This window comes from Nonomuraea sp. NPDC049625 (assembly GCF_040675285.1).
Classification (GTDB): domain Bacteria; phylum Actinomycetota; class Actinomycetes; order Streptosporangiales; family Streptosporangiaceae; genus Nonomuraea; species Nonomuraea angiospora_A.
Genome location: NZ_JBFAOQ010000007.1, coordinates 564,374 through 620,830 on the forward strand (window position 1 = coordinate 564,374; position 56,457 = coordinate 620,830).

At 71.0% G+C, this 56,457-nt stretch carries 51 protein-coding genes (1 of these 51 running past the window's edge); 27 read left to right on the top strand and 24 right to left on the bottom strand.

Annotation, left to right across the window (positions count from 1 at the left end; translation table 11 throughout):
• Together AB0J87_RS31685 and AB0J87_RS31690 are read right to left on the bottom strand one after the other, a co-directional pair.
• Positions 1–426 carry the 5' portion of a DUF1003 domain-containing protein gene (locus AB0J87_RS31685; RefSeq protein WP_355197177.1) on the bottom strand. It extends 42 nt beyond the left edge of the window, so only the first 426 of its 468 coding nucleotides appear in the window; its start codon is at positions 424–426; the stop codon falls past the left edge of the window.
• A complete protein-coding gene (locus tag AB0J87_RS31690) occupies positions 407–1,627 on the bottom strand; it encodes a CBS domain-containing protein (RefSeq protein WP_363970958.1) in 1,221 nt (406 codons plus the stop codon). Before AB0J87_RS31690 ends, AB0J87_RS31685 begins: the two co-directional genes overlap by 20 nt.
• A 96-nt stretch (positions 1,628–1,723) precedes the next feature.
• Between AB0J87_RS31690 and AB0J87_RS31695 the strand changes: the two genes are divergently transcribed.
• Positions 1,724–2,677, top strand: coding sequence for an EamA family transporter (locus AB0J87_RS31695; protein ID WP_363970960.1), 954 nt, complete (start codon positions 1,724–1,726; stop codon positions 2,675–2,677).
• Between the two features lie 60 nt (positions 2,678–2,737).
• Here AB0J87_RS31695 and AB0J87_RS31700 read toward each other — a convergent pair whose 3' ends face one another.
• Entirely contained in the window at positions 2,738–3,109 is a 372-nt protein-coding gene (locus AB0J87_RS31700; RefSeq protein ID WP_363970961.1) for a hypothetical protein, read from the bottom strand.
• A 128-nt stretch (positions 3,110–3,237) separates the two neighbouring features.
• Between AB0J87_RS31700 and AB0J87_RS31705 the strand changes: the two genes are divergently transcribed.
• Entirely contained in the window at positions 3,238–4,170 is a 933-nt protein-coding gene (locus AB0J87_RS31705; protein ID WP_355197171.1) for a CoA ester lyase, read from the top strand.
• Here the strand turns inward: AB0J87_RS31705 and AB0J87_RS31710 are convergent.
• Together AB0J87_RS31710 and AB0J87_RS31715 are read right to left on the bottom strand one after the other, a co-directional pair.
• Entirely contained in the window at positions 4,160–4,702 is a 543-nt protein-coding gene (locus AB0J87_RS31710) for a DUF6529 family protein (RefSeq protein ID WP_350725471.1), read from the bottom strand. The genes AB0J87_RS31705 and AB0J87_RS31710 overlap by 11 nt on opposite strands.
• Entirely contained in the window at positions 4,699–5,412 is a 714-nt protein-coding gene (locus AB0J87_RS31715; protein WP_363970964.1) for a hypothetical protein, read from the bottom strand. The genes AB0J87_RS31710 and AB0J87_RS31715 overlap by 4 nt, the downstream gene beginning before the upstream one ends.
• Before the next feature lie 100 nt (positions 5,413–5,512).
• On the opposite strand from AB0J87_RS31715, the gene AB0J87_RS31720 reads away from it, so the two are divergent.
• Positions 5,513–6,496: a CPBP family intramembrane glutamic endopeptidase gene (locus AB0J87_RS31720; RefSeq protein WP_363970966.1), complete on the top strand. Its 984-nt coding sequence runs from the start codon at positions 5,513–5,515 to the stop codon at positions 6,494–6,496.
• A gap of 304 nt (positions 6,497–6,800) precedes the next feature.
• A complete protein-coding gene (locus AB0J87_RS31725; RefSeq protein WP_363970968.1) occupies positions 6,801–9,578 on the top strand; it encodes a hypothetical protein in 2,778 nt (925 codons plus the stop codon).
• Positions 9,579–9,649: 71 nt separating this feature from the next.
• Here the strand turns inward: AB0J87_RS31725 and AB0J87_RS31730 are convergent, their stop codons facing one another.
• On the bottom strand, positions 9,650–10,045 hold the full coding sequence (locus tag AB0J87_RS31730) for an NUDIX hydrolase (RefSeq protein WP_355197165.1): 396 nt from the start codon (positions 10,043–10,045) through the stop codon (positions 9,650–9,652).
• 74 nt (positions 10,046–10,119) lie between these two features.
• Here AB0J87_RS31730 and AB0J87_RS31735 point away from each other — a divergent pair, with 74 nt between their 5' ends.
• From AB0J87_RS31735 to AB0J87_RS31750, 4 genes are all read left to right on the top strand, one after another.
• Positions 10,120–10,746: a DUF6758 family protein gene (locus AB0J87_RS31735; RefSeq protein WP_363970970.1), complete on the top strand. Its 627-nt coding sequence runs from the start codon at positions 10,120–10,122 to the stop codon at positions 10,744–10,746.
• Between the two features lie 57 nt (positions 10,747–10,803).
• On the top strand, positions 10,804–11,514 hold the full coding sequence (locus tag AB0J87_RS31740) for an MBL fold metallo-hydrolase (protein ID WP_363970972.1): 711 nt from the start codon (positions 10,804–10,806) through the stop codon (positions 11,512–11,514).
• A 31-nt stretch (positions 11,515–11,545) separates the two neighbouring features.
• Positions 11,546–12,472, top strand: coding sequence for a PD-(D/E)XK nuclease family protein (locus tag AB0J87_RS31745; RefSeq protein WP_363970974.1), 927 nt, complete (start codon positions 11,546–11,548; stop codon positions 12,470–12,472).
• Between the two features lie 104 nt (positions 12,473–12,576).
• Positions 12,577–13,761 carry an MFS transporter gene (locus AB0J87_RS31750; RefSeq protein ID WP_363970976.1) on the top strand — a complete coding sequence of 395 codons (1,185 nt, stop codon included), beginning with the start codon at positions 12,577–12,579 and terminating at the stop codon, positions 13,759–13,761.
• On the opposite strand, the gene AB0J87_RS31755 is transcribed toward AB0J87_RS31750, so the two are convergent.
• The 3 genes from AB0J87_RS31755 to AB0J87_RS31765 all read right to left on the bottom strand — a co-directional run bounded on the left by AB0J87_RS31755 (position 13,712) and on the right by AB0J87_RS31765 (position 17,582).
• On the bottom strand, positions 13,712–14,623 hold the full coding sequence (locus AB0J87_RS31755) for an oxygenase MpaB family protein (RefSeq protein ID WP_363970979.1): 912 nt from the start codon (positions 14,621–14,623) through the stop codon (positions 13,712–13,714). The genes AB0J87_RS31750 and AB0J87_RS31755 overlap by 50 nt on opposite strands.
• Before the next feature lie 13 nt (positions 14,624–14,636).
• Positions 14,637–15,527, bottom strand: coding sequence for an alpha/beta hydrolase (locus tag AB0J87_RS31760; protein ID WP_363970981.1), 891 nt, complete (start codon positions 15,525–15,527; stop codon positions 14,637–14,639).
• Positions 15,528–15,713: 186 nt separating this feature from the next.
• Entirely contained in the window at positions 15,714–17,582 is a 1,869-nt protein-coding gene (locus AB0J87_RS31765) for a DEAD/DEAH box helicase (RefSeq protein ID WP_363970983.1), read from the bottom strand.
• Positions 17,583–17,932: 350 nt separating this feature from the next.
• Here AB0J87_RS31765 and AB0J87_RS31770 point away from each other — a divergent pair, with 350 nt between their 5' ends.
• Positions 17,933–18,571 carry a ferritin-like fold-containing protein gene (locus tag AB0J87_RS31770; protein WP_363970985.1) on the top strand — a complete coding sequence of 213 codons (639 nt, stop codon included), beginning with the start codon at positions 17,933–17,935 and terminating at the stop codon, positions 18,569–18,571.
• Positions 18,572–19,022: 451 nt separating this feature from the next.
• Here the strand turns inward: AB0J87_RS31770 and AB0J87_RS31775 are convergent, their stop codons facing one another.
• The 5 genes from AB0J87_RS31775 to ligD (AB0J87_RS31795) all read right to left on the bottom strand — a co-directional run bounded on the left by AB0J87_RS31775 (position 19,023) and on the right by ligD (AB0J87_RS31795) (position 22,141).
• Entirely contained in the window at positions 19,023–19,253 is a 231-nt protein-coding gene (locus AB0J87_RS31775; RefSeq protein WP_363970989.1) for a DUF3107 domain-containing protein, read from the bottom strand.
• 87 nt (positions 19,254–19,340) lie between these two features.
• Complete coding sequence (locus AB0J87_RS31780) at positions 19,341–19,961, bottom strand: TetR/AcrR family transcriptional regulator (protein WP_313043020.1); 621 nt, start codon at positions 19,959–19,961, stop codon at positions 19,341–19,343.
• 145 nt (positions 19,962–20,106) lie between these two features.
• Positions 20,107–20,313 carry a hypothetical protein gene (locus AB0J87_RS31785; protein ID WP_355197151.1) on the bottom strand — a complete coding sequence of 69 codons (207 nt, stop codon included), beginning with the start codon at positions 20,311–20,313 and terminating at the stop codon, positions 20,107–20,109.
• Between the two features lie 44 nt (positions 20,314–20,357).
• Positions 20,358–21,242: a non-homologous end-joining DNA ligase gene (ligD, locus tag AB0J87_RS31790; RefSeq protein WP_363970992.1), complete on the bottom strand. Its 885-nt coding sequence runs from the start codon at positions 21,240–21,242 to the stop codon at positions 20,358–20,360.
• Positions 21,239–22,141, bottom strand: coding sequence for a non-homologous end-joining DNA ligase (gene ligD, locus AB0J87_RS31795; protein ID WP_363970995.1), 903 nt, complete (start codon positions 22,139–22,141; stop codon positions 21,239–21,241). The genes ligD (AB0J87_RS31790) and ligD (AB0J87_RS31795) overlap by 4 nt, the downstream gene beginning before the upstream one ends.
• Positions 22,142–22,200: 59 nt before the next feature.
• Between ligD (AB0J87_RS31795) and AB0J87_RS31800 the strand changes: the two genes are divergently transcribed.
• The 3 genes from AB0J87_RS31800 (at position 22,201) to AB0J87_RS31810 (ending at position 24,482) form a co-directional block, all read left to right on the top strand.
• Positions 22,201–23,067, top strand: a complete 867-nt coding sequence (locus AB0J87_RS31800; protein ID WP_363970997.1) for a Ku protein — start codon at positions 22,201–22,203, stop codon at positions 23,065–23,067.
• 392 nt (positions 23,068–23,459) lie between these two features.
• A complete protein-coding gene (locus tag AB0J87_RS31805; protein WP_355197145.1) occupies positions 23,460–23,798 on the top strand; it encodes a hypothetical protein in 339 nt (112 codons plus the stop codon).
• Positions 23,799–24,137: 339 nt separating this feature from the next.
• The gene (locus AB0J87_RS31810) at positions 24,138–24,482 is read left to right on the top strand and encodes a hypothetical protein (RefSeq protein ID WP_363970999.1); all 345 of its coding nucleotides are present in this window, start codon (positions 24,138–24,140) and stop codon (positions 24,480–24,482) included.
• 508 nt (positions 24,483–24,990) lie between these two features.
• Here the strand turns inward: AB0J87_RS31810 and AB0J87_RS31815 are convergent.
• Together AB0J87_RS31815 and AB0J87_RS31820 are read right to left on the bottom strand one after the other, a co-directional pair.
• Complete coding sequence (locus AB0J87_RS31815) at positions 24,991–25,329, bottom strand: hypothetical protein (protein WP_363971001.1); 339 nt, start codon at positions 25,327–25,329, stop codon at positions 24,991–24,993.
• Between the two features lie 396 nt (positions 25,330–25,725).
• Positions 25,726–26,112, bottom strand: a complete 387-nt coding sequence (locus tag AB0J87_RS31820) for a hypothetical protein (RefSeq protein ID WP_363971003.1) — start codon at positions 26,110–26,112, stop codon at positions 25,726–25,728.
• Positions 26,113–26,997: 885 nt separating this feature from the next.
• Between AB0J87_RS31820 and AB0J87_RS31825 the strand changes: the two genes are divergently transcribed.
• From AB0J87_RS31825 to AB0J87_RS31870, 10 genes are all read left to right on the top strand, one after another.
• Positions 26,998–27,903: an alpha/beta hydrolase gene (locus AB0J87_RS31825; protein WP_350725430.1), complete on the top strand. Its 906-nt coding sequence runs from the start codon at positions 26,998–27,000 to the stop codon at positions 27,901–27,903.
• A gap of 43 nt (positions 27,904–27,946) precedes the next feature.
• The gene (gene moeZ / locus AB0J87_RS31830) at positions 27,947–29,128 is read left to right on the top strand and encodes an adenylyltransferase/sulfurtransferase MoeZ (RefSeq protein ID WP_363971005.1); all 1,182 of its coding nucleotides are present in this window, start codon (positions 27,947–27,949) and stop codon (positions 29,126–29,128) included.
• Positions 29,129–29,173: 45 nt separating this feature from the next.
• On the top strand, positions 29,174–29,890 hold the full coding sequence (locus AB0J87_RS31835) for a hypothetical protein (RefSeq protein ID WP_350725426.1): 717 nt from the start codon (positions 29,174–29,176) through the stop codon (positions 29,888–29,890).
• A gap of 20 nt (positions 29,891–29,910) precedes the next feature.
• Positions 29,911–31,119 (top strand): S8 family serine peptidase, encoded by a 1,209-nt coding sequence (locus tag AB0J87_RS31840; RefSeq protein ID WP_363971008.1) that lies wholly within the window; start codon positions 29,911–29,913, stop codon positions 31,117–31,119.
• 207 nt (positions 31,120–31,326) lie between these two features.
• Positions 31,327–32,127, top strand: coding sequence for a hypothetical protein (locus AB0J87_RS31845; protein ID WP_363971009.1), 801 nt, complete (start codon positions 31,327–31,329; stop codon positions 32,125–32,127).
• Positions 32,121–33,275, top strand: coding sequence for a S8 family serine peptidase (locus AB0J87_RS31850; protein WP_363971011.1), 1,155 nt, complete (start codon positions 32,121–32,123; stop codon positions 33,273–33,275). The genes AB0J87_RS31845 and AB0J87_RS31850 overlap by 7 nt, the downstream gene beginning before the upstream one ends.
• A gap of 22 nt (positions 33,276–33,297) precedes the next feature.
• On the top strand, positions 33,298–33,657 hold the full coding sequence (locus AB0J87_RS31855; RefSeq protein WP_350725418.1) for a hypothetical protein: 360 nt from the start codon (positions 33,298–33,300) through the stop codon (positions 33,655–33,657).
• The gene (locus tag AB0J87_RS31860; RefSeq protein WP_363971014.1) at positions 33,645–33,959 is read left to right on the top strand and encodes an MGMT family protein; all 315 of its coding nucleotides are present in this window, start codon (positions 33,645–33,647) and stop codon (positions 33,957–33,959) included. Before AB0J87_RS31855 ends, AB0J87_RS31860 begins: the two co-directional genes overlap by 13 nt.
• A 209-nt stretch (positions 33,960–34,168) precedes the next feature.
• Positions 34,169–36,916 carry a CDP-glycerol glycerophosphotransferase family protein gene (locus tag AB0J87_RS31865; protein ID WP_363971016.1) on the top strand — a complete coding sequence of 916 codons (2,748 nt, stop codon included), beginning with the start codon at positions 34,169–34,171 and terminating at the stop codon, positions 36,914–36,916.
• A gap of 197 nt (positions 36,917–37,113) precedes the next feature.
• A complete protein-coding gene (locus AB0J87_RS31870) occupies positions 37,114–37,281 on the top strand; it encodes a hypothetical protein (RefSeq protein ID WP_363971018.1) in 168 nt (55 codons plus the stop codon).
• A 9-nt stretch (positions 37,282–37,290) separates the two neighbouring features.
• Here AB0J87_RS31870 and AB0J87_RS31875 read toward each other — a convergent pair whose 3' ends face one another.
• Together AB0J87_RS31875 and AB0J87_RS31880 are read right to left on the bottom strand one after the other, a co-directional pair.
• Positions 37,291–37,908 carry an NUDIX domain-containing protein gene (locus tag AB0J87_RS31875; protein WP_363971020.1) on the bottom strand — a complete coding sequence of 206 codons (618 nt, stop codon included), beginning with the start codon at positions 37,906–37,908 and terminating at the stop codon, positions 37,291–37,293.
• 76 nt (positions 37,909–37,984) lie between these two features.
• Positions 37,985–38,641 carry a class I SAM-dependent methyltransferase gene (locus AB0J87_RS31880; protein ID WP_363971022.1) on the bottom strand — a complete coding sequence of 219 codons (657 nt, stop codon included), beginning with the start codon at positions 38,639–38,641 and terminating at the stop codon, positions 37,985–37,987.
• A gap of 242 nt (positions 38,642–38,883) precedes the next feature.
• On the opposite strand from AB0J87_RS31880, the gene AB0J87_RS31885 reads away from it, so the two are divergent.
• Together AB0J87_RS31885 and AB0J87_RS31890 are read left to right on the top strand one after the other, a co-directional pair.
• Positions 38,884–41,991 carry an ATP-dependent DNA helicase gene (locus tag AB0J87_RS31885; RefSeq protein ID WP_363971024.1) on the top strand — a complete coding sequence of 1,036 codons (3,108 nt, stop codon included), beginning with the start codon at positions 38,884–38,886 and terminating at the stop codon, positions 41,989–41,991.
• Positions 41,985–45,272 (top strand): ATP-dependent DNA helicase, encoded by a 3,288-nt coding sequence (locus AB0J87_RS31890; RefSeq protein WP_363971026.1) that lies wholly within the window; start codon positions 41,985–41,987, stop codon positions 45,270–45,272. Before AB0J87_RS31885 ends, AB0J87_RS31890 begins: the two co-directional genes overlap by 7 nt.
• On the opposite strand, the gene AB0J87_RS31895 is transcribed toward AB0J87_RS31890, so the two are convergent.
• The 4 genes from AB0J87_RS31895 to AB0J87_RS31910 are packed head-to-tail and all read right to left on the bottom strand — an operon-like array spanning position 45,232 to position 50,464.
• The gene (locus tag AB0J87_RS31895) at positions 45,232–46,302 is read right to left on the bottom strand and encodes a type III PLP-dependent enzyme (protein ID WP_363971028.1); all 1,071 of its coding nucleotides are present in this window, start codon (positions 46,300–46,302) and stop codon (positions 45,232–45,234) included. The genes AB0J87_RS31890 and AB0J87_RS31895 overlap by 41 nt on opposite strands.
• Entirely contained in the window at positions 46,299–47,843 is a 1,545-nt protein-coding gene (locus AB0J87_RS31900; RefSeq protein ID WP_363971030.1) for an IucA/IucC family protein, read from the bottom strand. Before AB0J87_RS31900 ends, AB0J87_RS31895 begins: the two co-directional genes overlap by 4 nt.
• Positions 47,844–49,328: an IucA/IucC family protein gene (locus AB0J87_RS31905; RefSeq protein ID WP_363971031.1), complete on the bottom strand. Its 1,485-nt coding sequence runs from the start codon at positions 49,326–49,328 to the stop codon at positions 47,844–47,846. It lies immediately after the preceding gene.
• A complete protein-coding gene (locus AB0J87_RS31910; protein ID WP_363971033.1) occupies positions 49,325–50,464 on the bottom strand; it encodes a siderophore biosynthesis protein in 1,140 nt (379 codons plus the stop codon). Before AB0J87_RS31910 ends, AB0J87_RS31905 begins: the two co-directional genes overlap by 4 nt.
• Positions 50,465–50,610: 146 nt before the next feature.
• Here AB0J87_RS31910 and nudC point away from each other — a divergent pair, with 146 nt between their 5' ends.
• Positions 50,611–51,585: an NAD(+) diphosphatase gene (gene nudC / locus AB0J87_RS31915; protein WP_363971035.1), complete on the top strand. Its 975-nt coding sequence runs from the start codon at positions 50,611–50,613 to the stop codon at positions 51,583–51,585.
• Here nudC and AB0J87_RS31920 read toward each other — a convergent pair whose 3' ends face one another.
• Positions 51,586–51,834, bottom strand: a complete 249-nt coding sequence (locus AB0J87_RS31920) for a mycoredoxin (RefSeq protein ID WP_185068413.1) — start codon at positions 51,832–51,834, stop codon at positions 51,586–51,588. It lies immediately after the preceding gene.
• A gap of 99 nt (positions 51,835–51,933) precedes the next feature.
• On the bottom strand, positions 51,934–52,830 hold the full coding sequence (locus tag AB0J87_RS31925) for an alpha/beta hydrolase (RefSeq protein ID WP_350725394.1): 897 nt from the start codon (positions 52,828–52,830) through the stop codon (positions 51,934–51,936).
• A gap of 151 nt (positions 52,831–52,981) precedes the next feature.
• Here AB0J87_RS31925 and AB0J87_RS31930 point away from each other — a divergent pair, with 151 nt between their 5' ends.
• Together AB0J87_RS31930 and tesB are read left to right on the top strand one after the other, a co-directional pair.
• Positions 52,982–55,018: an ATP-dependent DNA helicase UvrD2 gene (locus tag AB0J87_RS31930; protein WP_363971038.1), complete on the top strand. Its 2,037-nt coding sequence runs from the start codon at positions 52,982–52,984 to the stop codon at positions 55,016–55,018.
• A gap of 76 nt (positions 55,019–55,094) precedes the next feature.
• A complete protein-coding gene (gene tesB, locus AB0J87_RS31935) occupies positions 55,095–55,964 on the top strand; it encodes an acyl-CoA thioesterase II (RefSeq protein WP_363971040.1) in 870 nt (289 codons plus the stop codon).
• Positions 55,965–56,457 lie beyond the last annotated feature (493 nt).

Below are 56,457 nucleotides of genomic sequence, written 5' to 3' on the forward strand. Positions count from 1 at the left end.
GGCGCGCAGGTAGTCGCGCGTGGCCAGCTCGTTCAGCGCCAGGCGCAGCCCCGCGATCTCGCGGGTCAGATACTCGATCTCGGCCTGGTTGCGGTCGGCGGTCTCGCGGTCCTGCTCGTACTGGATGCGGTCCCGGTCGCCCTGGCGGTTCTGGGCGAGCAGGATCAGCGGCGCGGCGTAGCTGGCCTGCAGCGACAGCATCAGCGTCAGGAAGATGAACGGATACGGGTCGAACTTGAGGTTCGGCGGCGTGAACGCGTTCCAGATGACCCAGATCGCGACGACCACGGTCATGTAGACGATGAAGCGCGCGGTGCCGAGGAAGCGGGCGATCTGCTCCGACAGGCGGCCGAACGCCTCCGGGTCGTAGTGCGGCCGCAGCGAGCGGCGCAGGGCCCGGGGCTCGTCAAGCCGTTCGGTCGTCATGATCGTCGGTCCCCTCACGCCAGTCCTCGGGCAGGATGTGGTCGAGCACGTCGTCCACCGTCACCGCGCCGACGAGCCGGCCCAGCTCGTCCACGACCGGGGCGGCGACGAGGTTGTAGTTGGCCAGGTAGCGGGTGACCGCGCGCAGCGTGAAGTCCGGCCTGATCGGGTCGATCGACGGGTCGATCACGCCGCCGAGCAGCGTCGACGGCGGCTCGCGCAGCAGCCGCTGGAAGTGCGAGACGCCCAGGTACGTGCCCGTCGGCGTCTCGGTGGGCGGCCGGGCCACGTAGACCTGCGCCGCCACGGCGGGCGTGAGGTCCTGCTGCCTGATGTGGGCCAGCGCCTCGGCCACCGTGGCGGTGGGGGGCAGGATGACCGGTTCGCTGGTCATCACGCCGCCCGCGCTGGTCTCCGGGTAGGTCAGCAGGCGCCGCACGGGGGCGGCCTCCCCGGGCTCCATCAGGGCCAGCAGCTTGGCCGCCTGGTCCTCCGGGAGGTCGTGCAGCAGGTCGGCCGCGTCGTCGGGGCCCATCTCCTCCAGCACATCGGCCGCCCGCTCGGGCTCCAGCGTGCCGAGGATGGAGATCTGGTCGTCGGGCGGAAGCTCTTCGAGCACGTCGGCGAGCCGCACGTCGTTCAGGGCTCGGGCGATCTCGATGCGCCGCTTGCTCGGCAGCTCGTGCAGCGCGCTGGCCATGTCGGCGGCCCGCAGCGACTCGAACGCGGAGATCAGCCCGGCCGCCCCCTGGTCCTTCTGCAGCCTGTCGAACCCGGAGACCTCCTCCCACTCGACGATCCGCGGGTCGCGCCGCCTGCCCTTGTAGAGGGCCACCTGGGTGATCTCCCAGTGGGACGGCTTGATCTCCTCCATGGCCACGTCGTAGACGGTCATGGGCTCGCCCTTGTGCGTGACGCCCAGGTCCAGCATCTCGCCGATCACCAGCGTCTCGGTGGCGCGCTGCTCGAACCTGCGCATGTTGAGCCGCCCGGTGAAGACCACGGCCCCCGTCTCGATGCGGCGTACCCGGGTGATGGGCAGGAACACCCTGCGGCGCGGCTGCACCTCCACCACCAGGCCGTGCACCGTGGGCCGGAGGCCGATGCGCAGGCCGACCACCACGTCCCTGACCCGGCCGATCTGGTCGCCCGCGGGGTCGAAGACCGGGGTGCCCGGCAGCCGGGCCACGAAGATCTTCACGTGGCCAGGCTAACAGTGCTGCCCCATTGCGCCCCGCACGCCTCTCATGTCAGTATCAAACGTGCTTAACGGTAATTACTGCCCAGGTGGTGCGCGATGAGGTACGCGGGGCTCGGGCTCGCCTTCGTGTCCTCCTGGTGTTTCGCGTTCTCGGGTCCGATGGCCAAGTACCTGATCACCGCCGGGTTGGCGCCGATCGAGGCCGTCTGGACGCGGATGGCGGGCGCGGGGCTGCTGCTGCTGGCCGTGCTGGCCGTGGTGAAGCCCAAGGCGCTGCGGATCCCCAGGTCCAGGCTGCCGTTCTTCGGGCTGTACGCGGTGATGGCGGTGGCCGGGGTGCAGTCGCTGTATTTCGTGGCGATCACGCGGCTGCCGGTGGGGATCGCGCTGCTGCTGGAGTTCATGGCGCCGGTGATGGTGGTGGCCTGGGTGCGGTTCGTACGGAAAGTACGGCTCGCGCGGGCGGCCTACATCGGGGCGGTCGTCGCGGTCCTGGGCCTCGGGATCGTGGTCGAGGCGTGGCAGGGGATGCGACTGGACGCGCTGGGCCTGGTGCTCGGCCTGCTGGCCGGGGCGTGCTGCGCCGGATATTTCCTGATGAACGATAGCTTCGGCGACGACGTTGACCCGCTCGGCCTCATCGCCTGGGGGATGGCGGGGGCGGCCGTGGTGCTGATCCCGTTCGCCCGGCCGTGGGACATCCCGTGGGCGGCCTTCACGGCCACCGTCGCGCCGGAGGGCGGCCGGACGTTGCCGGTGCTGGGCGCGTACCTGTGGATGGTGCTGGTCGCGACCGTGATCGCGTACATCCTGGGTGTGAACGCCGTGCGGCGGCTGTCGGCCGCGGTGGGGGCCACGGTCGCCTCGCTCGAGGTCATCGGCGGCGCGGTGGTGGCCTGGGCCCTGGTCGGCGAGACGCTGGGCGTCTTCCAGATCGTGGGCGGCCTGCTCGTGCTGTCCGGCGCGCTGCTCGCCCAGACCGCCACGGCGAGCCCCTCGCCGTCACCGGCGGCGGAGGTCGAGGCGGAGCCCGTCGCCGTCAGAGGCTGACCCTCGAAGCCCGTCGCCGTCAGAGGCTGACTCTCGAGGCGCGGCCAGGAGCCGGCCTCGTCAGCGGCGGTCGGGGGTGAGGCGCAGGACCGTGGAGTCGCGGGCCCAGCGCTCGGTGAGGTGCTCGCTGTCGAGGGCGTTGAGCCGCTCCTTGGCCAGCGCGGCCACGGCGTCGGCCGCCGCGGCCTGGTCGACGACCGCGACCGCGGCCTCGAACTCCACCAGCCTGGCGCCGTTGTCCTTGCTGCGCAGCGTGACCTGGACCCGGTCGAGCGCGTCGAGGCCGGGCAGCGCCTGCTCCTCGCCGCCCGTCACCAGGTAGATCGCGCCGTCGTGCCAGGTGTGCCAGGCCAGGCGGGGGCGGTCGAGGGTGAGCCAGAGGATGCCGGACTTCTTGGCGCCCTCCTCGATGGCCGCGGTGTCGTCGCTCACAGCTTCGACTGTAGTCCGTTCAGCGCGAGGACCCGAGCCGCTCCGAGGCGAACGAGCTGATCTCCCGGGTTTCCCGCGAGATCGAGGCCCGCATGGGAGCGACCTGGCCGGGCCAGTAGCGTGTGCGCATGCGCTCACGCCGTTCCGTGCTCGCCGTGCCAGGCAGCAACCCCAGGTTCCTGGAGAAGGCCCAGACCCTGCCCGTCGACGAGGTCTTCCTCGACCTCGAGGACGCGGTCGCGCCGCTGGCCAAGGAGGAGGCGCGCAAGAACATCGTGACCGCGCTCCGCGAGGGCGACTGGTCCGGCAAGACGCGCGTGGTCAGGGTCAACGACCTCACGACGCACTGGACGTACCGGGACGTGATCGAGGTCGTCGAGGGGGCGGGGGAGTTCCTCGACTGCCTGATCCTGCCCAAGGTGCAGGACCCGACCGAGGTCGTCTGGCTCGACACGCTGCTCACCCAGATCGAGAAGACCATGGGGTACGAGGTGGGCCGCATCGGCATCGAGGCGCAGATCGAGAACGCCCGAGGCCTGGTGAACGCCGACGCCATCGCCGGCTCGTCCAAGCGCCTGGAGGCGCTCGTCTTCGGGCCGGCGGACTTCATGGCGTCGATCAACATGCGGACGCTCGTCGTCGGCGAGCAGCCGCCCGGCTACGTCGAGGGCGACGCCTACCACTACATCCTCATGCGGCTGCTCATGGCGGCCAGGATGCACGACCTGCAGGTCATCGACGGGCCCTACCTGCAGATCAAGGACGTCGAGGGCTTCAGACGGGCCGCCAGGAGGTCGGCGGCGCTCGGGTTCGACGGGAAGTGGGTGCTGCATCCCGCCCAGGTGGACGCGGCCAACGAGGTCTTCTCGCCGTCGCAGGACGACTATGACCACGCCGAGCTCATCCTGGAGGCGTACGAGTACTACACCTCGGTCGAGAAGCGCGGCGCGGCCATGCTGGGCGACGAGATGATCGACGAGGCCTCGCGCAAGATGGCGCTCGTCGTGGCGGCCAAGGGGCGGGCCGCCGGGCTGAGGCGTACGAAGAGCTTCACACCTTGATGCCGATGGCGGTGAAGAACCAGAACGACGACGTCAGCCAGAGCCCGATCAGCGCGGTGAACGCCAGCCCGCCGAGCACCGGCAGCGTCCAGCCGGGCGCGTCGTGCTTGGGCAGGGCCAGCATCTTCGCCGTGAACACGCCGTAGAAGAAGCAGCCGAGCAGCGAGTGCGCGAGCACTCGCGGCACGTCGTACTGCAGGCCCAGGGCGTAGAGGCAGTGGAAGGCGACGGGGATCGTGAGCAGGAACGCGATCCTCCCCGACCAGCGGTGCACGCCGGGCGGGATCGTGACCCCGAGCCTGCCCCACATCGACAGGGCCGAGACGACCTGCACGATCGCGAGCACGAACGCCCCCGTCGTCAGCCACGCCTTCATCGGCAGCGCGCCGGAGAACCCGGCCACGCCCACGGCGAACCCGGTGGGCGTGTGCACGCGCCCGTAGACGCCGAGCGCGAGCGCCGCCAGGCCGCCGGCCAGGAGCGGAACGAGGAGCGGGGTCAGGCCGCGGGACTGCTGGGGTACGGCGGTCATTGCATCTCCTCGATGAAGCCGTCCACGTCCTCAGGCTGGATCGTGGTGTCGCCGACGGTCACGGGCGCTGTGGGCTGGTCGTCCCGCAGTTGGGGGATCGGCACCTGCGTGTCGCCCTCGAACGCGGCGCCGACCTGGGTGTAGCCGCCTCCCGGGTTCTTCAGCACGATCCAGCCGGCCCGGAGCTTGGCGCCCCTGACGAGCGCGGTGGCGCGGTAGAGGCCCGACGGCTTGACCACCGTGGGCGCGACGAAGGTCCACTTCTTGCCGCCGAACGCGACCGAGCCCCTGGCCCGGCCGCCGCCCAGCTCGGCGGTGACCTTGGCGCTGCCGAGGCCGGTCAGCCGCAGCTCGCCGTCGGACTCGCTGCCCTTGAACCAGGCCTCGGCCTTGCCGTCGCAGAAGTAGCCGACGGCCTTGCCGTCTCTGATCGAGATCGCGATGAGGCCGCCGTTGCCCTTGACGTAGCCTCCGTAGTCCGCCTTCGCGATCTTCTTCGGTTCTGTTCGCTGAGGCGAGGGCGTGGCGTCCGCCTCGGCCTCCGATGAGCGTGACGGGGCCGCGGTGGTCTCGCCCGCCGACGGTGCCTCCGCGGCGGTGTTGGCGGCCTCGTCGTTGGCCGCCGGTGTCGCGGTGACGCTGGCGACACCCAGCCCCACGGCGAGCACTGCTCCCGCCGCGAGGGTGATGACAGGTCCCAGCCTTGACATGGACTGCTCCCAGGGTCGAAATGCCGTACGTCTCCGAGCATCCGCCTAAATCGGTGGGCCGTCTGTGAACTATTGCGCATCGCGCGGACAGAATGGATAGATGCAGGAGAATCCAGGGCACCAGCCGCCCGTCTACGGCACGCAGCCGCCGGTCCACCCGTATCAGCCGCCGCCCTGGTTCCTGCCGACGCCCATCGGTGCGAGTTACGACCACCTGGCGCGGAATGCCGCGACCCGGCCATGGCGGACGATCGTGGGCACGCTGGTCGTCGCCACCGGGTTCGTCGTGATCGGCGCGGTGGTGGTGTGGGCCGGCGTGGTGATGTCGCTGCTCCTCGGGATCCCCGCGCCGCTGGAGGCCGAGGGGCAGCTGTTCGGCGATCCGGTGTTCTCGCTGGTCGTGGTGTTGCTGTCGCTCGCGCCCGTGCTGCCCCTCGTGTACGGCACCGCGGCGCTCGTCCAGCGCAGGCGCCCCGGCACGCTCTCGTCCGTGGCCGGGCGGCTGCGCTGGCGCTGGCTGCTGACCTGCGCGGGCCTGGCGGTGCTGGCCCTGCTGCTGGGGCAGGGCGCGCAGGCGCTCGCGCTGACGGCGGCCGGCGAGGACGCCGACCTGTTCGGCTGGGGTGGATGGTCGGGGTTCCTGCCCGCGCTCGTCGTGATCGTGCTGCTGGTGCCGTTCCAGGCGGCCGCCGAGGAGTACGTCTTCCGCGGCTGGTTCGTGCAGGCCGTCGGGGCGCACATAAGGAATCCGGCCTGGTCCATCGTGCTCGGCTCCGCGCTGTTCATGTCGCTGCACGGGTATTCGTGGGCGGGGCTCGTGGACGTGTTCGGGTTCGGGGTCGTGATGGGCTTTCTCACGGTGCGCACCGGAGGGCTGGAGTCGGCGATCTCCCTGCACGTGCTGAACAACCTGCTGGCCTTCGGGCAGGCCGCCGCGGCCGGGCACCTGGCCGACGCGCTGGACCAGGGAAAGGTGCCGGTGCCCTGGCAGGCGTTGTCCGGAACGGTGGTGCAGCTCGGGGTGTATGCGTTTGGTGTGTTGTATCTAGCCAAAAAACAGTCAATTAAGACTATCTCGGAATAAATCGGTCCTGGGGTGCCGGGAATCTCGCTAGAGAGGTCTCGCTATTCCGGCTGAGTCATGCTGGTCTGGTCCTGTGGAACGGACCAGCGTCCTCGTTCCACCCGTACGACGTTCGACCCCATAGGAGGTAGGGCGCGTGGCCTCCGGCCCCAGCGAACCGCCACGGCGACCGCCGGAAGACGACGAACCTCGTCCCGAGGGCGCCTCTGAACCGCATTCCTCCGAAGAACCGAGGATCAGCCATTCGCCGCCGGGTCCCACCGACGATCGCACCAGGGGTTTACCGCTGAGCTCGCCCTGGGGCATGCCGCCGTTCGCCGCGCCCATCCCGGACGACGAGCCGCAGGAGCCGCCCAAGGGGCGCCGGCCGTACAGCTCGCCGACGGCCGAGCCCGAGGTCGAGCCGCGCCGCCGCCCCCGCCGCGTCGTCAACCGCCCGGACAAGCTCGTCGCGGGCACCCCGCTCCATCCGCCGCGGGAGGCGCCCGAACGGTCCGAGCCGGACGCGGAGCCCGCCCCCGAGCGGTCGTCCCGGCCCGCGCCGCCGTACCGGCTGGTGTATCCCGTCCCGGAACGCGCCGAGGCCGCCGCGCCCGCGGAGGAGCCGACGGAGTACGACGAGACCCCCGAGACCCCCGAGGTTCCAGAGGTCCCCGAGGTCCCGGAGCAGGACGGCGAGCCCGAGGTGCGGCGCGTCGGACGCCCGCCGGCGGGCCGCCCCACGAGGCCGGACCTCCTCGTCGCCACCGACGGGGCGCGCCAGGGGTCGAGCGGCCGGCACCACAGAGGCCCGGCACCCTCCGCCGTGCGCAGGTCCAGCCCCGTACGCCGCCGCAACAGGTCCACCCCCGTCGCCCTGACCCTGGCCGTGGCGATCCTGGTGGCCGCCGGCGTGCTCGTGTGGCAGTGGACCTCGGACGAGGCCCCCGGGCTGCGGCTGGAGGCGGGCACGGGGCGCTCGGGGGACGAGCTGTTCACCGTGCCGGCCGCTGGAGAGGGCGCCAACCAGAAGCTCAACGACATGACGTCCGTGGGCCGCGCGGTCGTGGCGGTCGGCAGCGACACGACGAGCCCGACCCCGCGCCCGCTCTTCCTGTTCTCGCCGGACGGCGGCAAGACCTGGCAGCTCGGTCAGGTGAACGGCGCCTCCACTCCCACGGTCCAGCGGGTCGTCGGCGGCGGCGGGCGCTGGCTGGCCAGCGGCGGCGACGGCGTGTCCGGCGAACGCGGCCTGTGGACCAGCACCGACGGGTTCAGCTGGACGGCCGTGGAGGCGGCGGGCCTGGCCGCGTTCAGGGCCGGTGACCAGATCAACGACATCGCCAGGACCGCCTCCGGTTTCGTGGCTGTGGGACGCACGACGGGAGACGACGGCGGTTCGGGCCCCGCGGCCTGGCGCTCCGCCGACGGCCGGACCTGGGAGCGGGTGGAGACCCGGGAACTGGAGGTACGCGAGATCAGGGCGGTGGTCGCCAAGGGCGACACGGTCGTCGCCATCGGAGACCCCGCGGTCGGCGAGGGATCGCGGGTGCTCCGATCGGCGGACGGCGGGCGGGACTGGCAGGCGACCGCGTTCCAGCTGCCCGAGGTCGCGCCGCACACCGGGATGGTGGCCGTGTCGCCCAAGAGGTTCGTGCTGGTGCCGACGCGCTTCCCCACGTTCACCGGTGACCTGCGCGTCTACTGCTCGCCGACCGGGGCGCAGTGGTCGCAGTGCGGCTCCATCGGCGGCCTGAGCGGCGAGAGCACGGGCGTGGAGACGTTGATCTCCTACCCGTCGGGCATCGCGGCGATCACGCAGGCCGGCCTGGGCCGCTACTCGGTGCTGACCAGCACCGACGGGCGCTCGTGGAGCAAGCGGACCGACCTCGGCAACCTGCCGGGCGCGACGCTGCGCGGGTTCACGATCGCCGACGGCGGCACCCTGTTCGCCGGTGGCGACCAGGCGGTGTCCGACGTCGACAACCAGCTCGTGCTCATGGCCGCGCCCCCGCGCGACGGCGCCTCACGCGTCCAGCTCGGCCAGGTCGAGGGCCTGACCAGGATCGCCCGCGAGACCAACGCGCTGGCGAGCTTCGCCGGCCGGTACGTCGCCGTCGGCTCGGCCTCCGGCGACGCGGGCCTGTGGACGATCAGGGACTGGGTGAGCTGGAAGTCCATGAGCCTCGGCGGCCCGGGCAAGCAGACGCTGGAGGACGTGGCGCACGGCAGCCGCGGCTGGCTGGCCGTCGGCTCTACCGAGACGAACGTGGCCCTCACCGACCCGCTCCTCGTCACCTCCGCCGACGGGGAGAGCTGGAAGAAGGTGAACGTCACCGGCGACCTGGCCCGCGACCCGAACGCCCCCTCCCTGGAGACCCACGTCGTGACGGCCGGCAAGGAGGGCTACGTGCTGGCCGGCGAGGCCAAGGACCAGATGGGCGCGACGAGCGCCGCCATGTGGTTCACCCCCGATCTGCGCAAGTTCACCAGGTCGAAGAAGCTGCCGCAGGGCGGCTCCGGGGTGCGGATCTACGACGCCGTCGCCACCGGGGACGGCGGCTACGTGGCCGTGGGCGGCTCGGGCGGGGCCGACCAGGAGAGCAGCGTGGTCTGGCACTCCTCGGACGGCGTGAACTGGAGCGCGCGCAAGCGCGTGGTCCCGCCGGACGCCACGTCGGCCGGGCTACGACGGGTCACGACTTATCAGGACAAACTGGTGGCCGTCGGCACGGCCGTGTCGGGAGGTTCGCGGCGTGCCTTCGCGGCGGTCTCGGACGACGACGGCTCGACCTGGCAGACGGCCTGGCTGCCCGCGGACCAGGCGGCGGCGGTGTACGACCTGGCCGCGGCGGACGAGGGGCTGGTGGCCGTGGGCTGGCACGGCGTGCCGGGAGAGGGTGACAGCGCGGCCTGGACCTCGCAGGACGGCCTGTCGTGGAACCGCATGGCGCTGACCAAGGACCGGCTGGCCGGGCAGGGGGCGCAGTGGCTGACGGCGGTGGCCGTGTCGGGGTCGGAGGTCGTGGCGCTCGGGCGGTCCACCACGTACAACGCCGACCACCTGATCCTCTGGACCTCCAGCCTCACCTCGAACCGGTAGGACCGAGCGGTGCCACTTCAGGCGCCGCTCCAGCCGGGACCGGGCGGATGGGCCGGGCGGATGGGGCCGTGTCAGCGGGGCAGCACGCCCCAGTCGGTCAGCGACTCCAGGAGGCCGGCGGTGAGCGGCAGCCGCGCCAGCTCGTCCGTGCCGCACCAGCGCACGTCGTCGGCGTCGTCCCCGGCCACGGGCACGCCTCCCGTCACGGTGGCGAGGTAGTCGCGGATCACGTACGTGGCCCCGCCGAGGCCGGGGCGGTCCACCGTGCCCGCCAGGCGGCCCACCTCCACGCGCAGCCCGGTCTCCTCCAGCACCTCGCGCCGCACGCCGTCGGCGTCCGTCTCCCCGGCCTCCAGGCGGCCACCGGGGATGGACCACAGCCCCTTGCCCGGCGGACGTCCCCGCTTGATGAGGAGCAACCGATCAGAGGAGTCGAAAATAATCGCGCCGACACAATTTACGCGCACATGACCAAGATTACGACGGGACAACGGGAAGCGGCCTTGACGGGCCGGTGCCGGAGAAAGCACCGTGGGTAGTTGTGAGAGCGGCTCCTACCTGTCCACGGTGCTTTGGCCCGCTTCACGGGCCGAGTGCGTGGTCGAGCGCCTACCGATGCGACGCGCACGGTGATGTCCTGCCCTACCAGCCTCCGTGGCCGCCGACCGGTACGGCGCTGGAGGCCATCCGCAAGAGCGCCGTGGTGCCCGTGTGGCTGCCGTGGCCGTTGCCCGCCGGCTGGCTGGTGACCGGCTTCGGGGAGGTCGGTGACGAGCGCACCGGCGCCCGGGCCAGCGTGGTCGCGCTGACGGGGCCGTCGCTGACGGAAGGCCCCGCCGACCTGCTCGTCATCGCGGAGGAGCCGGGCATCGGGCTCGGCGCGGCGTTCGCCGGGCTGGACGGCCCCGACCCGGGCGAGGGGTTCGACTCGGGGCCGCCGAACGCCAAGATCGGCGTGCTCGGGCATCCCACCGCGCTGTGGTGCGTGGACGGCGCCGACGACCGGGCCGTCTACGCGGGCGAGGCGCTCGGCAACTGGCTGTGGGCCATCGCGTGGCCGGCCGACGCCGGTTGCATGATCGCGCTCGCCGAGCTGTCGTTGCTCGACGTCCGCGATCACGAGCTGGACGTGCCGTTCGGTGCGTTCTCGCCCCGGCTCGAGGATTAGGCGCGCTTTCACGCTCCTGATTCGCGCTCTGATGCAGACGGGCTAGAGTTCGGAGGCGTGACAGCGCGTATCGAGCGAGTGGTGACCGAGGGCGTCGTCGACATCGACGGCACCGAGCACAAGGTCGAGAACAACACCTGGATCATCGGTGACGACGACGAAGTCATCGTCATCGACGCGGCGCGTGACGCCGAGAAGATCCTTGAGCAGGTGGGCGAGCGGGAAGTGCTGGCCGTCATCTGCACGGCGGGCCTGCCCGACCACGTCTCCGCGGCCATCGAGGTGGCCAGCCGGGACGAGGCCGTGGTCGCCCTGCACCCCAAGGACAAGCCGCTGTGGCGGGAGACCTGGCGGGAGACCTGGCCCGACATCGACATGGAGGACGACGGCATCTTCGGTGTGGCCGACGTCCAGCTCGACGTCATGGAGACGCCCGGCATCTCACCCGGCGGAGTGTCGCTCTACTGCGAGGGGCTCGGGGCCGTCTTCACGGGCAAGGCCCTGCAGGCCGACGGGCCCGGCAAGCTGGGCGGCGAATACCCCGCCCTGCCCGACCAGCTGACCTCGATCGGCGGGCGGCTGTTCACGCTGCCGGCCGAGACGCGGGTGCTGGCCGCCCACGGCGACGAGGTCACGATCGGCGACCTCGAGCCGCACTTCGACGACTGGGTGTCGGGCTCGCTGACCCGTACGGAAAGCGCCGATGACGGCCCCCTGACCGACGGGACCAGGCTCTCCGGGATCAAGCTCGACCCCGACGACGAGTGACGCGCGGGAGAGCCTTCACGAGGTGGAGGCCATGAGCGCGGCTCAGGGGCAGCTTCCGCTGGACGGGATGCCGCGGCGGCTCTACTCGTGCACGCCGTCGCGGTTGAACGCGTGGCTCGACTGCCGCCGCCGCTACCGGTTCAGCTACCTGGACCGGCCGCAGCCGTCCAAGGGCCCCGCGTGGGCGCACAACAGCGTCGGGGCGAGCGTGCACAACGCGCTGGCGGGGTGGTGGCGGGAGCCGTACGACCGCAGGACCCCGCTGACCGCCGCCATCCTGGTCACGAACGGGTGGATCGCCGAGGGGTTCAGGGACGTCGAGCAGTCGGCCCACTGGCTGGGCCGGGCCCGCGACCTCGTCTCCGGATACGTCGCGACCTTAGATCCGAGCGACGATCCGGTGGGCGTCGAGCGCACGGTCGCGACCCGTACCAAGGTCATAGCCCTCTCCGGCCGCATCGACCGGCTCGACCGGCGCGGTGACGAGCTGGTCGTGGTCGACTACAAGACCGGCCGCCGGCCGCTCACCGAGGACGACGCCCGCTCGTCCCTCGCCCTGGCCGTGTACGCGGTCGCGGCCTCCACGATGATGCGCACGCCCTGCCGTACGGTCGAGCTCCACCACCTGCCGACCGGCGAGATCCTGGAGTGGCGGCACACCGAGGAGTCGCTGGCCCGCCACATCGGGCGCGCCGAGGACGTCGCCACGGAGGCGTCGGCGGCCGACGAGCGCTACCGCGCGCTCGTGCCCGCGCCCGCCAAAAAGGGTTCCGCCGCCTCGCGCACCGCTTCGGGAGAGCGGCCGTCCGTCGGACCGGCGGCGGTGCCGGACGAGATCGACGAGCTGTTCGCGCCGAGCCCCGGCCCGATCTGCTCCTGGTGCGACTTCCGCCGCCACTGCCCGGAGGGCCGGTCGGCGGCCCCCGACCGCAACGCCTGGGACGGCCTCGCCGAGTGACCCGCCTGCCGGGGCGAGCGGCGGAGGGGACCGCTCGCCTCGGCTGATGGCTTTTGCCGAGGGATGCCCAGTTTCCCGCAGAGAACAGTGGTAATGACGGGAAAGTGGCACCTATCGGGCGGTTACCCGCGGCAGTGGCGCTGGGCACACTCTTCAACCCCCTGAACTCGTCCATGATCGCCGTGGCCCTGGCCAGCATCGAGGCCGAGTTCCACGTGGGCATCGCGGCCGTGACGTGGCTGGCCGCCGGGTTCTACCTGGCCGGCATCCTCGTTCCGCCCGTGATGGGCACGCTGGCCGACAGGCTGGGCCCGAGGCTGGTGTTCTGCGCCGGGCTGGTGACGATGGCCGTCACGGGCGTGCTGGCCGCGCTGGCCCCCTCGTACCCGGCGCTGGTCGGGATCAGGCTGCTGCAGGCATTCGGGAGCTGCGCGACGATGCCCGCCGGGATGGCGATCGTGCAGGCCGTGATGCCGGGCGAGGACGGGAGGCCGCCGCCGCGCGTGATCGCGACGATCTCCATGGTGCTCACCGCCAGCGCCGCCGCCGGTCCGGTGCTCGGCGGGTTCCTGGTCTCGTTGTGGGGCTGGCGGGCGATCTTCCTGGTCAACGTCCCGCTCGCGGCGATCGCGCTCACCGCGGCGCTGCGCTGGCTGCCCAAGGTCCGCGTGGACGGCGCCCAACACGCCCTGCTGCCCCGGCTGAGGCCCGGGCTGCTGGCCACGTGCGGCCAGTTCGCCCTGGTCAACGTGGTGTTCTACTCGGCGTTCTTCGTGGTGCCGCTGTGGGCGCAGCGCTCGGCGGGACTGCCCGCCCACATCGCCGGCCTGCTGGTGCTCCCCATGGCCGGGCTGGCGATCGTCATGACGCCGGTCGCGGTGGCGCTGGCCGCGCGGGCGGGGATGCGGACCGTGCTGGTGGCCAGCGCGGCGCTGCTGCTCGCCGGCTCCTGCCTGGTCCCCGCCGTCGGCCCCGTCTGGCTGGTGCTGGTGGCGGCGGGGCTGCTGGGGGTGGCGTCGGCGCTCAGCCAGTTCGGGCTCAACTCGCTGGTCTTCGTGCACGCAGACAGGAGCGAGACCGGGGTCGCCGTGGGGTTCTTCCAGTCGTCCAGGTACGTGGGCGCCGCGACCGCGTCTACCCTGCTCGGCGTGCTGTTCGACGGCGGGGGCATGGGCCGCAGCGGATGGACGATGGCCGCCGTGTCGGCGGTCGTGCTGGTGGGCGGCACGCTCCTGCCGGTCAGGCGGCCGGCTCCGGCGGCCACCGGCGGGGATCGGTCAGGCCCTTGAGCCCCTTGCTCACGTCGTACCCGGCCGCGCCGAGACGCTCCCTGGCGGCCCGCAGCATCTCCCTCGTGGCCGGCATGAACGCGTGGTCGTGCACCGGCTCCGGCAGCGAGTTCATCCCCAGCCTGAACGCCCTCAGCGCGGCCGTGACCGTCGAGCGCGGCACCTCCGGCAGCGCCCCGTACATCCGCCTGGCCCAGTCAGGCAGCGTGTAGTAGCACAGCGCGCCGAACGGGAAGTAGGCGGGCTTGCCCGCCGACAGGAGCCTGAGCTCGTGCGGCAGCCTCGGCCACATCAGGAAGCGCACGGCCGAGGCCGCCTCCTCCGTGACGCGCAGGCCGGCGCGCGCCTGCTTGAAGTAGGCGTCCATCTCCGCGCACGAGCCGGGCACGTCCTCGGGGTGCAGGCCGACGTACGCGGCGCTCTTGCGCTGCTCGTAGAGGTAGCGGTCGGCCTGGCGCTCGGTGAGGCCCAGGCCGCCGCGCCTGGCCACCTCCAGGTACGACGACACCTCCGCGCAGTGCACCCACAGCAGCAGCTCGGGATCGTCCACCCGATGGGTCCGGCCGGTGTCGGGATCGTGGATGCGCAGCGCCTTGTGGATGCCGCGCACCCGCCTGCCGATCTCGTCGGCCTGCTCCGGGCTGCCGAACGTCACCCGCCCCACGAAGTCCGCCGTGCGGCGCAGCCGCCCGAACGGGTCCTCCTGGAAGTTGGAGTTCTGCCAGACACCGCGCATGGCCAGCGGGTGCAGCGCCTGCAGCATGAGACCGCGTACGCCACCCACCCACATCGACCGGTCGAGATGCACCTGCCACGTCGCGCTCTGCGGTGGCTGCGCGACGATGTCCTCGATGTTCGCCATAGTAAGTAAAGAATTACATGGCATTGGACCTGGTGTCCAAGTAGTGTTTCTCGGCCGCGTTCCAGAACCTCACCAGCGCCGCCGCCGTCGTCTCCGGCGCCTCGACGGCGGGCGAGTGGACGGCGCCGGGCACGACCACGGACTCGGCCCCGAGCCTGGCCGCCATCTCCGACTGCGCCTCGGGCGGCCACCCGTCGTCGTGCTCGCCGTACAGCACCAGCGTGGGCACCTCGACCTGGCGCAGCTCGTCGGTGCGGTCGTGCATGCTCAGCACCTGCTCGGCCATGCAGGCCAGCGCGGTCGGAGAGTTGGTGAGCAGGCGCTTGCGCAGGAAGGCCAGGATCTCGTCGGACACGTCGTTGGACAGCGCCTCGGGCTCCAGCCGGTGGTGCCACACGTGCTCCAGGCCGAACGCCTGGACCTCTTCCATGATCTTGCGGCCGTTGACCGCCCGCTTGCCCTCGATGCCCGAGGGCCCGGACCCCATCAGCGTGAACGACGCGAACCTCGTGCGCCCGTCGATCACCGCCTCCCTGGCCACCAGGCCGCCGAAGGAGTGGCCCACCAGGTGAACGGGGTCGCCGCCGCCGATGATCTGGGCGAGCGCGTCGACGTCGGCGCCGAGCGCGGGGCAGGTGTAGGCGGCGGGGTCGTCGGGGCCCGGCGTCTCGTACTGGCCGCGCAGATCGACGGCGATCACCCTGCGTCCCGAGTGGGCCAGGGTCATCAGCACCGCGAGGAAGTCCTCCTTGCTGCCTGTCAGGCCGGGGACCAGGAGGGCGGGCCAGCGCTCAATCACACCACTGACCGGGAGGGCCTCCAGGACCGCGAACGTGCCCTGTGGCGTTTCGATCTTCTGTGGTGCGACGCCAGGAGGCAGATCGAGGAATCGCGGCGTACTCACGTGGGGCAACAATACCCAGAGGTCAGCGGCTCGACACCGTCATGGGCATCACGCAGGGCAAATGCGGCTCCTCGCCGGAAGCCCCCCGGACGCGCCCAGAGCGCCTCAGGACGGCCCGCGGGCCCTTACCCAGAAGGCGCGCACCCGATGCGGGTACGCGCCTCCCAGGCGGTGCTCAGACGGCGCTCAGCCCGTGCGGCGGCGGTTGCCGCCCCCGCCACGGGGCTGGCGGCGCTGCTGCTTGCGCTCCGTGGCCGCCGACGGGGCGATGTCGTCGTCGTCCGAAGCCAGGTCGGGCGACTGGAAGATCACCGTGAACGGGTTCGGCGGGACGATCCGCTCCGGCTCCGTGCGCACCGGCGGAGGCGGCGTCGAGAGGAAGCTCGGCGCCGACTCGCTGACCGGAGGAGCGGGCGGGGCCTCGGCGACCGGCACCGGGTCGGCGGCGCGGCGGGAGCGGGTGCTCTTCGCCGGCGCCTCCTCGACGGTGTCGGCCTCAGGGGCCGCCGTGACGGCGGCGGCCCGCCGCGACCGGGTGGCCTTGACGGGTGCCTCGGGAGCCTCGGCGAGCGCCTGCTTCGACCGGACGGCCTTGACGGGCGCCTCGGGGGCCTCGGCGAGCGCCTGCTCGATGGCAGACGAAGCCGCCCCCCTCCGCGTACGCGTCCGCTTCGGCTCGGCGGCCGCCTCGATCTCGTCCGTCGAGAAGATCGCGGGAGTCTCCTCCGTCTTGGCATCCACGAGCTCGACCTCCTGAGTCTCGACGGCTGCGGTCTCAGCCAGCTCCTTGCCGCCACGGGTGCGGCGGCGCTGGCGCGGCGTACGGGCAGGGCGCTCTTCGCGGCGCTCTTCGCGCTCGTCGCGGCGACGGCCGCCACGAACACGTGCCCTGCCGGTCTCCCCGAGATCCTCGAGGCGCTCCGCGGACAGCCCCGCACGCGATCGGCTCGCGTGCGGCAGGACGCCCTTGGTGCCCTCGGGGATGTTCAGCTCGGAGTAGACGTGAGGCGAGGTGGAGTAGGTCTCCTCGGGATCGGCGAAGTCGAGCCCGAGCATCTGGTTGATCATCTTCCAGCGGGTCAGCTCCTCCCACTCCACGAACGTGACCGAGATGCCCGTGCGCCCGGCCCGGCCGGTGCGGCCGATGCGGTGCACGTACGTCTTGTCGTCCGTGGGGCAGTCGTAGTTGACCACGTGGGTGACGTCGTCGATGTCGATGCCGCGGGCCGCCACGTCGGTGGCCACCAGCACGTCGATCTTGCCGTTGCGGAACGCGCGCAGGGCCTGCTCGCGCTGGCCCTGGCCGAGGTCGCCGTGCACGGCCGCGACGGCGAAGCCGCGCGTGTCGAGCTGTTCGGCGACCATGTCGCAGGCCCGCTTGGTCTCGCAGAAGACCATCGTGAGCCCGCGGCCCTCGGCCTGCAGCAGCCGGCCGACGATCTCGATCTTGTCCATGCGGTGCGCGCGCCACACGAGCTGGCGGACCTGCGGCGTGGTCTCTCCCTCGCCGCTCTCGTGCTCGGCGCGTACGTGCGTCGGACGGTTGAGGTACTTACGGGACAGCGTGACGATCTCGCCCGGCATGGTCGCCGAGAACAGCATCGTCTGCCGCTGTCCGGGGATCAGGTTGAAGATCCGCTCTACGTCGGGCAGGAAGCCCAGGTCGAGCATGCGGTCGGCCTCGTCGAGCACCAGGGTCGTGACCTGGCTCAGGTCGAGGTGCTTCTGCTTGACCAGGTCGAGCAGGCGTCCGGGGGTGCCGACGATGACGTCGACCCCGGCCTTGAGCGCCTCGATCTGCGGCTCGTACGCGCGCCCGCCGTAAACGGTCAGAACCCGGGATCCGAGCTTGCCGGCGGCGGTGACGAGGTCTTCGCTGACCTGCGTGGCCAGCTCGCGGGTCGGTACGACGACGAGCCCGCGGGGCTTCTTGCGGTTCTTGCGCGGCTTGCCGATGCTCTGGAGCATGGCGATGCCGAACGCGTAGGTCTTGCCCGTGCCGGTGCGCGCCTGGCCGATAAGGTCCTGGCCGCTCAGGGCAAGCGGGAGAGCCATCTCTTGGATGGGGAACGGTGTGACGATGCCCTCGGTCTCGAGGGCATCGGCGATCTCAGGTGTGACTCCGAGGTCTCGGAAAGTCGTCAGCGTGGCCTGCCTCAGTTCTCAAATGAAGGCGGGCCTGCCGGGACCGACGGGCATGAAACAGCCCCCGTTACGTGGGTCCTCGCGGTAGAGCCAGCCCTCTCGCGTCATCAGCGACCGCGCACCCGGAAGTGGGGGTATTCGGGAGAAACCCCCGAATTTACACAGTGCGGTCGCACTTTCACAGAGCAGTGTACTCGATACCACAACGCTGGCCGAGCTTACGTATGTTCCCGAAGATTCACGGAAGTACGCTGCCACTCATGAAGGAGTCTCCAGGAGTCGTCGATCTGCTCGGGGTGCTCGCCTACGCCGAGCTTAGTGCGTACGCGCGGATGACCGAGGACGCCGCCACGCTGGCGCCCTCGCTGGCCGACCGCGCGGCGCTGAGCGAGCTGGCCGTGACCGAGTACGCCCATTTCCGCCTGCTGCGTGACCGCCTGGCCGAGTTCGGGGCCGATCCCGACGAGGCGATGTCGCCGTTCGTCGGCGCGCTCGACGCCTGGCACACGCAGACCAGGCCGGCCGACTGGCTGCAGGCGCTGGTCAAGACGTACGTCGGGGACGGGATCGCGCTCGACTTCTACCGGGAGGCGGCCAGGCACCTCGATCCCTCGATCGCCAAGCTGGTGGACGAGGTGCTGGTGGACGAGGGGCGCTCGCAGTTCGCGGTCGAGCGGGTCAGGGCCGGGATCGAGGCGTCGCCCGCGGTCGCCGGACGGCTGGCGCTGTGGGCGCGCCGGCTCGTTGGCGAGGCGCTGAGCCAGGGGCAGCAGGTCGCCTCGGCACGGCCCGAGCTGGCGCTGTTGCTGGTGTCGGGGGAGGGTGCCGCCGATATTTCCCGACTTTTCGCGACGTTGACGGAGGCCCACAACAAACGCATGGCCGCCCTGGGCCTCTGACCGTCCCCGAACACGGCCCCCGAAACCACCGGGACGGCGATGGTTGCCATGCGGGCCACGGCCAGCGTTGCGCCACCCGGCCGCTCCACCGGAGCTGAGGTGGGTGTGAGGGCTGTTGCTCGGGTCGCGCCACCCGGCCGCTCCACCGGCGCCGAGGTGGGTGTGAGGGCTCGTGTCGCGCCACCCCGGCCGCTCCGGTGGCGCCGAGGTGGCTGTGGGGCCGTTGCGCCGCTCCCCGCACGCCTTCTCGCCGACGCAGCGCTGAGGGCGTGCTTTTGGGGTGGCCAGTGGGTGCGCACTGCCCCGCGAGCCCGGGGCGATCGGGCGCGGTCGCCATGCGCCGACCTCTCGCAGCCGCATCGCCCCACGGGTGCGGGGCGATCGCCGGGGGTGGTGGCAAGCCCTGGGAGGGGTACGGCCGGGTGAGCCGTACCCCCAGGTCAGGAAACTCCTAGAGGGTGCCGCCGAACCCGACGGGCCGGGCCTGGTCCTCACCGATCTCAACGAAACCGATCGAGGCCACCGGCACCACCACCCGCCTGCCCTTCAGGTCGGTCAGGGCGAACACGCCACGCTCGACCGACAACGCGTTCCTGATCTCCTCTTCGACCTGCTCAGCGGAGAGTTCGGTCTCGACAACGATTTCGCGGTGTACAGAGCGTACGCCGATCTTGACTTCCATCGTGGCTCCCTAGTCGACGGGTTGGCTCACTCCCATCGTGGCGGCTCGAAGCCGGGAAGGGGCCAATGATCGCGCCCAGCGAACGGGTTATGCCGTACGCGGAAAACCGCTGATGCCGCGCCAGGCCAGCCGGGCCATGAGTTGTTCGGCCGCGTCCTTCGGGATCGAGCCGTGCTGGGTCACCCAGTAGCGGGCGCTCACCTCGGCCATGCCGACCAGCCCCACGCCGAGCAGGTGCGCCTCGTCGCTGGTGCAGCCGGTGTCCTCCTGGATGAGCACGCTGACCATCTCCGCGCACTCCTGCAGCGAGCGTTCCACGCGCTGCCGCACCGGCGCGACGTTGCGCAGGTCGGACTCGAACACCAGCCGGAACGCCTCGCCCTGCGTCGAGACGAAGTCGAAGAACGCGCTGAACGTGGCCTGCACGCGGAGTTTGTTCTCGTGGGTGGAGGCCAGCGCCTCCCGGCAGCGGTTGACCATGTCGTCGACGTGGAGGTCGAGCAGCGCCAGATAGAGCTCGAGCTTGCCGGGGAAGTGCTGGTAGAGCACCGGCTTGCTGACCCCCGCACGATCGGCGATCTCGTCCATGGCGGCCGCGTGATAGCCGTTCTCCACGAACACTTCCTGCGCGGCGCTCAGGAGCTGCCGGCGGCGGGCGAGTCGGGGCAGCCGGGTGCCCCGGGGCTTCGCGTCCGGGGTTGCGGTCACGCGGGTCTCCATAGGTCTCTCAGCGGGCTGTGCGGACATCCTACGTGCGGGCAGAGCAGATGTTCATTGCCTTGCTCCGCTCCCCAGTCCGGGCAACGGCGCTCCTCAGCGCCACGAGGCGGGCTCGGTCGCCGCGGAGCCGTACTCAGCGATATTCGTCGTCGTCGAGATCCACCACGCGGTCCTGATCGGCCGCGTCGGCGGGGTCGACGTCGAGCGGCAGCTCGCGGCGCTGCCTGCCGGCGCTCTGGCGGATCTCGAAATGCTGCTCCGCGGCGTCTGCCTCGGGCGTCTCGATCGACAGCTCTGCCTCGTCCTGGTCGTAGGAGAGCTCGTCCCCGCGTGTGTCCATCTCCGACATCTTCTGGTCCCCCTCTTGGTGTGGACGGCACCAGCCTACGCCCGGCCGAAAAGGTCGCCGCGTTTCTCCACTCTGGCGAGTACGTCGGCCGCCGTGAACACCAGCTCCTCAGGCCGTTCGCAGCCCTCGACCTCCGTCCACCTCAGCGGTGTCGAGACGGTCGGCAGCTCCCTGGCCCGCAGCGAGTAGGGCGCCACGGTGGTCTTGGCCGGGTTGTTCTGGCTCCAGTCGATGAACACCTTGCCGGGCCTGGCCTTCTTCGTCATCACGCTGACGACCTGCCGGGGGTGCTCCTTCTCGAGGAACTGGGCCAGCCTCTTGGCGTACGCGGAGGGCTCCTCGCGGCCGTCCCAGTCCGCGTACAGCTGCATGCCCTTGTTCCCGCTGGTCTTCGGCAGGGCGGTGAGCCCTTCGGCCGCCAGCACCTCGCGCAGCATGAGGGCCACCCGGCAGCACTCCACGATGGTCGCGGGCGGGCCGGGATCGAGGTCGAACACGAGCGTGTCGGGCGGCAGCGCCTCGCCGTCCTCGTCGACGCGCCACTGGGGCACGTGCAGCTCGAGCGCGGCCAGGTTGGCGTAGTAGACGAGCGTGGGCAGGTCCTCGATGACGGCGAAGTCGATGGCCTCGCGGTTCTTGGTGCTGCCGGGGACGGGGAGTTTGACCCGCCTGACCCAGTCCGGGGTGTGGTCGGGGGCGTTCTTCTCGAAGAAGGACTGGCCGCCGACGCCGTTCGGGTAGCGCTTGACGGTCAGGGGCCGGCCCCGGAGGTGGGGGAGGAGCACGGGGGCCACGCGGCTGTAGTAGTCGATGACCTCGGCCTTGGTGAAGCCGTACTCGGGGTAGAGGACCTTGTCCAGGTTGCTCAGCGTCAGCGCTCGCCCGTCGACCTTTACCGGCACCTTCGCCGGGCTGTTCACAGCGTCACCTCCGAGGGGAGCTTGTCGGGGCGCAGACCACGCCACACGGGGTGGCGCAGCCGCTGCTCGTCGGTCCACATCGTGTAGGCCACCTCCCCGACCAGATCCGGCCTAACCCACCGATTCCGCCACGGGACCGCGTTGCTGAAAGGGCTGTGCGGGATCTCCAGCGGCCGCATCCGCCGGTGGAGCTCGTCGAGCACAGTGTCGGTGAACCCGGTTCCGACGTGCCCCACGTACGCGAGCCCACGATCGGTGAACATCCCCATCACCAGCGAGCCGATCCCGCCCGCCCGGCGCCCCTTGCCGGGCTTCCAGCCGCCGATCACGACCTCTCTGGTACGCAGGTGCTTCACCTTGATCCACCACGGGGACCGGGTGCCCGGCCGGTAGGGGGAGTCCAGCCGCTTGGCGACCACACCCTCCAGGCCCTGCTCGGAGGTGGCCGTGAGCAGGTCGGAGTCGCCGGGGAAGTACGGGGGCGCGCCGACGTCCAGCTCGTCGAGCAGTGCCCGCCGGTCGCGGTAGGGCAGGTCGAACATCGGCGTGCCGTCGAGATAGAGCAGGTCGAACGGCATGTACGTGATGGGGTACAGCTCCAGCATGACCGGCTCGGGATCGGTCAGGTGCATCCTGTGCTGCAACCGCTCGAAGCTGGGCCTGCCGTGCTTGTCGAGCGCGACGACCTCGCCGTCGATGATCGCGTTCTTGATCCCGAAACCGGATATTTCCGGATACCTCCGCGTGTATTCGACACCGTGCCGCCCCGTCACCCTCAGTCCGCCGTCAAGATGGACGACGGCGCGGATGCCGTCCCACTTGACCTCCAGTCCGTACCTCTCGCGATCGGGGGGTAGTTCCCCAGGTACGGCCAGCATCGGTTCGACGGGGTATGGCATTGGTTGCCCCATGACGGGTATGTGCCCATTGGCGAATGATTGAGAGCTGAGGAGTGACCATGCGCAGCATCTGGAAGGGTGCGATCTCCTTTGGCCTGGTCACGATACCCGTCAAGCTCTACTCCGCCACCGAGCAGAAGGACGTGACGTTCCACCAGGTCCATCGTGAGGACGGCGGCCGGATCCGCTACAAGCGCGTGTGCACGCAGGACGGCGAAGAGGTGCCGTACTCCGACATCGCCAAGGGCTACGAACTGCCGACGGGCGAGATCGTCGTGCTCACCGACGAGGACTTCGAGGATCTGCCGCTGAGCACGTCCCGCAGGATCGACGTCCTCCAGTTCGCCCCGGCCGAGCAGATCGACCCGATCTACTTCGCCAAGTCGTACTACCTGGAGCCCGACGCGCAGGGGGCGAAGCCGTACGTGCTGCTGCGCAACGCCCTGGAGAGCTCGGGCCAGGTGGCGGTGGTCAAGGTGGCGCTGCGCCAGCGCGAGTCCCTGGCCACGCTGCGGGTACGGGACGGCGTCTTCGTCCTGGAGACCATGCTCTGGCCCGACGAGATCCGCACGCCGGACTTCGGCTTCCTCGAGGAGGACATCGAGGTACGGCCTCAGGAGCTCCAGATGGCCGAGTCCCTGATCAGCACCATGGAGTCGGACTTCGACCCGAGCGAGTACCACGACACGTACCGCGAGGCGCTGCAGCAGGTGATCGAGGCGAAGGTGGCGGGCAAGGAGGTCATCCCGGCCCGCGAGGAAGAGGAAGCCGGACCGGCGGTCGACCTCATGGCCGCGCTGCGCGCCAGCGTGGAGGCCGCGAAGCGGGAGCGGGAGGGCGGGGCCGCCAAGCCCAAGAAGGCCGCCGCCAAGTCCAAGGACGAGGAGAAGGCTCCCGCCAAGCGCAAGCCTCGCAAGACGGCCTGAACACTTTCAGAACCTCTCTCAGCGGTTCCGCATGCCTCCCTAAGGGAGGCGCTCCACGGCCTCGCCGACGCTTCTCGCGTTGAGCCTCTGGCCGCCTTTCTCAGGCATTCACCCCACCGCGAGGTGGGGTTTTCCGTGCTGCCCTCGGGGCCTCTTCGACGCGATCACCGAATAGGACATATCCGGATAAGTCGTGTCATTTCACTCTATAAATCTTTAATGCAAGCAATAAGATTGTTAATGCATAGCAAAACCGGCTAGGTGCCGTTTGTTGGGCTGCTGTCTGGAAATGACACATCATGGATGGCTCTTCGGCAGGCGTCCAAGACCTCTTTCCGGGATAACCGGAAATGTCGAGAACGGGGCAATCGATCCTTTAGGGGGAAAACGCAATGCCCAAGCTCAAGACTGTTTTCGCGGGTCTCGCCGTCAGCACGGCGCTGACCGGTGGCGTGGTAGCCGCGGGCGCGGCCACGACCTCGGCCAGCGCCGGCGCCGCCGCTCAGGTCAAGTCCGCCGCCTCCGTCCTCGCCAATGGCTGCGGCGGCGGGGGCTGGCGCCGTTGCGGCTGGGGCGGCGGCGGCTGGGGCGGCGGCTGGGGCTGGCGTCGTCACCACCAGAACAGCCGCGTACGGGTCAACGTCCACAACCGGAACATCAACATCAACCGGTTCGAGCGCGAGCGCGAGCGCGAGCACCACCACCACAACAACGGCGACAACTGGTCATAGCCGTGTGCTGACGGCGTGGGGATGACCGCGTTCTCGTGGTTGGGGGATTTCCCCGCGCCTCCACGGCGGCCTTTCGACAAGGGCTCCCCAGACCTTAGGGCTGGGGAGCCCTGCTGTGTCCGGATCTATGTGAGGTGCGGCGTTTGCGCAGAATCATGGGGATGTCTGTGGTGGGCCAAATGACGGCAATTCCAGTTTGCTTGCTGTTTCAGCCGGAAATATGCATGATGCGGATGATTCGTTAAGGATCATCCGGGGCGTTTCCTAGTCGATCGGGTTTTTGGGGATTGGCCGGGAACGTGAGGAACGGGGCAATCGAACCTGTAGGGGGAAAACGCAATGCCCAAGCTCAAAAGTGTTATGGCCGGCCTCGCCCTGAGCACGGCCTTCTCCGGCGGCGTGGTCGGCGTGGGCGCGGCCATGTCCGCGGCCGACGCGGCGACCCAGGTCGGCACCGCCACCTCCGTCCTGGCCAGGGGCTGCGGCGGCGGCGGGGGCTGGGGCCGCTGTGGCTGGGGCGGCGGCTGGGGCGGCGGACGCTGGGCCAACTGGCGCCACCACCGCATGCCCCGCATCAAGATCATCATCATCAACACGAACCGCAACCGCAACGTGCAGCAGCGCATGGACGAGCGCCACGAGATGGACCACCACGAGGACAACAACCAGCCCACGTGGCAGTAGAGCTCACCGCACAGGCGAACCGGTGGCGCGGACCGCGCCACACCAGGAGTCCCCTGAGCGATGAAGCTCCGGCCACGCCGATCGAGTGCCCGTATTCACCGGGTCCCGACGTCTGCCCCGACAGCGACGACGTCGACCCACCGAATACGGGCACTCGACGTGTCTCCTACCGCCGGCGCCCGAAGACGGTCCCGGCCGTGGCCAGTGGGGGCAACCCCCGAAGAGGGCGGGACCGCCCTCTTCTCGGGGAACGGACGGTCCATGGCGATGACGGCCGGCGCCGGGGGACAGGGGCGCTCGGCTTGTCGGAGGCCGCATGAGGCGGGGCGACGACCGTAGAAAACAGAAGTGAGTGCCCGTATTCGCTTGGGCGGCGCCGGTCGGAGGGTGGCGCCGGTCCCGATGAATACGGACACTCGTTTGGCGTGGGCGGATGTCATCGCTCGGGGAACTCCGCCCGCTACGGCGGCCTCAGAGGCGCGCCAATGCTCAGCTCAGTGTCTGAGTCCTACCACTCGTCACGGTGGCCACCGTTGATGTTGTGGTTTTGGTTGACGATGACGATCCGGACCCGGGCGCCCCTGTCGTGACGGCCCCAGCCGCCGCCCCAGCCGCGACCGCCCCAGGCCCAGGGGCCGCCCCAGCGGCCACCCCAGCGGCCGCCCCAGCCCCCGCCGCACCGGCGCCAGCCCCCGCCGCGGCAGTTGCCGGCGAGGACGGGGGCGGCGGCGGACTTGACCTGGACGGCAGCGCCGGCCGGCGATGTGGCCGCGCCCGCGGCTACCACGCCACCGGTCAGCGCCGAGCTGACGGCGAGACCCGCGATAACACTCTTGAGCTTGGGCATTGTTTTCCCCCTAAAGGTTCGATTGCCCTGTTTCACGCCCCCCGGCACAGGCGGATACAGATCCGGCCGCATCGGGGAAACGCTACGGACGATTCCTAGGGAATCTCCCGCACGCTGCATATTTCCGGACAAATCACCAGCAAACCGGAACTGCCTTGATTTGGTGGACCACAGACTCCCTCATGGCCGAAACAAAAGATTCCACCCCACTTAGCCCCGTCCCCTGTCGTACTGGTATAAGTCCGCCGGCCACTGCAGCCTCGCCGTGCAACGCAGTGAGGGCTCCCCCGGCCAAAGGCCGGGAGAGCCCTCACTAAACCCCCCGCGGAAGACGAGAAGATTGGACCTACCCGAAGGTGCGGACGTTCATCCTCCCGCCATTAACACACGGCTTTGTTACCAGGTACGCCGGCGGCGCTCCGGCCTGTTGTCGTTGACGTTGTCGTTGCGGATGACGACGCAGACCTCGCCGCCGCGGCGGTGGCGACCCCACCAGCCGCCGCCCCAGCCGCCGCCCCAGCCGCCGTGGTGACGGCGGCACTGCCGGCGGTGACGGTCACGGTCGCGACGGTCGATGACGATGTTGCGGCCGAGGTCGTCATCGAGAAGGCCGTCGTCGATGCCCTCGTCGAAGTCGTCGTCGATGCCGGTGAGGATGGATGAGGTGTTGAGCTTGATGGCGTCGGCGCTGACCGCAGTGGTGGCCGCGCCCGCGCTGACCATGCCGCCGGTCAGCGCCGTGCTGACGGCGAGGCCTGCGATAACACTCTTGAGCTTGGGCATTGCGTTTTCCCCCTAAAGGATCGATTGCCCCGTTCTCGACGTTTCCGGGTACCTGAAAACAGGTCTTGGACGGCTGCTGAAGAGTCATCCATTGAATGTCATTTCCGGGGCGACGGGCGGGCAAACTGGAGAGACCCTATTTTGCTATGCATTAACAATCTTATTGCTCGCATTAAAGATCTATCCAATGAAATGGCATGATATGTCCGATTGTGGCGCAATTGATAGGGCGGCCACGCATGGCAATGCTCGCGCGCCGGCCTGGCCTGTCGTCATCGGCCGTGCCGGTTCTGCGAGTGGTGATTTGCCTGCCTGCGGTGCCGCCCCCGGACCGATGAAAGTCCGCGAACATATCGATGGCCATTACCCCGGACGCTTCGCCTACGTCCGGCGTCATTATTCGGAGGACGCCATTGTGCGCCCTCCGAAAATGTCTCCCGCTTTTTGCGGCACCCGGCAGTGGTGCGTTCGAGGCTGGTCTGTCCCGCCATTAACGGTGCGTTCCTCAACCGTCACGCTAAGTGCTGCTGGTTGTCATGCTTTCCGACCTTGGTGCGCCATAAACGATGAACGGTGCCTTTTGCCACACTCTTGGCATGCGATGAGATCGATTAGACCTCTAAGCCGCGATATATGGCGATATGTCCGAACACGGTGATGATCGCCACCGATCCGCCCGCCGGCCCGGATCCGGGCCCCGCGCCGGGCCCCGAGACGCCGTCACCCCTGCTGGGGATCGCATCAGCGGGGTGTTTGAGGCATGTGTGACGGTGTGTACCTGATGCCGGAAAAGGTGATGTAAGCGGGCTTCTGTACCGAATCCAGACCCCACCCAGGCGGGGTGGTTATCGTTGAGAGAACGAGAAGGAACGGCGGGGAGGACGCATGATGGCGAAGCCGGTCCCGGACTGGCCGGGTCGCATGATCGGCTCGGTGCACGTCCGATCGACGAGTGACCACCGGGGACAACGTGAGCAGGCCGTCTTCGTGCACGGACTGGCCGGGTCGGCCACCAACTGGACCGACCTCATGGACGAGCTCAAGGACACGGTCACCGGCCACGCCCTCGACCTCCCGGGCGCGGGCTTCTCGCCCGCCCCGGCCGACGGCGACTACACCGTCGCCGGCCACGCCAGGGCCGTGGCCGAGCTGATGGAGCACACGGGCCCGGCCCACCTGTTCGGCAACTCGCTCGGGGGCGCCGTCGCCGTCCGGGTGGCCGCCACCCGCCCCGACCTGGTCCGCTCGCTCACCCTCGTCTCCCCGGCCCTGCCCGACCTGCTCCCCAGGTACGGCCCCGTCCGGGTGGCCGCCGCCGCGGTGCCCGTACTGGGTGAATGGGTGGCGAGCAGGCTCCGCCTGGTGCCCGCCGAGCATCGTGTCAACGCCTCCGTGGCCATGGTCTGGGCCAACACCGACTCCGTCCATCCCGTACGCCTGCGCGACGCGATCGACGAGCTCCGCAGGCGCGACGACCTCCCCTACTCCGGCGAGGCCATGATCGGGTCGGCCAGGGGCATCGTGGCCGAATACTTCCGCCGCGGCGAGGACAACCTGTGGCGCCAGGCGGCCAACGTCAAGGCCCCGACCCTGATCGTGCACGGAAGGCATGACCGGCTGGTCCGGCCCGCCATGGCCGCGAAGGCATACCGTACGTTCCCGCAGGTCCGGCTTGTCTTGCTGCCGACGGCGGGTCACGTGGCGATGATGGAGATGCCGCAGGTCGTGGCGGCGGAAGCACGCCGTCTGATCCGTGAGACTCGATTGGGGAATGCCCCACTCGCCAGCTAGGTTTCAAGGTGAGATAGGACCCCCTGGAACGGGAGCGTAGAAAGTGTCGTTGCCACCGCTGGTCGAGCCGGCCGCAGAGCTGACCGTCGACGAAGTGCGCCGCTACTCGCGCCACCTGATCATCCCCGATGTGGGTATGGCGGGGCAGAAGCGGCTGAAGAACGCCAAGGTGCTGTGTGTGGGCGCCGGGGGCCTGGGCTCGCCCGCGCTGATGTACCTCGCGGCGGCGGGCGTCGGCACCCTCGGCATCATCGACTTCGACGTGGTCGATGAGTCCAACCTGCAGCGCCAGATCATCCACGGCCAGTCCGACGTGGGCAGGCTGAAGGCCGAGAGCGCCGCGGCGTCCGTCCGCGAGATCAACCCCCTGGTCGACGTCGTCATCCACAACACGGCGCTGACCACGGAAAACGTCATGGAGATCTTCTCCGGCTACGACCTCATCGTCGACGGCACCGACAACTTCGCCACGCGCTACATGGTGAACGACGCCGCGGTGCTGCTCGGCAAGCCGTACGTCTGGGGCTCGATCTACCGGTTCGACGGCCAGGCCAGCGTGTTCTGGGCCGAGCACGGGCCCTGCTACCGCTGCCTCTACCCGGAGCCCCCGCCTCCCGGCATGGTGCCGTCGTGCGCCGAGGGCGGCGTGCTCGGCGTGCTGTGCGCGTCGATCGGCTCCATCCAGGTCAACGAGGCCATCAAGCTGCTGACGGGCATCGGCGACCCGCTGGTCGGGCGGCTGATGATCTACGACGCCCTGGAGATGAAGTACCGCGACGTCAAGGTCCGCAAGGACCCCGAGTGCGTCCTGTGCGGCAAGAACCCGACGGTCACGCAGCTCCTCGACGACTACGAGGCCTTCTGCGGCGCCATCTCGGACGAGGCCGCCGAGGCCGCCAGCGGCTCCACGATCACCGCGGTGGAGCTCAAGGGCATGCAGGACCGCGGCGAGAGCATCTTCCTCGTCGACGTCCGCGAGCCCAACGAGTACGAGATCGTCTCGATTCCCGGCGCCACGCTGATCCCCAAGGGTGAGTTCCTCAACGGCTCCGCCCTGGAGAAGCTGCCGCAGGACAAGCGCATCGTGCTCCACTGCAAGTCCGGCGCGCGCTCGGCCGAGGCCCTGGCCATCGTCAAGAACGCCGGGTTCTCCGACGCCGTGCACGTCGGCGGCGGCGTTCTGAGCTGGGTCAAGACCGTGGACCCGAGCCTGCCCTCCTACTGATGGTTTCCGGAGTGTTATCCGGAAGGCCCGGTTAAGGTCGGTGGCGTGAACACTGCCCGTCCGTGGCCGACGCTCGTGGTGGCCTCCGCGCTGACCCTGGTCTGCGCGGTGGCCGCCGGGGTGTCGGGCAGCGCGGCGGGCACGGAGCTCACCCGGGGCCCCAGCGCCGCCGAGCTCCAGGCGGCGGCCAGACGCGAGGTCGCCGAGCGCTGGCGCACCTGGCCCAGCGGACGTATCTTCCCCGCCACATTGCCGTACTCCGCCGAGCAGGGCGGCCGGGAACGTGCCAGCCGGATCGGCATCTCGCCCGGGACCGCCTGCGACCCGGTCGACCCCAAGGCGGTCAAGGCCCTGCGCAAGGCGGGCTGCAAGGGCCTGCTGCGGGCCACCTACATCGACGCGCTGCGCGGCGTGCTCGTCACGATCGGCGTGGTCGCGCTGCGTGACGAGCCGGACGCCGTACGCGCGAAAGCCGCCTTCTCCGACAGCGGCAAACCCGTGCCGGGCCTGTATCCGCTGGCCTTCAGCGGCACGGTCGCCGACCGCTTCACCCCCGGCGTGCGCCAGGCCGGCTCGGTACGGCAGGCGGGGCCGTACCTGGTGCTGACCACGGCGGGCCAGGTGGACGGCCGGCCCGCGGACGCGGCGGACGAGCAGCGGCCCTCGATCTTCGCCTTCGCGACCGAGATCTCCGAGCGGGTGCTGACCGACCTGAGCACGCCGCGGATGCCCGACTGCACGGCCGAGGAGTGGCGGTGCTGAGCCGGGGCAGTACGGGGGTCATGCTCAGGCGGGGAACGGCGGCCGTGGCGGCCGGGATGCTGCTGTGCGCCGCCGCGCCGGCGTGGGCGGACGACGTACGCGGCGGGCAGCGGCCGGTCATCAAGACGCTGGCGCTGACCGAGGCGTGGCGCACCAGCAAGGGCGGCGGCGTGACGGTGGCGGTGCTCGACTCCGGCGTCGATCCGCACCATCGCGACCTGGCCGGCTCGGTGCGGGTGGGCAAGGACTTCACCGACGGCGCGAACCCGCCGGGGGTCGCCCCGAGCCGCCTGCACGGCACGTACATGGCCTCTCTGATCGCCGGGCACGGCCACGGCGATGGGGGAAATCTGGGGATCATCGGCGTTGCGCCCGAAGCGGACGTACTGTCAGTAAGGGTCATCCTTGAGGATGAGGAGCCGGGTTTCCGGGAGTTCAACTCGGCGGAGCGCTTCGAGGACGTGGTGGCCCAAGGCATTCGCTACGCGGTGGACGAGGGTGCGGACGTGATCAACATGTCGATCTCCAAAGAGCTGGCGACCAGGGAGGAGCGGGCGGCCATCCGCTACGCCATCTCCAAGGGCGTCGTGCTCGTGGCCGCCGCCGGCAACGACGGCGACCGGAAGATCGACGGCGACTTCGCCCCCTACTCCTATCCGGCCGCGTTCCCCGGGGTGGTCTCGGTGGGGGCGACGGACCGGCGGCTGCGGCGGGCCACGTTCTCCAACTGGAACTCCTCCGTGCTGGTGGCCGCCCCGGGCGTGGACATCATGGGCGCGGGCCCGGGCGACGAGTACTGGGTGGGCAGGGGCACCTCGCAGGCGACCGCGCTGGTCTCGGGCATAGCCGCCCTCATCAAAGCCAAATATCCGGGCATGTCGCCGCCGCTCGTGGCCCGCGCCCTGACGGCCAGCGCCACCGACAGGCCCCCGGGCGGGTACGACACCGGCACCGGCTTCGGCGTCGTGAACGCGGCCAGAGCCCTGTCCGAGGCCCGCAAGCTGGCCGGCTACACCGAGGCCGCCGCGGGCGACCAGGCCCACGACCCGGCCGCGCCGCTGGCCGGCGGCCGGACGGCCCCCATCCAGGTCGTCGTCAGGGACGAGAGGCGCGTCACCGTCTACGCGGCCGTCGCCGCCGCGGCGGCCGTCGGCGCATTCGCTTCCCTGGGCGTCATATTCATCCTGGTCAGGCGCGTACGTCGGGTGTACAGCTCACAAGACGCATGATCCGCCTACTAAGGGGGACGAAATAGACACGGGACGCCAACGGCTCCCCAGCCCGCCCCACGCAGTGAGGCAACGGGCAGGGAGGACGGCGAGGATGAGGCGGTGGTGAGGGCTCGTAGGTCGACTTCAGGGCTACCGCGTTCCGAGGGCGGGGCCACGCCGGAACGGAGGAATCCGCTCGGCGCCACCACCGGCCGGCGGTCGCGTGTGCGTACGTGGCCGGCCGCGGGTTCACGCACGCGTGCGGCCGCCAGGGACCGCGTCGAGAGGGAGACGCTCCAGCAGGGCGTCCGGTATCGGCGCATCTTCGTGATGCTGCTGAGCGTCATCGTGGTCGTGTCGTCCGTGGTCGTGCTGCTCGGCACGGTCGGCCTGTTCGCCGAGACCCGCTCGCGCCCCCTGACTCCCTCCGAGCAGAACCAGTACAAACAGGAGGAGATCGCCAGGCGCTGGCAGGCGTGGCCGGCGACGGGCGTCTTCCCGGAAGAGGTCAAGTACCTCGGGCTCGACCGGGCCCAGCAGTACGCCAGGCGCGTCGGCATCGCCCCCGAGACCGAGTGCGGCAAGGGCGTGGACGCCTCCGTGGCCGGGGTCCTGGAGAACCACGGCTGCGTCACGATGCTGCGGGCCACGTACGTCGACCAGACGGCCTCGTTCGTGATCACGGTCGGGGTGGCCGTGCTGAAGGACGAGGCGTCCAGGGTCTCGGCGAGCGAGGAGCTCACCCAGGACGACCGCGTGGGCGTGCTGCCCGTCGCCTTCCCCGGCACGGTGACCGAACGCTTCGGCCCCGACCAGCGCCAGCGCACCGGCTGGGTGGGCGCCGGGCCGTACATCGTGTTCTCCACGGCCGGCTACGCCGACGGCCGGACCAGGGCCGCGATCCCGCCGGAGGAGATCCTGCACTCCGAGCTGTGGCCGGCCGCGAAGTCCGTCGGCAACCAGATCGCCTACTTCCTCGCGGACCCGCCCAAGGTGCCGCCCTGCACCCAGGGGAACGTGTGCTAGCGACCGTACGCGCGCTCACCGCGGCCCTCCTCGTACTGGTCGGACCCACCGCCGACCCCGTGCGGGAGCAGCAGCAGTGGGTGCTCGACGCCCTCAACGTCGAACAGGCCTGGACCGTCACCAAGGGCGAGGGCGTCACCGTCGCCGTCGTGGACAGCGGCGTGGACGACCAGGTCAAGGAGCTGAAGGGCCGGGTGACCGCGGGCCCCGACATGACCGCGGGCGCGGTGGTCAAGGAGGCGGCGCCGGGCCGGCACGGCACCGCCATGGCCGGGCTGATCGCGGCATCGGGGCAGGACGACGGGCTGGTCGGCGTCGCCCCCGAGTCACGCATCCTGTCGCTGCCCATGGTCACCGACGACAACCCCGAGCTGGGCGTCCCGCCGCTGGACGATGAGGAGCAGACCTCGGAGAGCCCCCTCGCGCGGGCCCTGCGGTACGCGGCCAACCACGGCGCCAAGGTCATCAGCATGTCCATCGGCTCCTACGGCCCGGTCAGGTCCGAGCGCGAGGCCGTCTCGTACGCGCTCGGCAAGGGCGTCGTCCTGGTCGCCGCCGTGGGCAACGACGGCCTGACCAACTACGCCAGGGAGAACGGCACCTCCTACTGGAGCTTCCCGGCCGGCTATCCGGGGGTCATCGGCGTGGCGGCCACCGACAAGCAGGGCAAACGGGCCACGTTCAGCAGCGACAACCTCTCCGTGCTGGTCGCCGCGCCCGGCGTGGGCGTGCCGGTGGTCAAGCGCAAGAGCGGCTACGAGCTCTCCGAGGGCACCAGCTCGGCCGCCGCGCTCGTGGCGGGCGTGGCCGCGCTCGTCAAGTCGCGCTATCCGGACCTGCCGCCCGAGCAGGTCGCCCAGGCGCTGGCCTCCAGCGCGCGGGGCCGGCCCGCCCCGGGATACGACGACCAGACCGGGTTCGGGGTGGTCGACGCGGCCGCGGCGCTCAACGCCGCCGAGCGGCTGACCGGTGAGCAGCGCAGCGTCATGTCAGGTCAGGACCACTTCGGGCAGGGCGAGGACTCACCCGTGCCGACCAGGCCGGGGCCCGATCCGCTGCGGCTGTGGTTGTACGGGGGAGGCGTGCTGGTCGCGCTGGTCATGTTCTGTGGCGCGATCATCGTGCTCAATCAGCGCAAGGAACAGTAAAGATCCGCTATGGTCCCGCGTCATGGGATACGAGCTGCGGGTGGTGCGCGAGTCGCCACTCGCCTTCGCGGAGCTCGCGAGGGCCATCGCACCGGCCGGTTTCGGGCTGCGCGGAGATGATGAGATCGTGGCCGCGCACAGGGGCGGCACGCACGCGGTGGCGCGCTGGCAGGGCCACCTGGTCGGCGAGCCCGGCTCCGACTGGCAGGTCGCGCAACTCGTCCGGCTCTCGGCCGCGCTCGGCGCCCGGCTCGTGGGCGAGGACGGCGAGGTCTACGCGCTGCGCGACGGCGTCATCGAGGTCGTGACGGGCGGCAGCGCGATGGAGATCGGCAAGTTCGAAGAGATCATCGAAGCGGGCCCGGCGGCATGGACCCCCTGAACCCCTTCGCCGAGCGGGTGCTCGACCTCGTCGAGCGCATCCCGCCCGGCAAGGTCATGGCCTACGGCGACATCGCCGAATACCTCGGCGAGGGCGGCCCCCGCCAGGTCGGCAAGGTGATGTCGACGTGGGGCGGCGGCGTGCCGTGGTGGCGCGTCGTCCACGCCGACGGCACCTGCGCGGCCCCTGACCACCTGCAACGCTGCCTGGCCCATTGGCGCGAGGAAGGCACCCCGTTACGGGGCGAACGGGTGAGCATGAGAGAAGCTCGCTGGGACGGGCCTTCAGCGGATTTTCAGTAAGGGTCATGACCTGCCGTTTTGCCGAACCGGCGAATTTGTGACATGTGACTCGCATTACCATGGGCAGAACACTGAATGGCGGCCCGAAAGGCGGTGCCACCCCAATGGCCACCGGCGTCACAGCCCAGAGCCAGGGCGGCGATTCGCTCGCCGACCGCCTCAAGGCTGTCCAGGATCTTTGTGATCGTGGAGAGCCCCTCGAAGCGGTCATGCGAGCCGTCGGCCCCGGCGGTCGCGACGCGGCGTACGACACCGAGGTGCTGAGCGGCCCACTCGGGTCCCGCATGGACCTCGCGGTCAAGCGCGGCGCGGCACGGCGGCGCGAGATGCTCGACCTCGTCCGGCCCTACCTCGCGGCCGTGGACGCGCGCGTCAAGCACGACCTGCCGGTCGCGCGGCGTGTCATATGTCACCTGATCGAGCACCGGCCCGACGAGGAACTCGTCGAGGGCGAGACGCTCACCAAGGTCGTGACGGCCGCCGCCGAACCGTCCAAGCGCATCCGCAAGGGCCTGCGCTGGTACGCGGACCTGCCCTTCCGCGACGAGCTCTCACCCGACCTCTACCGGCTGCGTCGCGCCGACATGGTGCCGGTGACCCACATCGACGACATCGTCTGGGTCGACGGCAAGCTGCGCGTCACCGGGTTCGCGTACCTGGCGGGGCTCTCCGTCCGCAGTCGCAGGTTCAACTGGGCGACCGTGGTGCTGCGCGGGCCGCGCTGGCTGCCGCCCATCCGCATGCGCACGCGGCGCGTGCTCGCGCCCGAGGCCACCCATGGCGCGCGCGAGCCCGGCTGCAACTACGACTGGTCCGGGTTCAGCGCCGAGCTGAGCCCGTGGCCGCTGCGCTGGCGCGGCGCCGTACGCGATGTGGTGTCCGCCGTGCGGCGGCGGATGCGGCACCGCCCGTCCGTGCCCGACACGACCACCTGGCGGGCCGAGATCGTGTTCTGGAGCCGGGGCGCGCGGGCCACGGGCCTGCTGCGCGGCTCCTCGGTCGGCCGTCCCGAGCGTCCTACCGGGCTCAAGCTGAAGCCGGGCCTGTGGATCCGGCCGGTGTGGACGTCCGACCGGGCGCTGCAGATCGTGCTCCAGCCCAACCGGGCCGAGCTGAAGGGCGTGTCCGTCGAGGGCGAGCGCCTGGAGCTGAAGATCTCCCTGCCCGGCCGCACGGTGACCAAGGGTCACGCCCGCCTGGGCGGCCACCGCATCGCCGCCGACTTCACCCCGGCCGGCGACGGCACGGAGGTCACGGTGGGGCTGGCCGTGCCCACCCTGCTGCAGGAGAAGGACGGGCGGCGGCTCTGGGTCGAGCCCAAGGGCGATCCGGCGGCCTCCGTGATGCTCGCCGACCTCGTGGAGACCCGCACGCCCGTGGGCGACCGCGAGATCACCGTGCTCGGCGACCGCCGTGACCGCGTGGTCGTCTCCGCCCACCGCATCCGGCCGGTGATCACCTCGGCCGTCTGGGACGGCTCCGCGCTCCTGCTGCGCGGCCACTATCCCGACGCCCCTGGCCCCCGCACGCTGACGCTGCGGCACCGCTCCGGGCTGTCCTATCTGCTTCCTATGGAGCGCTCCGGCGAGGAGTTCTCCGTACGCGTCGAGCCCTCGGCCATGGACCGCTTCGGCGAGCCCGTGCCGCTCGCCTCCGGCACCTGGAACATGTCGATCCGGCACCCGTCGGGCGAGATCGTGCCGCTGCGCATGGACCACGCGGCCCTGCCGGGGCTCGACGAGGAGCCGCGCACGCTCGACGGGCACACGTACCGGATGATCTCCACCCGGTTCGACGTGCCGGTCGTGACGGTCGAGGAGGCCCGGCCCGCCGACGAGCGGGGTGTGGCCGGCACCCACGTGCTGCGCCGCGTGTTCTACCCGGCCCAGCGCACCGAGCCGCTGAACGACGCGACCGTCTACGTCGTCAACGACGGCCGCCTCTACGCCGACAGCGTCCGCGCCATCTACGAGGAGCGGCTGCGGCGGGGCGACGACCGCGAGCACATCTGGGTCGTCAAGGACGGCGCCTTCGTGCCGCCCGGCGGCGCGACCGTCATCCGCGCGGGCAGCCGCGAGCACCACGCCGCGCTGGCCAGGTCCCGCCACATCGTGACCAACTCGTTCCTGCCGGTCTGGTTCAGGGCCCGCGAGGACCAGGTCGTGCTGCAGACCTGGCACGGCACCCCGGCCAAGCACATCGGCAACGACCAGTCCCACATGGCGCGCGACCCGAGGCCGCCGATCTGGCACCGCCAGGCGGCGGAGGTGCGCGGCTGGGACCTGCTGCTGTCGCAGTCGCCGTGGGCCACGCCGGTGCTGCGCAAGGCGTTCGGCTACAAGGGCGAGATCCTGGAGAGCGGGCTGCCGCGCAACGACGTCCTCAACTCGCCCGACCGCGAGGCGCTGGCCGCCGCCGTGCGCGAGCGGCTGGGGCTCGTGGAGGGCAAGCGGGTGATCCTGTACGCGCCCACGTGGCGGGACTACGACCGCAAGAACGCCATGGTCAAGCTCGACCTCGCCAAGGCGCGCGAGGCCCTCGGGGCCGATCACGAGATCCTGGTGCGGGCGCATCCGATGCAGGCGGTGCCGGCCGTCCCGGACATCGCCCACGACGTCACCACTTATCCCGATATTGCCGACTTGCTGTTGGTGGCGGATGTGCTGGTGACGGACTACTCGTCGGTCATGTTCGACTTCGTGTGCACCGGCCGGCCGATCGTGTTCTACGGCTACGACCTGGCCAAATACTCGACCAAGCGAGGGCTCTATCTGGACCTGGCCGAGCAGGCGCCGGGGCCGGTGCTGTCGACGTCGGCCGACGTGATCGAGGCCCTGCGCGACATCGACTCCGTGTCGGCGGCCCACGCCGACCGGTACGAAGCCTTCCGCGCCACCTTCGCCCCCCGCGACGACGGCAAGGCCACGGCGCGCGTCGTCGATCACCTCTTCTCGTAGTCGCCGCTCCACGGGCGGGCTGCTTCCCGCCCGTGGGGGCTTTCATCCTTTACGGCTGCGCACGGCGGGCCGCGCGCCCGTCAAGGCCTTCGTTCTTTACGGCTGCGCACGGTGGGCCGCACGCGCCGACGTCGGTGGCCGTCCGTCATGGCCGGTCGTGAAGGCTCACGGGCTGCTCGCCGTGACGACGCACATCCTTGACCGGCTCCGTGGTCAAGGACGCGCCACTCCCCGCCCCCACTCACCCGCCGCCCCGCACCACCCGCCCGGGGGCCGTCCCCGTCAGCGCCCGTTCGCCGTACGACGTCCAGCGCCTTCAACGCGAGCTCTCCGTACGGCGCCTCGCCCCGTCCTGGCCGTCCTGAGCGGTGGCGTTAGAAGAGGTTTGGGAGGTCGGGGAGGAGGAAGCGGCGGTTGGGGTCGTAGTCGGAGGTGAGGTCTTCGGTGCGGTGGAATCCGCCGTTCGGGAGGTTCTCCACCAGGAGGTAGAGAAGGGATGACATGGTGGTGCCGCAGACGATCTCGCCGCTCTCGATGAGCTTGCGGAGGCGCGAGGCGTGCACCCACTCCACCCGCTCCGCCTCGCACGGGTCCGACGGCGGGCCGATGCGGGTGGCCGAGTCGGCGCGGTAGATGTGGTGCAGGCTGTCGGTGAAGCCGTTGGTCGGCTGGATCGACAGCAGCGGGCGCAGGGGGCCGGGACGCCAGCCCGTCTCCTCCTCGACCTCGCGCGCGGCCGCCGCCTGAGGCATCTCGCCCTCGTCCACCTGGCCCAGCGGGATCTCCCAGCCCCACGTGTCGGTGATGAAGCGATGCCGCCAGATCAGCAGCACCCGGTCCTGGTCGTCGGTGACGACCGCCCCCGCGCCGGGTGCGATGCGTACGAGCCGGTGGTCGAGGCGGCGCCCGTCGGGGAACTCCACATCCGCCACCCGGATGTCCAGCCACGGGTCCGCGTACAGCGACCTCTCGGAGTGGACCTGCCACCGCATGCGATCAACCTCCACACCGAGGCGAAATGTTGACCCTACGTTACAAGCCGGAACGCTCCGTGGGCGAGGTTGCCGATCACTTCCGCAGTTCGATGTCGAGCGCCAGGGGCGACGTGTGGATGTCGTACGTACGGAAGCGCGTCCGCGCGATAAAGTCCTCGAACTCCGGCTTGGTGTACGCCCGCCGAGGCAGGAAGGACCGCAGGGCGAACTTCGTGAAGACCCTGGACAGGCCGCTGATCCCCATCCGGGCCACGTCGGCGTCCACGGCCTCCTTGGACACGTCCCTGCGCAGGTCGATGACGAGGGCGTGGCCGCCGGGCCGCAGCACCCGGTGCATCTCGTGGAGCGACCCGACGGGGTCGGAGAAGTTCTTGAACGCGGCGCAGCAGACGACGAAGTCGAAGCTCCCGTCCTCGAACGGCATCGCGGAGGCGTTCCCGCGGCGGAAGTCCACCCGGACCCCGGACTCGGCGGCCTTCGCGCGGGCGATCTCGACGAACGTCTGGCTGATGTCGAGCCCCGTGACCGTGTAGTCGCCGGTCGCGGCCAGGGCGATCGACAGGTTGCCGGGCCCGGGGGCCACCTCTAACACCTCGCTGCCCGGCTCGGCCAGCTCGCGCACCCGTTCGACCTGGTCGGAGAACCGGTCGGGCGACCTGTCGTTGCTCGCGGCGTACCAGCGGGCGATCGCGCCCTCCATGCCGACGCCCTTGTATCCCTTGTCAGTCATAGAAACACGATATGTCGCGTCTAGGGGAAGTCAAGATATATCGCGGTAACGCCGTCGGCGAACATGAGGGCGGCGTGTCGCGCGAGAAAGTGGAGATTCGCCCCGATACGGTAGGCGGATCGCGTGGGGAGACCGGGCAAGTCGGCACGATCTGTCCCTGTGGTCTGGTGGAATCTAGTGCTGTGAGTGGTCAGACCTGGCGGTTGGTGCGACGCGGCAACAGTGGACCTGTTGCGCCCCCTGTGCTCGATGAGCACCAGCGTGCCGTGGTCGCCCACCGGAGCGGCCCGCTGCTCGTCCTCGCAGGTCCGGGCACCGGCAAGACCACCACGATAGTCGAGAGCATCGTCGACAGGATCGAGCGCCGCGGCGTCGACCCCGAGCGCGTGCTCATCCTCACCTTCAGTCGCAAGGCCGCCGAGGAGCTGCGCCAGCGGGTCACCGCCCGCCTGCGCCGCACCACCCGCACGCCGCTGGCCCTCACCTTCCACTCCTACGCGTACGCGCTCCTGCGCCGCGAGGCCGTGCTCGAGGGCAAGGCCCCGCCGCGCCTGCTGACCGGTCCCGAGCAGCTCCTGGAGATCCGGCGGCTGCTCCACGGCGAGCTGGAGAGCGGCGCGCTCGACTGGCCGGTGTCGCTGCGCGAGCCGCTCAAGACGCGGGGCTTCGCCGAAGAATTGCGCGACTTCCTGTCCAGGGCCAGCGAGCGCGGGCTCGACCCCGAGCGGCTGATCGCCCTCGGCAGGCTGCACGGCAGGGGCGACTGGGCGGCGGCGGGCAGGTTCGCCGAGCGCTACCAGGACAGGTTCGACCTCGACCCGGAGGAGACCTACGACTACGCCGAGCTGATCGGGGCCGCCTCGGCGTTACTGGCCCGTCCGGAGGTGCGCGAGCGGGAGCGGGCGGCGCACGACGTGGTGTTCGTGGACGAATACCAGGACACCGACCCGGCACAGGAGTTCCTGCTGGCCCAGCTCGCCGGCGACGGGGCCGACCTGGTCGCCGTCGGTGACCCCGACCAGTCGATCTACGGCTTCAGGGGCGCCGACGTGCAGGGCATCATGAAGTTCCCCGAGCGGTTCAAGACCAGGGACGGCCGCGAGGCGCCGGTGCTGGCGCTGCGGGTGTGCCGCAGGAGCGGGGCCGACCTGCTGGAGGCCTCCCGCCGAGTTGCGGCCCGGCTTCCGGTGGCGCCCATGCCCGACCACGCGTACGGGCACGAGCACGACCACCGCGACCTGGCGCCGCTGCCCGACGCGGACGCCGGCGACGCGCGGGTGCTGCTGGCCGACAGCACCAGCCAGGAGGCGGCGATCGTGGCCGACACCCTGCGGCGCGCGCACCTGATCGACGGGGTGCCGTGGCACCGGATGGCGGTGCTGGTCCGCTCGGCCAAGCGCCAGGTGCCGCTGCTGCGCCGGGCGCTGGTCAACGCGGGCGTGCCGACGATGATCGCGGGCGACGAGGTGCCGATCGCGCAGGAGCCCGGCGTGCGGCCGCTGCTCACCATGCTCCGCGTGGCCATGGACCCCGCCCAGCTCGACGAGGGCGTGGCCGAGGAGCTGCTGACGGGGCCGCTCGGCGGCACGGACATGATCGGCGTACGCCGCCTCCGCCGCGCACTCAAGATCGCCGAGAACGAGGCGGAGGGCACGCGCTCGTCCGGCGAGCTGCTGGTCGCGGCCGTGCAGGACGTCAGGGAGCTCATCCGCGTCGAAGATCACGTCGCCGTCCCCGCCGAGCGCGTGGCCAAGCTCCTTGCCGCCGCCCGCGAGGCCGCGCAGGAGGAGGGGACGGCGGAGGACCTCCTGTGGGCCGTGTGGCACGCCAGCGGCCTGGCCGGGCGCTGGACCGAGCAGAGCCTGCAGGGCGGCCCGAGGGGCGCGCAGGCCGACCGCGACCTCGACGCCGTGGTGGCCCTGTTCGACCACGCGGCCCGGTTCGTGGACCGGATGCCCAAGGCGGGCCCTGAGGTGTTCATCGACGATCTGGCCGCCCAGGAGATCCCCGGCGACACGCTGGCCGACCGGGCCCCCGACGGCGACGCCGTACGCGTGCTGACCGCCCACCGCTCCAAGGGCCTCGAATGGGACGTCGTGGTCGTCGCGGGCGTGCAGGAGGGCGTCTGGCCGGACCTGCGGCTGCGCGGGTCGCTGCTCGGCGTGGAAGACCTCGTCGAGGTGGTCGAGGGCACCAAGCCCAACGCCGCCTCGCTGGTCTCCAAGCTGCTGGCGGAGGAGCGCAGGCTGTTCTACGTGGCCGCCACCAGGGCCAGGCGCAGGCTGGTGGTGACCGCGGTGGGCGGTGAGGACACCGACGAGCGCCCGTCCAGGTTCCTGTCGGAGCTGATGCCGGGAGCGGTGGAGTCGGCCACGGTGGACGACCGGGCCCGCTGGCTGAACATGTCCGCCCTGGTGGCCGACCTGCGCAGCGCGGTGACCGACCCCACCAAGCCCAGGAAGATGCGGCAGAAGGCGGCCAGGCAGCTCGCGCGCCTCGCCGCCGCGGGCGTCCAGGGGGCCCACCCCAACGACTGGTACGCCCTCACGCCCATCTCCGACGACCGCCCGCTGAGCTGGCCCGACGACGTCGTCAGCATCTCGCCCTCGGCGGTCGAGAGCTTCACCAAGTGCGGCCTGCGCTGGCTGCTGGAGACGGCCGTCGGCGCCGCGGGCACCAGCACCGCCCAGGGCCTGGGCAACATCATCCACGCACTGGCCGTCCTGGCGGCCACCGACCTGCCCAGCGAGGACCTCCTGGGCGACCGCCTCAACCAGGTCTGGAACGACCTCGACTTCGGTGGCGTCTGGTACAACCGCAAGCAGCGCCAGGTCGCCGAGCAGATGATCGGCAAGTTCCTGCGCTGGCACAAGGAAAATCCGCGCGAGCTGGTGGCCCTGGAGGAGGCGTTCACGGCGATGGTCACCGAGGGCGTCCAGATCAAGGGCCGCGTCGACCGGGTCGAGCGCGACTCCGACAACCGCGCCGTGATCATCGACCTCAAGACCGGCGGCTCCAAGCCCAAGGCCGGCGACCTCGACCGCCACCCCCAGCTCGGCGTCTACCAGCTCGCCGCGCTGCTCGGGGCCTTCGCGCGCCACGGCATGACCGAGCCGGGCGGCGCCGCGCTCGTCCAGGTCGGCAAGGCGGCGGGCAAGAACGACGCGCTGGAGCAGGCGCAGCCCCCGCTGGCCGACGACAAGGACCCGGGCTGGGCCGCGGACCTGGTCGACACGGTGGCGACCGGCATGTCGGGGCCGTTCTTCCAGGCCAAGGTCAACGACGGCTGCCGCACGTGCGCGGCCAGGGCGAGCTGCCCCGTCAACGACAACGGGGGCCAGGTGTGCTGACCCCCGCCGAACTCGCCGGCAAGCTCGGCATCCTGCCCCCCACCCGTGAGCAGGCCACGGTCATCGAGTCCCCGCTGGAGCCCATGGTCGTCATGGCCGGCGCGGGCTCGGGCAAGAGCGAGACCATGGCCGGTCGCGTGGTCTGGCTGGTCGCCAACGGCCTGGTCAAACCGGAAAACGTGCTGGGCCTGACCTTCACCCGCAAGGCCGCCGCCGAGCTGGCCAACCGGGTCAGGGAGCGGCTGAACGGCCTGGCCGAGGCGGGCCTCGTGGAGCCGGGCGCGCTCGACAACGAGCCGACCGTGTCCACCTACCACGCCTACGCCGCCCGCCTGGTCACCGACCACGCCCTGCGCGAAGGGCTGGAGCCCACCATGCGCCTGGTCACGCCCGCGGTGTCGTGGCAGCTCGCGTCGCGGGTGGTGGCGATGTACGACGGGCCGATGGACCGGATCGAGCTGGGCCCGCCGTCGGTCACCGCCGCGGTGCTGGAGCTGGCCGGCGAGCTGTCGGAGCACCTGCGCTCGGCCGGCGACGTGCGGCGGATGGGGGAGTGGCTGCGGGGCAGGCTCGACCTCCTGCCCGGCAGGACGACCGTGGCCCAGCGCAAGCCGCTCGGCGTCCAGTCCGCCAGGGAGCAGCTGCTGCCGATGGTGGAGGCGTACGAACGGCTCAAGCGCGGCCGGGAGGTCATCGACTACGGCGACCAGATGTCGCTGGCCGCCAGGATCGCCGCCAACCACAAGGAGGTCGGCGAGATCGAGCGCGGCCGCTACTCCGTGGTCCTGCTCGACGAATACCAGGACACCAGCCACGCCCAGCTCGTCCTGCTGCGCTCCCTATACGGCGGCGGCCACCCGGTCACCGCCGTGGGCGACCCCTGCCAGTCCATCTACGGCTGGCGCGGTGCCTCCGCGGGCAACCTCCGCCGCTTCCCCCAGGACTTCCGCGACAGCTCCGGCGACCCCGCCGAGGTCCGCCAGCTCAGCGTCAGCTTCCGCAACGGCGACCGGGTGCTCGACGTCGCCGCCCGCGTCCAGCTCCCGCTGCGCATGGAGGCCCGCGAGGTGCCGGTCCTGGTCCCCGGCCCCAACCGGGTCGACCGCGGCCGGGTCACCTGCGCCTTCCACGAGACGGCCGAGGACGAGGCGAAGTGGGTCGCCGACGGCATCGCCAGGATCCTCGGCGCGGAGACGGCGCCCGACGGCCTGCCCTGGGGCGAGAAGGAGCGCAAGAAGACGCTCGCCGTGCAGCCCCAGGACGTCGCGATCCTGGCGCGCAAGCGCTCGCAGTTCCCCGCGCTGCGCAGAGCGCTGGAGGAGCGCGACATCCCGGTCGAGGTGGTCGGTCTCGGCGGCCTGCTGACCGTGCCCGAGGTGACCGACATCGTGGCCACCCTGCGCGTCCTGTACGACGCGACGGCCGGCGACGCGCTGGCCAGGTTGCTGGCCGGGCCACGCTGGCGGATCGGGCCCGCCGACCTGCGCGTGCTGGGCGAGCACGCCAGGCTGCTGGCCCGCGAGCTGAGCGAGAGCGGCCGGGAGGAGGATCCGCTCGACCAGGTGGTGGCCGACCTCGCCGAGGAGCGCGGCAGCCTGGTGGACGCGCTGGACGAGCTGCCCGACCGGGAGGAGTGGCTGGAGGCGTTCTCGCCGCTGGCCCGCACCAGGCTGGTGGCGCTCGCCCAGGAGCTGCGCCGGCTCAGGGCGCACACCGCGCAGCCGCTCCCCGACCTGATCAGCGAGGTCGAGCGCACGATCGGCCTCGATGTCGAGGTGGCCGCGCGCAGCGGCACGACGAGCACGTTCGCGGCGCGGGCCGACCTCGACGCGTTCCTCGACGCCGCGTCCAGGTTCGCGGGCGACGCGGAAGACCCGACGCTGGGCGCCTTCCTGGCCTACCTCCAGGCGGCGGAGAGCGAGGAGTTCGGGCTGGAGGCGGGCCGGGTCGGCGACAGCAACAGCGTCAAGCTCATGACCGTGCACGCCTCCAAGGGTTTGGAGTGGCCGATCGTGGTCGTGCCGGGCCTGTCGCAGCTCGTCAGCTCGAAGGGGACGATCGCGACGGGCAGCATCTTCCCCGCCACGCCGGTCATGAACAGCCGCTGGACCGAAAACCCGCGCAAGCTCCCCTACCCGCTCCGCGGCGACGCCGCCGACCTGCCGAGGCTGAGCGGGCTGAGCAAGGAGGAGCTGGGCGCGTTCGACGAGCACTGCCGCGAGCGCGACCTGATGGAGGAGCGCAGGCTGGCGTACGTGGCCGTGACCCGCGCCCACTACCACCTGATCGCCTCCGGCTACCGCTGGGGGAGCGCCACCAAGCCACTGGAGCCGTCCGACTTCCTGCTGGAGATCCGCGACACCGCCGACCGCGTCTCGGTCTGGGCCGGCGACCTGGCCGACGGCGCCACCAACCCGCTGCTCGCCGAGCCCGCCGAGGCGATCTGGCCGGTCACGCCCGAGGGCCTGCGCTACGAGTCCGTGCTCGACGGCGCCCGCCTGGTCGAGGACGCCCTGGCCGGGGCGCTCGGCGACGACGAGGAGGACGACGAGCAGCTGCGGACGTTCGAGGAGGAGCGGCTGCGGGCCTGGGAGCGCGACACCGACCTGCTGCTGCGCGAGCGGGAGCTGCACCGGCGCCGGCCCGCCACGATCGTCGAGCTGCCGGTCAAGCTGACCGTGTCGTCGCTGGTCACGCTGGCCGGCGACCCGCGCGAGCTGGCCCGCAGGATCCGCCGCCCCGTCCCGGTCAAGCCCGCGCCGCTGGCGCGCCGGGGCACGTCGTTCCACAAGTGGCTGGAGACGCGGTGGGACCAGCAGCGGCTGATCGACGATCTGGAGCTGTACGACGAGGAGCTCGAAGAGGCGGATGTGCGCCTCGCCGAGCTGCAGGAGCGGTTCGAGCAGAGCGAGTGGGCCGATCGGCGGCCGGTCGATCTGGAGGTGCCGTTCGAGACCATGATCGCCGACCGGCTCGTGCGCGGGCGGATGGACGCGGTCTTCGAGCTGCCCGACGGCGGCTACGAGGTCGTCGACTGGAAGACCGGCGAGCCGCCCAGGGGGAAGAAGGCCACCCGGGTGGCGGCGGTGCAGCTCGCGGCGTACCGGCTGGCCTGGTCGCACCTGGCGGGGGTGCCGCTGGAGAAGGTGCGGGCGGCCTTCCACTTCGTACGCGCCAACCGCACCGTGCGCCCGGTCGACCTGCTCGACGCCGACGGCCTGGTCGCGCTCATCGAGGGGGTCAGGCTCGTAGATGGTGGAAAGCCGGCTTCGGATGCATGAGGAAGTCGTGGTGGGAGATGTTCCAGGCGTAGGCGCCGGCCATCTCGAAGACCACGGTGTCCCCGACGCGAGCCGAGGTCACGATTTTTCGGGAAAAAACGTCCTTTGGGGTGCATAGCTGGCCGACGAACGTGATCGGCTCGTCCGCCAGGCCCGGCCCCTTGCCCGTGGGCAGGATCGTGAACGGCTGGTCGTGGCCCTTGGTCGCCGGCGTCCGCAGGTGGTGGGTGCCGCCCAGCAGGATCGCGTACGCCTCGCCGCGCACCCGCTTCACGTCCACGACCCTGGTCACGTAGGAGCCGCAGTACGCCGTCAGTGCCCGGCCGGGCTCGATCCGCAGGCGTTTCCCGCGCCGGACGGCCGCGAGGCCCGCCCCGTACGCCGCCCAGTCGAACCTGGACTCCGGCGCCGCGTACGACACCGCCATGCCGCCGCCCAGGTTGACCTCCTCGTGCTCGTTGTCCAGCAGGGCCTTGGCGAGGGTCAGGAGCTGAGGGGCGTCCAGGCCGCTGGCCAGGTGGGTGTGCAGGCCGCGCAGGCGTACCCGCTCGGTGAACAGCGGCAGGCACTCCGCCACGCCCTGCTCGTCCATGCCGAACGGCCCGCTCATCGTGAGCGCGGCGCCCTCGACCGGCAGGTCGGGGTTGAGCCTGAGCAGCACGTCGGCCTCCAGGCCGGTGGCGAGGAGGCGGCGCAGCTCGTTCGGGGACTCGACGTGGATGCGGTGGTGCGGCAGGCGCAGCTCGGCGTCGGTCTTGCCGGGGCCCCCGAGCGCGACCGGCTTGCCCGGGAACAGCGTCGTGACGTGCGCGTGCTCGCCCGCCGACGACGCCTCGAACCCGTCCACGTGCCCGGCCAGCACGCGCAGCAGCTCGGCGTCCGGATTGGCCTTGACGGCGTAGTAGAGCTCGACCCCGCCGAGCGCCCGCCGTACGGAGGCGGCGTGCTCGTCCAGCGCGGGCAGGTCGTACAGGTAGGCGGGGGCCTCACCGAGGCGCAGCGCGGCGTCCTGGACGCGGTCGGTGATCATGCGAGCGGGTTCGCGATCGGGACGTAACCGGCGGCGCGGTCGGCCGCCCGCGCCCAGCGGACGCCCAGGTTCGCCTTGGCGGGCAGCGGCGCGCCGGCCAGCAGGTCCGACAGGGGCAGCGGCCGGCCGAGCTCGTCCGCCTGGCCGGCGAGCAGGTCGCGGGCGATCCGCCACAGCTCGCGCAGCAGCCCGTCGTCCGCTCCCGCGACGGTGGCGGCGATCTCGGTGAGGTGGTTGACGAGCAGGCAGTACACCACGCGGGCCCAGCCGCGCTCGGCGTCGTAGGTGAGGGCCGCGGCCACCTCGGGGTGCAGGCCGGCGAGGTCGTGGCGGCCGGCGACCAGCTTGGTGCCCTCCAGGTCACGGAAGACGGCCTCCGCGGGGAGCCCGTCCGCGTCCAGGCCGACCAGGACGTTCTGCAGGTGGGGCTCCAGAACGACGCCGTACGCGAAATACAGCTCCAGGACGGGCAGCGCGACCGCCGCCACGTACGCCCGCCACCAGGCGAGCGGGTCCTTGACCGGCGCGCCGAGGGCGAGCGCGGCGGCCAGCACCGGGGTCACGCCGGGGGAGCAGGCGGTCCAGGGGCTCTGCCGGACGATCACGCCCAGGCCCTCGTGGAGCCGGGTGCCGAGGGCCGCCGAGCGGTAGCCGGGCTCGGGGAGCCAGCGGGTGGCGGGGTGCCTGTTGGCGACCTCCTTGAGGATCGGGCCCAGGCGGGAGGTGAGCTCCACGGCGCCGGCCAGCTCGTACCAGGCGTTCTTGCGCACGCAGTTCGTGATCCGCACGTCCAGGGAGAACTTCAGGCACGCCTCCGCGCCGGGCGCGTACACGGTCCGTACGGACGACGTCGGCAGGACCACCGGCCCCTGCCCCAGGTCGATCAGCTCGGCCCCGAACGCGGGCCTCAGCAGCTCCACCTGCCACGGATGCGCCGGAAGCAGGCGGTAGCCGCGCGGCGCCTCGCCCATCGTGTCGAGCACCGACGCGTCGCCGCCCTCGGCCAGCACGTCCTCGCGCACGCCGAGCAGCCGGACGGGGAACTCGGCGTGCGCCTCGGGCGCGTAGCGCAGCCAGCCGTCCCCGCCGCGCGCCTTGGGGCTGGGGTGGAAGGGATGGCCGAACACCAGCGACTGCTCCGAGGCCAGCCACGGATCGGCGGGCGGGACGGCGTCCTCCCGCGCGCGCAGGATCATGGCCACCGCCTCGCGGCTGGCCGTCACCTGCTCGGCGAACTCGCCGTTCGCCCCGTGGAGGTCGGACTCGACCATCCGTACCAGCTCGCCGGTCGTCAGCGGCTGCCAGGCGCCCTCCTCAAGGCGCTCAGGCCGGCCGTCGAAGCGCAGCGCCGCGCCGCCGTGGGTGCGGACCCGCAGCAGCGTGCCCGCCACCCGCAGCAGCAGGTACGGCGGCGCGGGCCAGACCAGACCGCGCGGCCCGGCCACCTCCCGCACGCAGCAGCGCAGCAGGGCCGCCAGCGTCGCCTCCTCGGCTGTTTCCTCAGCCGGCGCAGAGGGCGCGTCGAGGGCCGGAGCGTGCATTCAAGCTCTCCTCAGGTAGTTGGGCCCGCTGGTGCCGTAGAACTTGTTGACGTCGCGGGCGCCGGAGCGTTCCTTCGCGACGAGCGTCCCAGCGGTGATCATGGACTTGCCGGTGAGCCTGGCCGCGTCCAGGGTCCTGGCGCGCAGGATCCTGGCCATGGGGTCCTCGCCGTACTCGTCGAGGGCCTCGGCCAGCGTGCCGCGCAGCAGCGCCGCGGCCTCGGCGTGCGGCATCGCCCCGAACGCCACGGCCGCGGCGGCCAGATGCAGCGTGATGGTCACGAACACGTCGGCCAGCGCGTGCGGATCGTCGTTCAGCATCCGCTCGTCGGCGAACGCGGGCACCTCGATCCCGGCCGCCCGCAGCCTCGCGGGTGAGGCCAGCAGCCCGTCGTTGTCCTTGACGAGCAGCCGCGTCCGGTCGCCTTGGAAGACGAGGGCGAGGTTCTGCTGGTGGGCTTCGAGGGCGACGCCGTAGCGCACGAAGAGCCGTACGTTCCAGCGCAGCAGCAGCCGCAGGTAGGCGGGGACGACGTCGCCCACCTCATTGAGCACCCCGGGCGCGCCCAGCGCGGCCACCGGCACGATCTTCCCCTCGGGCAGCCGCCTGACCATCCAGGCCAGGTACTCGTGCCCGGCGTGCGCGTGGACCTGCTCGTCGGCCAGCACCACGTCCGGGCCGGCCAGCTCGCGGAGCAGCAGCTCGGCCTTCGCCCCGTCGCCGAGCGTGCCCGGCTTGATCGACCGTCTGTTCCGGGCGCCCAGGGTGCTGATGGGGAGGGGCAGCTTGAGATGGGTACGGGGGTCGATCTCGACGGTCCGCATGGACAGGGTGGGCCGCACGGTCAACCGCGCCTCGTCGAGCAGCCGTACCCCGTCGATCTTCCGCACCTCGCCGGCCGTCAGCGGGTGGACGGGGAACAGCACCTCGTCCGGCCCCACCTCCCACCCGCCCGCGTCGGCGGGGAAGTGCCCGGCGGAGCCCGGCGCGAGCGCCCGGCGGGGCACGGCAGCCCACCGCAGCTCGAACGAGGGCGCGAACTCCGGCGCGTACGCCAGCAGCTCCTCCTCCGACAGCCCCACCCGCGCCCGGGACGTCGGATAGACGGGATGGTCCACGAAGGCGGCCAGCGCCTCATAGGACGGCCCCCGCGCGAGCACCTCCCCGGCATGCGAGTCGTGCAGCTCCAGAGCGGTCAGGGCCGCCAGGCACTCCTCGAAGAAGGCCGCGACCCCCTCCGAGTCCGCCGGGTCCGCCACCTCGACCAGCGTCTCCAGCACCTGCTCCAGCCCGAGCCGCTCCTCCGAGGTCACCACGAAGTCCTGGAACAGCGCGCCGGGCTCCAGTCGCACCCACCGGCCGTCCGCCAGAAGCAGCCCCGCGCCGTCCTTGGTCCGGCTGATCCGGGAGGACAGCCCGCCGTAGTCCTCGCGCAGCAACGCGTTCAGGACCCGGGCGGCCAGATAGGCCTCCCGATCGCTCATTCGACCACCCACGGACGCGCGGCCCGGTAGGCCTCGACGGCCGCGTCCACGGCGGCCCGGGAGGGCCCGACGGCACGTACGACGCCCAGATAGTCCCGGTTCGTGTGCGTGAGCGAGATGACGTCCCCGACGGCCCGCAGCGGCCGGTGCCACAGCCGGACGTCCCCTTCGACGAAGGCCTCGGCGCCGGGGGCGTCCTTGACGGTCCCGGCCCGGTCGGCGACGAGGCTGACCGCACTCCCGTACGACGAAATTTCCGGAATGTCGGGCACAGCCTCCCCGAGATGCACCCGCAGGATCCACTCGAACAGCGGCACCCCGAGCACATCGCCGAGCAGGAAGTCGCAATGGTCGCCGATCACCCGGTAGTTCACCTCGACGATGCGGGGCCCTCGCGGAGTGACCACGTACTCGGTGTGGCACGCCCCGAACCCGACCCCCAGCGCCCGCAGCGCCGCCAGCACGTGCTCGTGCGTCCCGTCCCGCGGCGCCCAGTCGAGCCGTTCCTCGATGAAGTACGGCAGCGCCCCCAGCGTCGTCTCGAACCCGCCGAGCACCCGCGTCCCGGACGCGTCCCCCAGCGTCTCCAGCGTCCGCAGCGGCCCTTCCAGGTACTCCTCGACGACCAGCGTCTCGCCCGGCCGCCGCTTCCTGACCAGGGCCACCGCGCCGGCCAGGTCGCGTTCGACGAGCATGACGTCCTCGCTGGCCACGCCCTCACGCGGTTTCAGCACGACCGGGTAGGGGAGGCGCTCGGGCACCGGATCGCCGGGGGCGAGCCGGATCGACCACACCTGCTCGACCCCGGCCTCGAGGAGCCTGCGACGCGTCAGGAACTTGTTCTTGGCGGCCACGCAGGCCCGCCAGTCCTTCCCGGGCAGCCCGAAGTAGGCCGCCGCGAGCGCCGTCTCCGCCTGCAGGTGGTCGGAGTTGGTGAAGATCGCGTCCGGCCTGCCGAGGCTCTCGACGGCGTCGATGAGGGCCCGCGGGTCGCGCACGTCGCACGCCACCGCGTACGGATGCCGCTCCGGCCGATCCGTCAGGACCGTGACCTCCAGCCCCAGCGCCTCGGCCGCGGGCAGGAAGCCGTCCGTCACGGAATCGGTTGTTTTGAGCGCGGTCAGGTAGAGCCGCAACGCGAAGGCACCCCCGAAGGATCAGGTAAGGCTAACCTAACTCGTCGATCTTAGCCCCAGAGAGATCACCCCGGGGCCCGGATACCGTAATCGCCGGCTAACTGCGAGGTCATAGGATGACAGGGGATTTCGGGAGGGGACGGCCTGTGGAGACGACCGCGGAAGAGCAACTCATCGGGCCTCTGCTTCTGGCACGCGGCACCATCGACAGATCCTCGGCGCTGCGGGCCAACGAGCAGTGGCTGGAGCAGGCGTGGACCGATCCGTCGACCAGGGTGCTGGTGATCGACGACGGTCACACGCTGGTGCGGCGGTCGGGAGACGCGGTGCAGGCGGTGCTCTACGCGCCGGCCGACGCGCCGCCGGGCGAGCGCTACCTGCTCGGGGTCGAGGACGGTGTCGCCTACTTCGCGGTGGCGGCGCCGCTGCCCAGCGGCCCCGGGGGCGACGTCAACGGGCGCGTGACGGTGCCCATGAGCCTGCGCGACACGCCCGAGGGTGAGCCGGTGGCGGCCGGGCTGCGCCAGGTCGGGGGCCTGCTCGGCGACCGCGACGCCGGCCTGCTGGTCTACGCGGTGGCGCTGGAGGCCTGGCACACGACCCACGAATACTGTCCGCGCTGCGGCACCCGCACCGACGTGCGGGCCGGCGGGCACATCCGCGTCTGCCCGCAGGACGGCAGCCAGCACTTCCCCCGCGTCGACCCCGCGGTGATCATGCTGGTCCGCGACGAGGACGACCGCTGCCTGCTCGCCCGCGGCCCGCAGTGGCCGGAGGGGCGGCTGTCGATCCTGGCGGGGTTCGTGGAGCCGGGGGAGTCGCTGGAGCACGCCGTCGCCCGTGAGGTGGCGGAGGAGGTCGGCGTCACCGTCGTCCGCCCGCGCTATCTCGGCAGCCAGCCCTGGCCGTTCCCGCGCAGCCTCATGCTGGGCTTCTTCGCCGAGGCGATCTCGACCGAGCTCACGCCGGACGCCGAGGAGATCGCCGAGGCCCGCTGGTTCTCGCGCGAGGAGCTGGCGCGAGCGCTGGAGTCCGGCGAGCTGCGCCTGCCCCCGCCGGTGTCGATCGCCCGCCGCCTGATCGAGACCTGGTACGGCGGCGAGCTGACCGGCGACTGGTGATCAGGCGGCCCCGAGCAGGGCCTTGACCTCGAGAGCTGAAGGGTTCGTGCGCACGACGCGGCCGTCGGGGGTGTCGATCACCACGGTCGGCACCACCTGGTTGCCGTTGTTGACGCTCATCACGAACTCGGCCGCCGACGGGTCGCGCTCGATGTCGATGTCCTTGAAGCTGATGCCCTCGCGGGTGAGCTGGGACTTGAGCCGCTTGCAGGGGCCGCACCAGGTGGTGCTGTAGACGGTGAGCGCCATGTCGGGAGATCCCTCCGGAGATCAGGAAAATAGGCGCTCCTTGCAACAACCGGACTGTGCAAGTTCATTCCTGAGGCGGGGGTGTCCCGCCTCGGGCGCTCAGCCGATGCGCTCGGCGATCCAGGCCTGCACCTGCTCGGCCACCCCGGGCTCGCGATAGAGCGGGTTGCTGTGGTTGATGCCCGGCTGGGTGATCACCGTCACCGGCACGCCGACCTGCCCCAGCATCGTCTTGAGCACCTGGCTCTGCAGCGGCGGCACGAACTCGTCCTTGGAGTGCACGGTCAGCATCGGCGCGTCCTTGCGGCTGGCGTGCCAGGCCACCTCCATGCTGGCCCAGACCCGCGAGCACTTGCCCTTGGGCGCGCAGCCCCCGGCCAGGCGGATGGCGGCCGTACGGAGCTTGCGCTTGTTGGGGTCGTCGGACTTCTCGCCGTCGGAGTAGGCGCGCAGCGGCGAGATGATCGGCGACAGGCCCACGACGCCCTTGAGGCCGGAGATGCCGTCGCCGTACGTGCCCACGGCCGCCGCGATGTGGCCGCCGGCGGAGAAGCCCACCACCACGTAGTTGCTCGGGTCGAACGCCCACCGCTCGGCGTGCTTGCGGGCCAGCGCGATGGCGGCCAGCGCGTCCGAGCGCTGCGCGGGCCACACCGCGTCGCCGGAGAGCCGGTAGTTGAGGTTGAAGACCGTGTAGCCCAGCTCGGCGTACTGGCGGACGATCTCCTTCATGTAGCGCTTGTCGCCGCCCGACCACCAGCCGCCGTGGATCAGGAAGACGCCGGGGCGCTGCTGGCCGTCGGGCGTCCACCAGACGTCCATGGCTTGACGTGCCTGGGGGCCGTACGAGACGGTCTCGGAGGCGAAGTCGCCGAGACCGTACTGGTCGACGACATCGGTGGGGCCGGGCGTCGGCTCCTTGTTGGCGCTGGCGGCCACGGGTGTGAGCACGACGGCAGCGAGCGCGAGCACGCCCGCGAAAACCGCAGTTCGCACGGCCTTCCTTTCCCCCATGCAGATGGTCGGACCCATTGTGAGGGAAGAGACCGGTTCTTTGCATCTGGTGGCTATGAACATACGTCGGCCCGCATGTTGCCAGAATAAAGAGGCTGTCCGCTACACCTGCGAGTATGTACGGGTGAACAATATGGATGACGTCCTGTCCGGTCTCGACCCCGAGCAGCGCGCGGTGGCCGAGGCGGTGCGCGGTCCGGTGTGTGTGCTGGCCGGCGCGGGCACCGGCAAGACCAGGGCGATCACCCATCGCATCGCGCACGCGGTCCGCAGCGGGGTGGTAGACGCGCAGAGCGTGCTCGCTGTGACGTTCACCACTCGGGCGGCGGGGGAGCTGCGCCAGCGGCTGCGCGCGCTCGGGGCGCCCGGCGTGCAGGCCCGCACGTTCCACGCGGCGGCGCTGCGGCAGCTCACGTACTTCTGGCCGAGGGTCATCGGCGGCGCGGCGCCCTCGGTGATCGAGTCCAAGCTCCCGGTGCTGGCGGAGGCCTGCCGCCAGGTCCGGAAAACTCCGGACCGGTCGGAGTTGCGGGACATCGCGGCCGAGCTCGAGTGGGCCAAGGTCACCCAGATCGGGCCGGAGGACTACGTGACGGCCGCGGCGAAATACCACCGCACGCCCCCGGTCCCGCCGGAGGAGGTCGCGCGCCTTTATGAGGCGTACGAGCAGATCAGGCGCGAACGCCACCTGGTCGACTTCGAGACCATCCTCGAGCTGACCGCCGCCGTGATGACCGAGCACAAGGAGGTCGCGGGGCAGATCCGCCAGCAGTACCGCTATTTCGTGGTGGACGAGTACCAGGACGTCAATCCGCTGCAGAAGCTCCTGCTCGACACCTGGCTCGGGGGCCGCGGCGACCTCTGCGTGGTCGGCGACCCCAACCAGACGATTTACTCCTTCACCGGCGCCACCCCGCGCTACCTGACGGGCTTCGCGGTTGAGCACCCCGACGCCGCCGTCATCAAGCTGGTGCGCGACTACCGCTCGACCCCGCAGGTGGTCGAGCTGGCCAACCGGCTGATCGTCAGATCCCCGCACCGGCTCGACCTGGTGGCCCAGCGCCCCGACGGCCCCAAGCCGTCCATCTCCGACTACGACGACGAGCCCGCCGAGGCCGCGGGGGCGGCCCGCGCGATCAGGAAGCTGCTGGACAAGGGCGTGCCCTCGCGGGAGATCGCGATCCTGTTCCGCGTCAACTCGCAGTCGGAGGCGTACGAGGAGGCCCTGTCCAAGGCCGAGATCCCGTACGTGCTGCGCGGCGCCGAGCGCTTCTTCGACCGCCCGGAGGTCCGGCAGGCGGTCGTCCTCCTGCGCGGCGCCGCCCGCGCCTATGCCGGGGAGCCGCTGGCCGCCGAGGTCCACCACATCCTGACCGGCATCGGCCTGACCCCGTCCCCGCCGGGCGGCGGCAAGGCCAGGGAGAAGTGGGAGTCCCTGAAGGCGCTGGCGGACCTGGCGGAGGACATGGCGGCCGAGGGCGCCGACCTGCCCGCGTTCGTGGCCGAGCTGGAGCGCCGGGCCTCCGAGCAGCACGCCCCGCCCGTGGAGGGCGTCACCCTGGCCTCGCTCCACGCCGCCAAGGGCCTGGAGTGGGACGCCGTCTTCCTGGTCGGTCTGACCGACGGCATGCTCCCGATCATCTACGCCGAGTCCCCGGAGCAGATCGAGGAGGAGCGCCGCCTCCTCTATGTGGGCGTCACCCGCGCCCGGGAGCACCTCTCCCTCTCCTGGGCCGGCGCCCGCGCCCCCGGCGCCCGCAGGACCCGCCGTCCCTCCCGTTTCCTCGACGGTCTCGGCTCCCGCGCCTCCTCCGCGTCCCCGCCCCGCGTCTCGACCGCCCCTCGCGAGCGGCGTGCGGTGGCGGCGCCGGTGAGCTGCCGGGTGTGCGCGAAGACGCTGGTGGCGGCCGCCGAGCAGAAGCTGGGGCGCTGCTCCACGTGCCCGGCGGACTACGACGAGGCCCTCCTCGAACGCCTGAAGGCCTGGCGCACCGCCACCGCCAAGGAGGCCAAGGTCCCGCCGTACGTCGTCTTCACGGACGTGACCCTCCAGGCCATCGCGGAGCGCGCGCCTTCCACGGAGCAGGAGCTGCTGTCGATAGCGGGCATCGGCAAGATCAAGGTGGACCGCTACGGCGAGGCCGTCCTGTCTCTCTGTCGCGCCGACTGACAGCCCCGCTTTAGTCCCATATAAGAGGCACGTCAGACTTGTCCCCAACACCCGAGATCCCAAGGGGGACGGATACGTGAACGAGGCGCTGAAGGAGCTGCTGGATCTGCTCGACCTGGAGCAGATCGAGCTCGACATCTTCCGGGGACGGAGCCCGGAGGAACGCATCCAGCGCGTCTTCGGTGGTCAGGTGGCGGCCCAGGCCCTCGTGGCGGCCGGCCGTACGGTGCCGAAGGACCGTCACGTCCACTCTCTGCACGCCTACTTCATCCGCCCGGGCGACCCCTCCATCCCGATCATCTACAACGTCGACCGCCTCCGCGACGGCCGTTCGTTCACCACCCGCAGGATCGTCGCCGTCCAGCACGGCAAGGCGATCTTCACGATGTCGGCGTCGTTCCACATCGCCGAGGAGGGCGTGACGCATCAGGCGTCCGTCATGCCGCAGGTGCCCGACCCCGAGACGCTCCCCACGTTCCGGGAGCGGATGTTCGAGGCGGTCGGCGACCACCCCGAGCTCCGCGAGTGGTTCTCGCGCCCCCGCCCGGTGGACGCCAGGTACGTCTCGCCGCTCACCTGGGAGGCGTTCAAGAACCCCGACCTGCGCAGCGCCGAGACCAACGTGTGGTTCCGCTACCACGCCGACCTGCCTGACGACCCGCTCCTGCACGTCGTGCTGGCCGCGTACGCGTCCGACTTCACGCTGGTCGACACGATCCTGCTGGCCCACGGCATGGCCTGGGGCGCCTCCAACGTCTCCGGCGCCTCGCTGGACCACGCCATGTGGTTCCACCGCCCCTTCAGGGCCGACGACTGGTTGCTCTATGCTCAGGAATCCCCCTGGTCGGGGGGAGCTCGGGGACTCGCACGCGGCGAGATGTTCACTGCCTCGGGCGAGCTCGTGGTCTCGGTCGTCCAAGAGGCCATGATCCGCCTGACGAAATAGTGTCGACACGCCGCGTGCAATAGGCCGCCAGGCGCGGTCAATGTAACAAAATCGCAGGTAGAAAATATGTTGCCCCTTCCCGGGTTCCCGGTTTAGGGTCATGGTCAAGCGAGTCGGACACTACTGTTCCGACGATCCAGAGAGTGGAGGTGAGTCACCGTGATCAGCATTCAGATGGCAGCTACGCAGTGGCTCGCTTCCGCATGCCGTGACTCGGTGAGACTCGTTGACGGTCCCACCAAGCTGCGGCAGGAGAAGTCTGCCCGTAGCCAGGCCGCCGCCTACGGCGCGCGCGCCCACTTCGGCGCTGCCACGCCAGCTGCTCCTGTCTACACCGCACGTATCGAACTGCCGGCTTACCAGCTCACCAATGGTGGACTGTGGGGTCCGCAACCCTGGAGGGATACACCGGTCATAACCTGACCGGCGTATACAGCCCCCAGGCCGCGGATCCTGCAGACGGATCCGCGGCCTTACTTATTTGTCCGTGATT

What these genes read in the sequence shown, in the direction of transcription:
- AB0J87_RS31895 (WP_363971028.1), bottom strand. Translation starts at nt 46,302, where the DNA reads ATGATCACCGACCGCGTCCAGGACGCCGCGCTGCGCCTCGGTGAGGCC.
- AB0J87_RS31820 (WP_363971003.1), bottom strand. Translation starts at nt 26,112, where the DNA reads ATGCCCAAGCTCAAGAGTGTTATCGCAGGCCTCGCCGTCAGCACGGCG.
- AB0J87_RS31930 (WP_363971038.1), top strand. Translation starts at nt 52,982, where the DNA reads ATGGATGACGTCCTGTCCGGTCTCGACCCCGAGCAGCGCGCGGTGGCC.
- AB0J87_RS31705 (WP_355197171.1), top strand. Translation starts at nt 3,238, where the DNA reads ATGCGCTCACGCCGTTCCGTGCTCGCCGTGCCAGGCAGCAACCCCAGG.
- AB0J87_RS31880 (WP_363971022.1), bottom strand. Translation starts at nt 38,641, where the DNA reads ATGACTGACAAGGGATACAAGGGCGTCGGCATGGAGGGCGCGATCGCC.
- AB0J87_RS31755 (WP_363970979.1), bottom strand. Translation starts at nt 14,623, where the DNA reads ATGGCGAACATCGAGGACATCGTCGCGCAGCCACCGCAGAGCGCGACG.
- AB0J87_RS31725 (WP_363970968.1), top strand. Translation starts at nt 6,801, where the DNA reads ATGCCGCCGTTCGCCGCGCCCATCCCGGACGACGAGCCGCAGGAGCCG.
- AB0J87_RS31785 (WP_355197151.1), bottom strand. Translation starts at nt 20,313, where the DNA reads ATGGACACACGCGGGGACGAGCTCTCCTACGACCAGGACGAGGCAGAG.
- AB0J87_RS31805 (WP_355197145.1), top strand. Translation starts at nt 23,460, where the DNA reads ATGCCCAAGCTCAAGACTGTTTTCGCGGGTCTCGCCGTCAGCACGGCG.
- AB0J87_RS31875 (WP_363971020.1), bottom strand. Translation starts at nt 37,908, where the DNA reads ATGCGGTGGCAGGTCCACTCCGAGAGGTCGCTGTACGCGGACCCGTGG.
- AB0J87_RS31825 (WP_350725430.1), top strand. Translation starts at nt 26,998, where the DNA reads ATGATGGCGAAGCCGGTCCCGGACTGGCCGGGTCGCATGATCGGCTCG.
- AB0J87_RS31720 (WP_363970966.1), top strand. Translation starts at nt 5,513, where the DNA reads ATGCAGGAGAATCCAGGGCACCAGCCGCCCGTCTACGGCACGCAGCCG.
- AB0J87_RS31905 (WP_363971031.1), bottom strand. Translation starts at nt 49,328, where the DNA reads ATGAGCGATCGGGAGGCCTATCTGGCCGCCCGGGTCCTGAACGCGTTG.
- ligD (WP_363970995.1), bottom strand. Translation starts at nt 22,141, where the DNA reads ATGCCATACCCCGTCGAACCGATGCTGGCCGTACCTGGGGAACTACCC.
- AB0J87_RS31840 (WP_363971008.1), top strand. Translation starts at nt 29,911, where the DNA reads ATGCTCAGGCGGGGAACGGCGGCCGTGGCGGCCGGGATGCTGCTGTGC.
- AB0J87_RS31775 (WP_363970989.1), bottom strand. Translation starts at nt 19,253, where the DNA reads ATGGAAGTCAAGATCGGCGTACGCTCTGTACACCGCGAAATCGTTGTC.
- AB0J87_RS31745 (WP_363970974.1), top strand. Translation starts at nt 11,546, where the DNA reads ATGAGCGCGGCTCAGGGGCAGCTTCCGCTGGACGGGATGCCGCGGCGG.
- AB0J87_RS31865 (WP_363971016.1), top strand. Translation starts at nt 34,169, where the DNA reads ATGCGAGCCGTCGGCCCCGGCGGTCGCGACGCGGCGTACGACACCGAG.
- AB0J87_RS31900 (WP_363971030.1), bottom strand. Translation starts at nt 47,843, where the DNA reads ATGCACGCTCCGGCCCTCGACGCGCCCTCTGCGCCGGCTGAGGAAACA.
- AB0J87_RS31765 (WP_363970983.1), bottom strand. Translation starts at nt 17,582, where the DNA reads ATGGCTCTCCCGCTTGCCCTGAGCGGCCAGGACCTTATCGGCCAGGCG.
- AB0J87_RS31855 (WP_350725418.1), top strand. Translation starts at nt 33,298, where the DNA reads ATGGGATACGAGCTGCGGGTGGTGCGCGAGTCGCCACTCGCCTTCGCG.
- AB0J87_RS31860 (WP_363971014.1), top strand. Translation starts at nt 33,645, where the DNA reads ATGGACCCCCTGAACCCCTTCGCCGAGCGGGTGCTCGACCTCGTCGAG.
- AB0J87_RS31770 (WP_363970985.1), top strand. Translation starts at nt 17,933, where the DNA reads ATGAAGGAGTCTCCAGGAGTCGTCGATCTGCTCGGGGTGCTCGCCTAC.
- AB0J87_RS31920 (WP_185068413.1), bottom strand. Translation starts at nt 51,834, where the DNA reads ATGGCGCTCACCGTCTACAGCACCACCTGGTGCGGCCCCTGCAAGCGG.
- AB0J87_RS31715 (WP_363970964.1), bottom strand. Translation starts at nt 5,412, where the DNA reads ATGTCAAGGCTGGGACCTGTCATCACCCTCGCGGCGGGAGCAGTGCTC.
- AB0J87_RS31800 (WP_363970997.1), top strand. Translation starts at nt 22,201, where the DNA reads ATGCGCAGCATCTGGAAGGGTGCGATCTCCTTTGGCCTGGTCACGATA.
- AB0J87_RS31815 (WP_363971001.1), bottom strand. Translation starts at nt 25,329, where the DNA reads ATGCCCAAGCTCAAGAGTGTTATCGCGGGTCTCGCCGTCAGCTCGGCG.
- AB0J87_RS31810 (WP_363970999.1), top strand. Translation starts at nt 24,138, where the DNA reads ATGCCCAAGCTCAAAAGTGTTATGGCCGGCCTCGCCCTGAGCACGGCC.
- AB0J87_RS31710 (WP_350725471.1), bottom strand. Translation starts at nt 4,702, where the DNA reads ATGACCGCCGTACCCCAGCAGTCCCGCGGCCTGACCCCGCTCCTCGTT.
- AB0J87_RS31695 (WP_363970960.1), top strand. Translation starts at nt 1,724, where the DNA reads ATGAGGTACGCGGGGCTCGGGCTCGCCTTCGTGTCCTCCTGGTGTTTC.